Genomic DNA, 57,671 nt, shown 5'->3' on the forward strand with positions numbered 1-57,671 from the left:
CAGCTGCGAAGGTGACCGATGTCACCAAGCGCAAGAGTGCGACCGCCGCGACGGTGGGGGCTGCCAAGGCAGCCAGGCCGACGGTGAAGTCCGAGCCGCCCGCCAAGACCGCGAAGGCGGTCAAGGCGACCAAGCCGGCAACGGCCGCGAAGGCGACGGCAGGCGGGAAACCGCAGGCCCGACAACCCGCTGAAAAAAGCGCGAAGAGCGCAACTACCGCCAAGGCTTCGAGCCCGGCGGGCCGCAGTACACCTGCGACGAAAGCCCCACGCAAGACCGGGGCTTCCAGCAAACCGGAGGCAGTGGTGGAGGTTACGCCGGCAGCAGTCGAGCCGGTCGTCCCGACCAAAGCACGCGGCAGAGCCGCGAAGACCGCCGCCCCGGGGGAGCAGAACGTCGCAGCGAATACTAATGATCAACCCGTGAACGAAGATCAGACCAAAGTGGAAAAGCAGAAGGCGCGTGATCGCCGGGCAAAAGAGAAAGCACTGCTCAAGGACGCATTTTCCTCGCACCAGCCCGGTACGGCCGAGGAACTTGAGGAACGTCGTGGCAAGCTGCGGACACTGATCAAGCTGGGCAAGGAACGAGGCTTCCTGACCTTTGCAGAGATCAATGACCACCTCCCCGACGATGTGGTCGAAGGCGACGCGCTGGAAGGCGTGATCGCAACGTTTAACGACATGGGCGTGGCTGTCTATGAGCAGGCACCCGATGCCGAGACGCTACTGCTCAACGACAATGCCCCGAACGCTGCGACGGACGACGAAGTTGAGGAGCAAGCGGAAGCGGCCCTCTCGACGGTCGATTCGGAGTTCGGCCGCACGACCGACCCGGTGCGTATGTACATGCGCGAAATGGGTACGGTCGAGCTGCTGACGCGTGAAGGGGAAATCGAGATCGCCAAGCGCATCGAAGAAGGCCTGAAGCACATGGTGCAGGCCATCTCCGCATGCCCGACGACGATTGCCGAGATCCTGGCGATGGCCGAGAAGGTCGAGCGCGAAGAAATGCGTATCGACGAAGTGGTCGACGGCCTGATCGATCCGAATGCGGAAGCCAATGCGGCCGCCGCAGCCTCTGACGACGAAGACTTCGACGCTGATGCGGAAGAAGAAGAGGAAGAAGAGGAAGAGGAAGAAGGCGACGAGGAAGAGGATAGCAGCAACGGCGGCGCAGCTTCGGCAGCGCAGGTCGAGCAGCTCAAGCGTGACTCGCTCGCCAAGTTCGCCGTGATCGCCGACTGGTTCGGCAAAATGCGACGTGCGTTCGAGAAGGAAGGCTACCAGTCGAAGCCGTACGTGAAGGCTGGCGAGTCGATCCAGGCTGAACTGATGACGATCCGCTTCACGGCGCGTACGGTCGAGCGTCTGTGCGACACGCTGCGTTCGCAGGTGGACGAAGTGCGCAACATCGAGCGTGCGATCCTGAACATCGTGGTCGACAAGTGCGGCATGCCGCGTGCGGATTTCGTGTCGCGTTTCCCGGGCAACGAAACCAATCTCGACTGGATCTACACGGTCGTGGCCGACAACAAGGCGTACAGCTCGGTGGTTGAGCGTAACGTGCCGGCCGTTCAGGAATTGCAGCAGAAGCTGATCGACCTGCAAGCGCGCGTGGTGTTGCCGCTGACCGAGTTGAAGGACGTCAATCGCAAGATGTCGGAAGGCGAGCGCCGTGCCCGTAAGGCAAAGCGCGAGATGACCGAAGCGAACTTGCGTCTGGTGATTTCGATTGCGAAGAAGTACACGAACCGTGGTCTGCAGTTCCTGGATCTGATTCAGGAAGGCAACATCGGCCTGATGAAGGCGGTGGACAAGTTCGAATACCGTCGTGGTTACAAGTTCTCGACGTACGCGACGTGGTGGATCCGTCAGGCCATCACGCGTTCGATCGCGGACCAGGCACGTACCATCCGTATTCCGGTGCACATGATCGAAACGATCAACAAGATGAACCGGATTTCGCGTCAGATTCTGCAGGAAACCGGTGTCGAGCCGGATCCGGCGACGCTGGCCGAAAAGATGGAAATGCCGGAGGACAAGATCCGCAAAATCATGAAGATCGCGAAGGAACCGATCTCCATGGAAACGCCGATCGGTGACGACGACGATTCGCATTTGGGCGATTTCATTGAAGATACCGGCACGGTCGCACCTGCCGACGCCGCATTGCATGGTAGTATGCGCGACGTCGTGAAGGACGTGCTCGATTCGCTGACGCCGCGTGAAGCCAAGGTGCTGCGTATGCGATTCGGTATCGAGATGAGCACGGACCATACGCTCGAGGAAGTGGGCAAGCAGTTCGACGTGACGCGTGAGCGTATTCGTCAGATCGAAGCCAAGGCGCTGCGCAAGCTGCGTCACCCGAGCCGTTCCGACAAGCTCAAGTCGTTCCTCGAAGGCAATTGATTGCTGCTGAGCGAGCGCCGGTAGTTTAGGGCCGTTAGCTCAGCGGTTAGAGCAGGGGACTCATAATCCCTTGGTCGCTGGTTCGAACCCAGCACGGCCTACCAGGAATAGGGCCAGCAGATGAAAGTCTGCTGGCCCTTTTTTGTTGTCAGAACGATTGGTGTCCGAATAAATACGGCCTGACGCTCAAGCCGGTTGCTGTTGCGTCGTGCAGTGAATGCCGCCACCGCCACCGGCAATGCCATCGATATCGAGTTGCACGATCTCCCGTTTCGGGAAGAGATCGCGTAGCTTGTCCCGCGTGCTGTTGTCCGTCTGACGATCGCCGAACTGCGGGGCGATGACAGCGCCGTTGCACACGTAAAAGTTGACGTAACCGGCCGCAAATTCATCGGCCTCATAAGTGCCGCGAACGCTGTTCGGGCCGGGAAGCACAACCACTTGTAGTTTGCGCCCCGAGGCGTCCGTCGTCTGACGCAGAATATCGAGATGGCGCATCGTCACCGCGTGATCGTAAGACGACGTATCGTTATCCAGGTGCGCAATCACAACACCGGGCCGTGCGAAGCGCGCGTAGAAATCGGTGTGCCCGTCGGTAATGTCCTTGCCCGCGATCCCCGGCAACCAGACGATCCTGCGCAGCCCCAGAAGTCTCATCAGCTCAGCCTCGCACGCCGCCTTGCCGACCCCCGGATTGCGGTTCCGGTTGAGCACACAACTCTCCGTCATGATGGCCGTACCGTCGCCGTCGACCTCGATGCCACCGCCCTCCAGCACCAGACGTGTGGCGAGCACTCGCGCCCCCGTTTTTTCGGCGACGAAAGCGGCAACTTCTGCATCGTCGTCGCAAGACTGCTTGCCACCCCAGCCATTGAAGTTGAAGTCGACGGCCGCCTTTGCACCGCTGCGGGAACGGACGAAAACGGGGCCGGTATCACGCATCCACAGATCGTCGATGGGCTGCACGATCAGGTTCACCTTGCTGCCGCACATGCGCTCGGCCACGTCGTAATCTTCTCCGCGAACCAGCATATTGACGCGCTCGAAGCTCCCGATGGCCTGCGCAATGCGTGCAAGCCCCTCACGCGCTCCGCGTTGCAGACGACGACCCCAAACGTCCTCGCTTGGCCCGAACGCCATCCATGTGGCGGCGTGACGCTCACCCTCGTCCGGCATGACCCACTCGGCACCGCTGGCGGCACTCGCGTGGCGCATCAGACCGACGCCAAACGCCCCGGCCAGCATCGCGGCGCCGGACGTCAGTAATCCCTGCTTCATGAAACCTCGCCGTGTCGGCATTTCCCAATTCTCTTGATGATGATTCGCACGATTTCGCCATCGGGTGACCGCGGGTGCGTCGGCGTGTCAGGCAGTGCACGCAGTTTGAGGTGCATTACCGATAAAGAAAAACGAGATGTTTTGCTACTATTAATCAACTTTTCTCATATCTTGCGAGGATTCGATGAATCGCCAGCGAATTCCGTCACTCAAGTTGCTCATGGGTTTCGAGGCGGCGGCGCGTCACGGAAATTTCTCGCGTGCGGCAGACGAACTGCATGTCAGCCAGTCTGCGATCAGCCATCAGGTGCAGCAGTTGGAGGAGGAGGTGGGGCAGCCGCTGTTCCGGCGGGTCGGACGCGGCGTCGAATTGACCGTTGCTGGCGAGGTATTGCAGCGCACCGTGCAACGCTCGATCGACACGCTGCGCAGCGGATTGGGCCGCATCTCGACCTATCTCGATCCCGGGCTGGTCGTGATTGCCGCCCCGGCAGAAGTGCTGCACGGCTGGCTGAGCCCGCGCGTCGACGACCTGCTCGCGCAAGTTCCATCGTTATGCCCGATGTTGTCGACGGATGAATCCGCGCGTTTCATCGACGAGACCGACATCGATATCGTGATCGGTGACCGGCCGCTGCAGCAGGCGGGACTGCTGGAGATGCCGCTGTTGCGAGACGAGTGGGTGATTGTCGCCAGCGAGGCATTGGCAGAGCAGTTGTCCGGCAGCCCGCCTGAGAAGCACGCAGAGATGACATCGCTGATCTGTCTTGAGGAGAGCTTCACGCGCGACGCCACGGCTTCGCTGTTCCGCAATCAGCTGGCCGCCTTTCATAAGCACGCGATTTACGACGACGAGCGCCTGCTGCTCGACGCCGCACTGCGTGGTCGTGGCGTCGCCTGCGTATCGCGTCTGGTCGCGGACGAATGTCTGCGGCAGGGGCGCTTGCGCATACTTGCCGGTTATCCGAAGATCGCGGGGCATACGTGGTGGATTTCGCGTGTCGCCGGGGCGACGCGCTCGCCGGTCGTGACGCAAGTGTTCGACTGGCTTGTTGCGACGGCTGAACGGATGAGCAATATGAACGATGTGAACGACACGAGCGACGCGCACGGATCGCACTCGCCGTGAGACATTGTTGTCATCGAGGCAACACAATAGTCCCCGCCTGGGGGCTTCTGACGTTACTCGCATGGACCTACGATGGAGATGTTGTTCACGTATGCGTAAATCCCGTCAACGGATGACGGGGCGCGCCAACCCAATGAGGAAGTCACCATGAGCCAACGTCTGAACGCCTTTGCCCAATCCCCGGAACTCTTCAAGAAGTTCGTCGAATTCGGCATGCTGCTCAAGTCGAGCGCCATCGAGTCGTCGATCCTGAGCCTTGTTGAAATCCGTGCCTCGCAAATCAACGGGTGCGGCTTCTGCCTCGACATGCACGTCAAGGAAGCGAAGATCCGCGGCGAGGGCGAACTGCGTCTGCATCACGTCGCGATCTGGCGCGAATCGACCTTGTTCTCGGCACGCGAGCGTGCCTGTCTCGCCTGGACCGAAGCGCTCACCACGCTCGGCGCGCACGGTGTGTCCGACGAAATCTACGAACGAGTGCGCGGCGAACTGTCGGAGAAGGAAATCTCGGACCTCAGTTTCGCCATCATGGCCATCAACGGCTGGAATCGCCTCAACGTGGGCTTCCGCACCGTTCCCGGCTCGGCCGACAAGGCTTACGGGCTGGACAAGGCCAACTTCAGCTGAGCGGTCATTTGTGGTCGTCCCCCTCAAAGTCCAATGCACGAGAGGGGGCGGCCGTCGTGCGTACGCCCGTCGAATATCCGCACCTGCCTATGCGGCGTGCGCCTGATTCACCTGCAGGTCCTCGTGCAAGACATGCAGGTCCATCGCGCGGATCTGCTCCGTCATGTAGTCGATAAATACGCGAATGCGCGCTGGCAAATGTTGTCGGCTCAGAAAACACACGAAGTGACCCCGGTCCTCCGGCGCATATTGCGGCAAGCAGGCAACGAGACGGCCGTTGCGCAGGTGATCGCCCACCTGGTAGGCGGCCATTTGCGCGATGCCCTGAGCGTCGAGCACCGATTGCAGCACGAGGTCTTCGTCGTTGAAGGTCAGCATGGCATTCGGCAAAACCTTGCGCGACCGCCCGTCGACCCTGAACTCCCATTCCGACACCCGACCCGACGCCAGGCGGAAATTCACCCCCCGGTGATCGGCGATCTCGTCGACGTTCTGCGGAAGCCCGTGTTTCGCCGCATAGTCGGCAGACGCACACAGCACCATCTGCATCGGGATGACCTTCCTCGCGATGACCCGGCTGTCTTCCATCCGGCCGTTACGAAACGACACGTCGATACCATCGGTGGTGAAGTCGGTCGGGCTGTCATCGAGTACCAGTTCGATGGAGATGTTCGGATTGGCTTCGCGAAATCCGCCCAGCAGCGGCGCCAGAATCTTGCGTCCGAAGTCCACGGTCGAGCACACGCGCAGTTGTCCCGAAGGCGGACCTTCTCGCAACTCGCGCATGTCGTCCATCGCCTGCACGATCCGCTGTACACCCGGATGACACTGCTCGTAGAAGCGCTTGCCTTCGGCGCTGAGCGACGTGTTGCGCGTCGTGCGGACAAAGAGGCGCGTGCCGAGCTGGTCCTCGAGCTTCTGCACACTGCGACTGACCGCCGAGCGGCCGATGCCCAGCCGGTCGCCCGCCTTGGCAAAGTTGCCTTCGGCCACCACGGCGATGAACGCCACGACGCCCGCATAACTTGTCGCGAAACTGTCGGCCAGCGAGTCTGCCCGCTTGGGACTCTGGGAGATCGAGAGTGCTGATGAATGTGTCGACATGGTCACTGGGCCGCCGTTGGTTGTGCCTGCTGATAAGACGGCCCGGCGATACGTTCTGTGACATCGAATGCAAAAAAAGCTGACCTTCCAGGGGAAAGGCCAACTTTGAAGCGCACCGGGCAGGGCGCACGGTGAAGCGTGGGCGGTTTGGGCAGCGTGCCGCGGTTCAGCGCACCGGGGTCATTTGACCGGAATCAACGCCGGGGCGCCTTGTTGCTTGATGAGCGTGACCAGAAATCTGGCGGGTTTCGTCTTGCTGGCGTTGCGCCCGACCGTGTGAACGTCTTCGGGGCCTTCATAGAACGTCTGACCGGCCGTGAGCGTGACTTCCTTACCGCCTCTGACTTGCATGACGATACTGCCTTCGAGTACATACACGAAGCCATAGGCGTTGTGGCGATGCACCGGGTCCTGCGCACCGGGCGGGTAGTCGACGATCAGCATCAGCGCGTCTTTGCCGGGAATGTCCGGCAAGGCTTTTTCCATCAGTTCCGACACGACGGGCTGCGGCGGCGCTGCGTTCGCGACCGGTCCAAGGAAGGCACCGGTGACGGCAAGCGTTAAGGCGCTTGTCGCCAGTTGGGTGCGCGTGGCGCGTTTCGTGATCTTCAACATGGCTTGTCCTCGGCAAGGGGGAATCCTTATCGTATGAGGGCATGCCGTGCGCCGGTAGCACCGCGCAGGGGATCGCCATGTTGCCTGTTGCGCACCAAAGCCGGTGCGCTTGTTTCAGTGCATCAGTGCACTACCGCTTCCCGATGGCGGCGGCGATGCGTTCGAGCTTGTCGGGATTGCGTTGCACCAAGATGCGCGTGAGACGTTCACCGTCGGTCTCAAACGACTGCGCGGACTCCAGCTCGCCGTCGATGAAGCGTAGCAGCGCCCATTGCCCGTTGATCTGGACCACGTCGGTACGCATCGAGTCACGAAACCGGAGCGTGCCCGCGTAGAAAAGTTGCGCCAGACGTTTGCCACCGACCAGACTGCGAAAGGCGTTGACCTTGCCGCCGCCGTCGCCCACGAGCTCGGCATCGTCGCTGAGCAGCGCGTGCAAGCCGTGGAAGTCGCTGCGTTGCATGGCGTCGGAAAATGCGAGCAGCAGACGGTGCAGGGTGGCGCGTGGCACTGCCTCGCGGGGCGTGCCGTCGCGCAGTTGCTGCCTTGCACGACGCACGAGTTGACGCACTGCCGCCGGTGTCTTGCCGAGTGTCTGCGCGATGTCCTCATAGTCGGCGTCGAACACGTCACGCATCAGGAAGGCTGCGCGGGCATCGGGCGAGAGGCGTTCGAGCATGTACAGGAAAGCCACCGAGACATCGTCGGCCAACTCGTGTGCTTGCTCAGGCGTCGCCGGGGCGGACATCAGCATCGGCTCTGGCAGCCAGACGCCGGTGTAATGCTCACGCTCCGCCTTCGCGGCGCGTAGGCGGTCAATCGACAGACGCGTCGTGATGGTCACGAGCCACGCTTCCGGCGTCTCGATGGTCGCGCGCTCGGTGCCGTTCCAGCGTAGCCATGCTTCCTGCACCACGTCTTCGGCCTCGGCTACAGCGCCCAGCATGCGGTAGGCGATCGCGTACAGGCGGGGGCGATGGTGTTCGAAAACCAACAGCGGGTTGTGGTCGGAGCCAGCGTCGGAAGCAAGGGCGGTCATGAGGGAGAGGGAAAGTGCCAGTGGCAAGGCTTCGGGCGGTTCATTTTGCCCCACCGCATGTCCCTCGACAAGGACGCACGGTGTTGCCTGCGCGGCAACAATTCGGCTCGCGTCGGGAGCGACGTCGACATCTGCGCCGTGCCGTGTATCGCGTGTGCATTGGTGCATGAAGCACAACAACGCGCTTCCTCCCGGCTATCTACCGCCATCGTGGGACGGCACCTACGATGCAGTCGCTTCACGGCATTTCATCCCCGCACATACCCCCCAGAATCCGGCCGACAACCGGCCGCGCTTGAGGAGATTCACGATGACCGCGACAGACAACACTTTGTTCGCCAGCGAAGACAGACCCGTCGACCTGGTGCCCTCCCGTTACGCGCTGCGCATCGGCGACATCGAAGCGATGGTGATCAGCGACGGCGTGCTGCCGTTGCCGACTGCGACGATGGCCACCAACGTTGCGCCGTCCGATCTGGCTGCGTGGCTCGACGACATGTGCATGCCGCCGGACGCCTTCGACTGGCCGCTCAATGTGATGGCGGTTCGTAGTGGCAGCCAGACCATTCTCATCGACGCCGGGTTGGGTGGTCAGTTTCCAGGCTTCCCGCGTGCAGGCCTGTTCCCGCAGCGACTCCAGGCCGCTGGCATCTCGCTGGAATCGATCACGGACATTATCGTGACCCACATGCACATGGATCACGTGGGCGGCCTGCTGGTCCCCGAGGTCAGGTCGCGTCTGCGTCCGGACGTTCGTATCCACGTGTCGGAGACGGAAGTCGCTTTCTGGACGTCGCCCGATTTCTCGCACACCGTCATGCCTGCGCCGGTCCCGCCCGTACTCCGTACGACGGCGACCGCTTTCTACAACGCGTATCGCGAGCAGTTGCAGACGTTCGAGCATTCGCGCGAGGTCGCGCCGGGTGTGACCGTTCGCATCACGGGCGGCCATACGCCGGGGCACAGCGTGGTCGATCTCGTCTCGGGGATGAGCGGCTGACGTTCGCAGGGGACGCCATGTTCCCGGTCGGCTTCGATCATCCCGAGTGGCAAAACGGCTTCGAACACGATCCCGAAGAGTCCACGCGTGTTCGCATTGGCCTCTTCGAAGAACTCGCGCAGAACCGTGGCCTGCTGGTGGCGGCCCACCTGCCGTTCCCTTCGCTCGGCCGCATTGCGCGCAATGGGGATGCCTACCGTTGGGTGCCTGTGATCTGGGATTTTTGAGCGCCTGAATCTGGGGGGAGGGCGCCATTCATTGCCCGCCGCCCTCCCCGGACAGGTGGCTTCCTCGATGTCGATTCGTATCCCTGACGTTTCGCTATCCGTAACGATTGGCGAATCAGGAACCAGATATTCGGGTAAATACCTAAAGTTTTCGCTGTGACTGCCGTAATTTCCGAGGTGGAACCTCCCACCTCGTGGAGCCGGTAGCCTGGGTGCCGGTCTCTTGTCTTTCGACCCCCCCTAGCCGCAGGCCTGCCTCGACAGCATGACAGTATCTTCCCTTAGAACACGCATCATTCTGATCGCGTGTGCCACCGTCATTGGTGCACTGATCCTTTCCGGCATTACCACTTACATCATCGTGCGCGACAGCATGATGTCCACCATCTCCAACACGCTCGACGCGGTCGCACGGGGCAACACGCTCGCGGTGGAACGCTGGGCGGCCGCCAAGGGCCAGTCGGTCGTTGGCACCGCCGCGGCCGTCGAAAAGGGCGAGCAGGGCGTGGCGCTCACAAAGCTGCTCGGCGCGACCAATGGTTTCCCGATTTCCAGCATCGGCTGGAGCGACAAGTCGTACTTCTCCAGCGGCCCCACGCCGCCCGACTACGATCCGACCGCACGCCCCTGGTACAAGGGCGCGACTGCGGCGGGCAAGCTGACCGTCGTCAAGCCGTATGCCGACATCGCCTCGGGCAAGCTGTATGTGTCGTTCGCCGCCCCGATTCTGCGGGACGGACAGACGCTCGGTGCCGTGAGCGGGGCCGTGCCGCTTGACGCCGTGCAGGACGTCGTCAAAGCCGTGCATCCCACGCCGTCGAGCCTGGCGTTCGTGGTCTCGCGTGACGGTCTTGTCATCGCACACCCCGATGAGAAGTTCATGCTCAAGCAGTCGAGCGAGCTCGCCTCGGCGCTCACGCCCGACGCGCTCGTCAAGATGGAGCACGGCACCGAGCCGACGGAAGTCGAACTCGGCGGTGCACCGAAGCTCGTCAAGACGCAACCGGTGCCGGGCACCGACTGGCTCTTCGTCGTAGCGCTCGACAAGGCGGAGGCCACCGCCGGTCTTTCGCGCGTGTTGAGCGGCACAGTCATCTCGCTGATCGTGCTGACGTTGTGCGCCATCGGTATCGCGAGCTTCTTCACGTCGCAAGCGTTCCGTCGTCTGTCGCAGGTGCGTGACGCCATGGATACCATCGGCTCCGGCGGCGGCGATCTGACGCGTCGTCTGGATGTCGTCGGTCACGACGAAGTCGCGCAGATCTCGACCTCGTTCAACGCGTTCGTCGACAAGATCAGCACCGTGATGCTCGATGTGCGCTCCGGCGTTCACGGCATGACCTCGGCCACCAGCGAAATCGAAATGGGCAACCGTGATCTGTCACAACGTACGGAGTCTTCCGCCGGTACGTTGCAGGAGACGTCGGCGGCGCTCACCGAGCTGACGGCCAGCGTCAGGCAGACGGCCGAGGCCGCCGAACACGCCACGCGTCTGGCAGGCGACGCCAGCGATGCAGCCGCGCGCGGCGGTGAAGTCGTGACCGGTGCTGTCACCACGATGAGCGAAATCGCCAAGTCGTCGGAGCGCATTACCGAGATCATCGGTGTGATCGACGGCATTGCCTTCCAGACCAACATCCTGGCGCTCAACGCTGCGGTGGAAGCGGCGCGTGCGGGGGAGCAGGGACGTGGCTTCGCGGTCGTGGCCGGTGAAGTGCGCACACTGGCGCAACGCAGCGCCGCTGCCGCGCAGGAAATCAAGACGCTTATCGAAGCCTCGGTGCAGAACGTCAAGAGCGGCACGCAACGCGTGCAGGCGGCGGGCGACACGATGGGCGAGATCGTCGACGGTATTGCCCGCGTGCGCCGCCTGATCGGCGAGATTCACTCGGCGGTGACGGAGCAGAGCACCGGGATCAGCCAGATCGACCGTAGCGTGGCCGAAATGGATCAGTCGACGCAACAGAACGCGGCGCTGGTGGAAGAGTCGGCTGCGGCGTCCGCAATGCTCAGCGAGCAGGCGCGCAACCTCGCCGAGACCGTGGCGCTGTTCCAGCTTCGCGAGCACAGCCGTCACGGTGTCACCGTGATGCACACGCCCCAAGGCGGACGCGGTTCGCGTGACGAACCGGCACTCGCGGCGTAAATGTATCAGTGAGCGCATCAGCGAGCGCTTCGGCGCGTTCGCTGACGCCGCTCCACCGCGTCACCTTTGGCACGCCGGCGCACCGCCGCCGGACGCTGCCCGCCCGCTGGAATTTGTCGCACAATGGGGCGCATTCCGGCGGGCACTTCCCGAAGTTCCTCCCATCCAGAATCGCCGCCGGTAGCGTTTCCCTTAACTCGAAGGAGACACGTCATGGCGAATCAGCAATACTCAGGCGGCTGTCATTGCGGCGATCTTCGCTTTGCCGCGAATATTGATTTGTCCAAAACAATTACGTGCAATTGTTCTATCTGCAAAAAGCGCGGGTTGATTCTTGCTTTCACCCCGATTGCAGAGTTCTCACAAACGGCTGGCGAAGGAAAGGCGCGGGAATATCTTTTCAATAAGCACGTCATTCGTCACCAGTTCTGTCCGAATTGCGGCGTCGAAGCTTTCGCGTTTGGTCAAATGCCGGATGGGGCCAAAATGGCCGCAGTAAATGTGCGCTGCATCGACGACATCGATCTCGATGCCGTCAACCCAACACCCTTCGATGGTGCCAGTCGATGATTCGATAGATCATTAAATATATGACGTTGCGTATTTAATGATATTTTCCCGATCGTTGGTTTAATCATCAAAGCCGGTGAAATAAAACTCTGAAAAAACGTTTCGGTTTCAGGTATTCGGAATATTTCGAAAACCATTGCGTGAGAATCAGGGGTTTATTGGCTCAAGTTTTCTGAATGGTCACCCGTTATCGCATGCGATTGTTATCGTTTTTTCGCATATGGAGTGGGCATGAAGTTCTTGGGTAGTCTCAAAATCGGCACACGGCTGACCGTCGGGTTCGCCATCACGCTGATTCTCTTGTGTATCGTGGGCGGCATGGCTGTCTATCAGGCGTCGCGCATTTACGGGGGAACACGCGATCTGGCCGACAACTGGCTGCCCAGCGTGCAGACGCTCGGTACCGCGCAAGTGGCCGCCAACGCGGCGCGGCGCGCAACGCTCGCCACGCTGCTGACGACCGTCGAAAGCACGCGCAAGGACGAAGAGGCCAAACGTCTGGCGTCTATCGACCTGATGAACAAGACGCTCGACAGCTACAGCAGCATGGTGGCATCGAGCGAAGATCGTCGAGCCTACGACGCAGTGAAGGCGGCCTGGGCCGACTATCTGGCCCTCGACAATCGTGTCGCCGCGCTGGAGCAGGGCGACGACGAGGCAAAGACGCAAGCCCGCACTATCGTCATGACGGAGGCCGTCAAGCGCTTCGCGATGCTCAGCGACCGGCTGGCCGAGCACGTTGCCGTGAACCGCGCGGGTGCCGTCGGCGCGACGGACGCCGCGGCAGCCAACTATCACGCCGCTTTCATCGCCACCGTTGTGTTGATTCTTCTTGCGCTGGCCGTGGCGACATTCACGGCATGGCTGATCACGCGCTCCATCACGGGGCCGATCGGCCGTTGTGTGGAGATCGCTCAGACGGTCGCGCGCGGGGATCTCAGTTCGCGTATCGACGTGCAAGGCCAGGACGAACTGGCGCTGCTGCTCGGTTCGCTCAAGGATATGAATACCAAGCTCGCGCAGGTCGTGGGTCAGGTGCGCAACACGAGTGAGAGCATTGCCACCGGCTCGGCGCAGATTGCCGCTGGCAACACCGACCTGTCCTCACGTACGGAGCAGCAAGCGGCGTCGCTGGAGGAAACGGCGGCGAGCATGGAAGAGCTCACGACGACCGTCAAGCAGAACGCCGACAACGCGGAGCAAGGCAATGTGCTGGCGTCGAACGCTTCGCACATTGCACAACGCGGCGGAGAAGTCGTGCGTCAGGTCGTCGAGACGATGCGCGAAATTTCGGACGGTTCGGCACGCGTGGCGGACATCACGAGCGTGATAGAGGGGATCGCGTTCCAGACCAACATCCTCGCGCTCAACGCGGCCGTCGAAGCGGCACGTGCGGGTGAACAGGGACGTGGATTCGCGGTGGTTGCAGGCGAAGTGCGTACGTTGGCACAGCGCAGTGCGAACGCTGCGAAGGAAATCAAGGAGCTGATCGATGCGTCGACGCGTCAGGTGAGCGACGGTGCGAAGCTCGTCGCCGAAGCGGGCAACACGATGGACGAAGTGGTGCATGCCGTTAAACGAGTGACCGATCTGATGGCGGAAATCGCCGCCGCGTCGACCGAGCAACGCACGGGCATCGAGCAGGTCAATCAGGCCGTCATGCAGATGGATACCGTCACGCAGCAGAACGCGGCGCTGGTGGAAGAAGCCTCGGCGGCCGCCCAGTCGATGGCGGCACAGTCGAGCGGCCTGCGCGAACTGGTGTCGATCTTCCGGATCGACGGCGCGGCCAATCAGGGACAGGCGGTCCAGCGGATTTCCGCCTGAGCCTCGTTTAGCTGTGTCCGGCTGTGTCCCGGTGCGTCTCAGTGCAGACGCACCCCTCACCTTGTAAAAAACGGCTCGCCCGCGCACGCCGGCGAGCCGTGAATGCCGGAACGCTCTCACCAGCGTCCGGCCCATGAGACCGCATGCGTCTCACGTTCTTCTCGGCACCGACACTTAGGGTCGATGCCGGCCAATCGGCGTCCGTTCGCCCGCCCCCAGGCGATGGCGTCCGGCACCGATGTCCAATGACGTTATTTCCCCGCCAGCATCGAGCCGCGCTCGCGCAAGTTGACGTGCAGATCGAACGCTCGCTCAAGTGCGTGCGGCGTCTGCCCGCCAAAGCGTTGGGCGTCGCGATAGTAGTCGCGCAGCACTTCGCGGTAGCTCGGGTGCGCGCAGTTGTCGATGACGAGATTCACGCGCTCGCGCGGGGCGAGGGTGCGCAGATCGGCTAGTCCCTGCTCCGTCACGATGATGTCGACATCGTGTTCGTTGTGATCGACGTGTGGCACCATCGGGACGATGCTCGAAATCTTGCCGTCCTTGGCAATCGACTTCGTCGCGAAGATGGCCATGCGCGCGTTGCGGGCAAAATCGCCTGAGCCGCCGATGCCGTTCATCATGTGCGTGCCGCCGACGTGCGTCGAATTGACGTTGCCGTAGATGTCCACTTCCAGCGCAGTATTGAGCGCGATCAGTCCGAGTCGACGAATCACTTCCGGATGGTTGCTGACCTCTTGCGGACGCAGCACCAGCTTGTCGCGATAACGCGCCAGCTGCTTGAATACGCGGTCCTGCACCGCCTGCGAGACCGTGATCGATGAGCCTGAAGCGAACACCATCTTGCCCGCGTCCATCAGATCGAACGTGGAGTCCTGAAGCACTTCCGAGTACATCGTCAGGTCTTCGAACGGCGATTCGATGAAGCCGCTAAGCACGGCGTTCGCAATGGTGCCGATGCCCGACTGAATCGCGGGCAGGGTGTGCGGCAGGCGTCCGCGCGAGACTTCGTGCTGGAAGAATTCGATGAGATGCCCGGCGATACGTTGCGTGTCGGCGTCCGGCGGCAGCGCGTTCGAGGCGCTGTCGGGCGTGTCGGTAATGACGATGGCCGCGATCTTCTCCGGCGCGATCCTGACGACGTTCGTCCCCACGCGGTCGCGCACATCGACGATCGGCAGCGGCGCGCGATGCGGACGCTGGCCGGGAATCCAGATGTCGTGCATGCCTTCGAAAGCGAGCGGCTGCGCGAGGTTAATCTCCACGATGACCTTTTCCGCGAGGATCGCGAAGCTCGCCGAATTGCCGACCGACGAACTCGGCACGAGGCCGCCGTCTTCGGTGATCGCGACCGCTTCGATCACCGCGACGTCCAGCTTGCCGAACTGACCGGTGCGCAGGAATTCGACTGTCTCGGAGAGGTGCTGGTCGACGAACATCACTTCGCCGCGATTGATCGCGCTGCGCAACGTCGTGTCGACCTGAAACGGCAGCCGCTTGGCGAGCACGCCAGCTTCCGTGAGCGTCTTGTCGGAGTCATGCCCCAGCGACGCCCCGGTAATCAGCGTGATCTTCATCGGGTGGGCTTTGGCCCGACGGGCCAGCGCAATCGGCATGTCCTTGGCGTCGCCGGCGCGGGTGAATCCGCTCATACCGACCACCATGCCGTCGCCGACGAGCCTGGCGGCATCGTCGGCACTCATCACCCGGTCGCGCAGCGACGCCAGGCGAATGCGGTCTTCAAACATCGTGAGGCTCCTCGTCTCTTCTCGTCTCTTATTCGAATCTCTTGGATTCTTGGCGCGCCCGCGATGGATATGCCGGTCTGCGCTTGACTCGAAGTGTATTGACCCATCGGTCACATTTCCAATATATTGAACATTAAGTTTCCATACTTTTAATGTATTGGCGATGCAGAACCCTATGGCATCGGGCTGACGGAGGAGCGGTCATGGAATTGCGGCATCTGCAATATTTCATTGCGGTCGCGCAGGAGCGTCATTTCACGCGTGCGGCGGCGCGGGTGGGCATTCAGCAACCGCCGCTGAGCTTGCAGATAAAGCAGCTGGAAGCAGAGTTGGGCGGGCCGTTGTTCGTGCGCCTGCCGCGCGATGTGGTGCTCACGGAGTTGGGCGAGGCGTTCTTGCCAGAGGCGCGGCAGATTCTCGAGCGCGTGGAGCGCGCCCGGCGGCGCATGCAGCAGATCTCACGGGGCGAAGCCGGGCACATTCGCATCGGTTTTGCCGGTGCGACGTATTTCGAGCCACGGATTCCGGCGTGGATTCGCGACTTCCGCGCGCGCTATCCCGACGTGCAGTTACATCCCCAGCAGAGCAATACGGCCAGCTTGCTCACGGCGCTGGTGGACGATGCGGTCGACGTGGCGTTCGTGCGCACGCCGTTCGACGTGCCGCCCGGCATCGTCAGCGTGCCGGTCGTGGACGAGCCGATGGTGCTGGTGCTGCCGCTGGGGCATCCGATGTGCGCGCGGGAGCGCGTACCGCTCGCAGCGCTCGCGCAGGACGAATTCATCCTGCTGCCTCGCGACATCAGCCCGGCGCTCTACGACCGCACGGTGGCCGCATGCGAGGCGGCAGGATTCCGGCCGAAGCTGGGACAGGAGGCGCCGCAGATCACGTCCATCGTGCCGATGGTCGCGGCGGGCTTCGGGGTGTCGCTCGTACCGGCGTCGGTGAGTCAGATTCGTACGCCGGGCATGGGCTTCTGGCCCATCGATGCCGCAGGCGGCAACGTGCCGCTAGCGCCGATCAGTCTCGCCTATCGAGAAGACCATGGCTCGGCGGCGCTGGATCGCTTCATTGCGATGATGCCGGCAGCGGACGCCGCCGAATGACTCAGTGATAGCCGCGTTGCCCGGGGCTCGGCAAGGCGTCGTCGTCGGTGGATTCCCAGCCGTTCGCACGCAGTCTGTTGGTGAGCAGCGGATGAATCATCACGGCGTAAAGCAGGCAGGTCGCGGGCAGCGAAATCGCCAGGAGCGATTCATTCCAGAGCAGAGCGGGGCCGATGGCGAGCACCGTCCAGAGGAGTGCGTGCCACGTGAAGCCGTACGCCAGCAGGTAGAGCGGGCCGAGAAAGAAGGCCGCGATGCAGGACAGATACGAAATCTCGATGACGTCGCCGTTCGCGGGATGGCGAAATTTGAGTGTCATGGCGAGTTCGCTGTCGATGAGAAGAAGTCGCCACGTTACCCCGGCGTCGACCCAAAATCGTCCCACTCATGCGCGGAGCTACGAGCCAGCGGCCAGGCCCGTCGCGGCCGCGTTCAGCGGGGCATTGTGTGGCAATCCGATGCATCCGACCGGCGGTAGGCTACACTGCTTGCACGCCCCGCAACGGGGCACCCCCGTGGACGCCTCTCCATGCAAATGCTCAGAAGGTTGACCCGCTGGTTGCCGGTACTCGTCGGCGCATTGGCGGGCATGCTGGTCATGCTGCTGATTGGACAGATCGCGCAGACGCGTATCGACGATTTTCGCCTGCGCGCTTATGTGCAGGACATCATGGGCTTCATGAGCGATGCGTCGGTGTCGAGCCGCAACGCGTTGCACGACGCGATGTACAGCGGCGCGGTGCCTTGTAACGACGCGGACATCCTGGCGCTGCGTCGCGTCGCCATGCGCAGTCCCTATTTCCACGACATCGCCCGGGTCCACGATTCGCAACTGCTGTGCTCCGCTGTTTCGGGGCGCTTCGATCCCCCACCGGTACTGCCGCCCGCCGACCATGAAACGCGCAACGGTGTGAAGCTCTGGCATACGCTCACGGGCATCGTCACGCCGGGGGTCCAGGTCAATGCGATGGGCATGGGCGACGTGGTCGTCTTTAGCCCGCCGGTGTTGCCTGAGCGGCTGGCGACGCCGGAGCCGGGCTTCGCGTCGGTGGCGTCGACGAGCGATATGCGCTTCGTCTTCTGGCGCGCGGGACTCGCCGAGGACCAGCAACGCATTACGCTGGGCGAGGCGTCGCGCTGGCTCGACATCGGACCGGTGCGCCAGTTCTCGCTGTGTTCGAACAGCGTGGATGTGTGCGCGTCGGCGGTTTATACGTCGTCGCGGATCGTGACCAACCTGTGGGGATTGCTGCTGACGCTTGCCATTGGCGCGGTGGCCGGCGGCGCGCTGGGGCAGTCGTGGCGTCTGCGCCAGCGTTATCGCACGTCGATCGACTGGGTGACGCAGCAGGCCGCCGAGTCGGGCGGCATTCACCTCGTCTATCAGCCGCTGGTCAGGCTGCGCGACGGGAAGACGGTTGGCGTAGAAGCGCTCGCACGCCTGAACGACAGCGCGGGCAACCCGATTTCGCCGGACATGTTCATTCCTATTGCGGAACGACGCGGCGTGATCGGTCTGATCACGCGTCAGGTCGCGCGTCAGGCACTGATCGACATGCACGGACGGGCACTGGCCGACCCCGAATTCCACATCAGCATCAATCTCGCGGCCGTGGACGTTGTCGATCGCACCTTCCACACGTTTCTGAACCATTTGGCCGCATCGCTGCGAGTGCCGCGCGCACAGATTGCGCTGGAGGTGACCGAACGCTCCACCGACAACATGACGCGTCTTCGCGAAGCGCTCGATCGGCTACGCGTGGACGGCTATCAGATTCACATCGACGACTTCGGCACCGGGTTTTCGAATCTCGCGTACTTGTCGACGCTCAATGTCGATGCGCTGAAGATCGATCGCATGTTCACGCAGGCCATCGGGACGGATACGGTGGGCAGCGCAATCGTCGACCAGATCTGCAAGATGGCGGCGCTGCTGAACGTCGAGATCATCGTGGAGGGATTGGAAAGGCAAGCGCAGGCGGACTACATGCTGGCGATTTGCCCCGATGCGATCGGGCAGGGATGGTTGTTCGGCAAGGCGGTGCCTGCGGACGAACTTGAGGATTCCGGTCGGCGTATCAGGCAAATTACCGAGAATAACGACAACGATTCGGGACTACAGTGAAATCACCGTGGTCCTGATGTGCCCCCGACCTCCACGGACTGTCCGGCTCGCCGCCCTGGCGAGCCGCTTTTTTTTTCGAACGTCGGTCGGAATTGATGAACATGTTACGATTCCTCAAAAAACAGCATCGGCTGGCAGGCCGGCAGACCTTTAGCTGTCGCTTGAGAGAGGGGACTTATGACAGATTCGTTCAAATTCCAGTGGCACTACGTTAGCAATACGGCGCCAGGACGTCCGTTCGAACTGATGGGTGCGATCACACCGCGTGCCGACAAGCGCTTTGACGGCGCAGTCGACGCGTATTGCGAAGGCGATTACATCGGCCGTTGCGAGTTCTCGAGCATCGACGCGGTTTGCGCGTCCGATGCGGCCGCACAGATTCGAAAACGTATCGAATGCCGCATCGAGGATCGCGTCGCAAGAGAGAACGAGACGGCTCGCAACACGACGCAAAGCACGACGCATTAAGCGCAACGTCCTGCACGACGACACGCAAGCCGATCGGCTTGCTTCACTCATACATCACTCGCAAATGACGCGCAGCCCCTGCGCGCATCGAACGCTCGCGTTGCCCGAGCGGCCCTCGGCCGCTCAGCGCCAGCGATGACAGCAACGGCCACCCCAGCCGCCCCAGCCACGTCCCCATGAGAACGAAAGCGACACATTGCTGAGCCACGGCGATGGGGCGTATGCCGGGTAGACCGGCGCATACGCAGGGTAGGCCGCATAGGCCGGATAGGCCGGATAGGCCGGATAGGCGGCGTACGGCACGAAGCCCGGGTCGGGCGAATACGACGAGTAGGCGGAATACGTCGAGTAAGCGGCGTTACCCTGCGGCGGCACGTAGTCGGGCGGCACCGGCGAACCGTTCGGGTAGGTCGGGTAGGCTGGGATTGTGCCAGGACGTGCTGTTTGTCCCGAGGGTGCGGGTGGCCGATAGTCCGGCGGGACGGGCGAGTTGTTGCCGGGCTGGAAGTCGCGCGGCACAGGCGAGCCGTTTGGATATACGGGCGCAGGTGTGGGCGCGGGGCGTACCGGTGTCGACGCAACGGTCGGTGTCGGCACGGGCGCCGTCGCGACGTCGCCATTCAGAACGGTGCCCGGCGCAGCGCGCAAGGCTTGCGGCGCCGTGGGGGTCGGGGAGAGCGTCAGTGCGCCGCCCGGGTACTGCACGACGTAACAGCCGGCAAGCGAGCCGACCAGCGGCACAACACAAAGCAGGGTGGTGAGTGGTGCGAGTTTCATGGCGTCGAGTGTAGCGCAGGAAGATGCGTCGGCTACGTCGCTGCCCGCCCGCATGCATTACGTTCCGTTAGCGCCCCTGCGCTCCAAAGCGATGCGCCGAAGACGTTACGAATGCGACAGGCAAAAAAAACGGCCAGCGCGTTGCTGGCCGTGAAATCCACCAGGAGGAGGTGGAGGAGACAGGTGCAACTATATCAGGGAAATCCCTAGACGGGTAAACCTTTGTTAAAAAAATCTGTAGAAAAACCACATCTGCGACAATTCGTCGCTTTTTTGCCCGCGAATCGCCTAATTCCCCGTCCCGTATAGCCATTTGGTGCATCACCGAGGCGTTCTCCCATCATTCAGATGGAGAAAAACCACAAAGATAGCGACCGTTTGCCAGGGCGACGGATATTTCTCATGCGCCCGACCGCAATCCGATGCGCGTCCGACAATGATCGCAACCCCCGGAAATCTAAGTGTTTACACCAAGCATTGATTTACGTTCGGCGATATAAACTTCCGCAAAGCGTAATTTCCCCGGCGGCTCGACCGGGACGCAAAACCGCGAAGTTGCGAGAACGTTTGGAGACAGGATGAAAGCAGCAGAAGTGAATGTGGGTGCTCTGATCGACGAGAGTCGACTGGGCGGTTATCAGTGGTGGGTGATCGCGCTGTGCGCGATGTGTCTGGTCGTGGATGGTTTTGACGTTCAGGCCATGGGTTATGTGGCGCCGGTGGTCATTCGCGAGTGGGGCATTGCCAAGGAAACGCTCTCGCCGGTCTTCGGCGCGGGGTTGTTCGGCATGCTCGTCGGCTCGCTGACGTTCTCGGCGCTGGCCGACAAGTTGGGCCGCCGTCCGGTGCTGATCGGCGCGACGCTGTTTTTCTCCGTGTGCATGATCGTCACCGGCTTCGCCAATTCGATCACCGAGCTGATTGTGTGGCGCTTCGCTGCCGGGCTGGGGTTGGGTTGCATCATGCCGAACGCGATGGCGCTGGCAGGCGAGTACAGCCCGCGTCGCATCCGCGTTTCGCTGATGATGATCGTGTCGTGCGGCTTTACGCTGGGCGGTGTGGTCGGCGGGTTGATTACTGCCGCCATCATTCCCGATCTGGGCTGGCGCGCCGTGTTCTACATCGGTGGGGCCATCCCGCTGGTGCTGGGCCTGCTGATGTGGGCCTCGCTGCCGGAATCGATCCAGTTCCTGATGTTCAAGAAGGGCCCGAAGCCTGGCGATAACGCGCGTATTCGCAAGCAGTTGTTGCGTGTCGCGCCGGGCGCGAACGTACCGGCGGACGCCCGTTTCATCCTCGACGAGCAAAAGGCGAAGGGTGTGCCGTTCATCGAGCTGTTCAAGGACGGCCGCGCACGCGTGACGATGCTGCTGTGGGTCATCAACTTCGCCAACCTGCTCGACATGTACTTCCTGTCGAACTGGCTGCCGACGGTGATCCGCGACGCAGGCTATTCGACGCAAGTCGCCGTGATGGCGGGCACCGCCCTGTGGGCGGGCGGCGTGATTGGTACGCTGCTGCTCGGACGTGTGATCGACCGCGTGGGTTTCACCAGCGTGCTGGCCGTGACGTTCCTGATTGCGATTGCGGCCACGGCGGCCATCGGCAATCCGGTGGTGATGGTGTCGATGGTGGCGGTGTTCGTGGCGATCTTCTTCGCAGGCTTCTCGATCATCGGTGGCCAGCCGGCGCTTAACGCACTGGCCGCGACTTACTATCCGACGTCGCTGCGCTCCACCGGCATCGGCTGGAGCCTGGGCATCGGCCGTATCGGTTCGGTGCTGGGGCCGGTGCTGGGCGGCGCGTTGATGCATCTGCAATGGTCGTCGTCGTCGCTGTTCCTTGCTGCGGCGGTACCGGCATGCGTATCCCTGATCGGCGTGCTGGCGATTGCCCGCACCCAGCGCGGCGACGGTGGCAATCTGCGCACCGCCACGGCAAGCTGATTGGCCTGGTGCAATGCGCAAAAACGGACACATGCATGCGACAGCGACATAAGCAGCGGTTAAGTGTCCGATAACCATCGAGTATGAAAGTGCGACGCCCGCCAGCGTTATCATGGCGGGCGTCGTCGTTTTTGCGACGTCTCCTGCGATGCGTCAGGCGTCGCACAGCATAATCAAAACGATAAATGACCTCGACGTCCGAACTCTCTCCTGCCTTGCCATCCGAGCGCGTGCTGTTGGGCATTCTCGGCCTGTTCATGATGATCGCGCCTGCGTCGACGGATATGTATCTGCCGGGGCTGCCGACGATGCGTCACGAACTCGGCGCGAGCGCTGCGGCCACCCAACTGACGCTCTCGTATTTCTTCCTCGGCTTCGCTTTCGGACAGTTGGTCTGGGGGCCGCTCGCGGATCGCTTCGGGCGTCGCAAGCCAATGGCGGCGGGGATCGTGTTGTACGTCTTCGGCAGCATCGGCTGCGCGTTTGCCGACAGCATCGACCACATGATGATGTGGCGCTTCGTGCAGGCGCTTGGCGGTTGTGCCATGCCGGTGATTGCGCAGGCCATCGTGCGCGACGTATACGGCCCGCGTAACAGCGCGCGCGCCTTCTCGATCATGTTGCTGGTGATGAGCGTAGCGCCCATTGTTGCGCCGCTGGTGGGCGGACAGATGCTGCGCTTCACGACGTGGCGCGTGATTTTCGGCATTCTCGCGGTGTTCGGCGTGGGGGCATTGATGGCGTTGTGGCGTCTGCCGGAGACGGGCAACGTGAACGGCCGTCAGACGGGCGGGCCGCGCGCCATCGCCATGTCGTACTGGCATTTGCTGCGCGACGTGCATTTTGTTGGCTACATGGTGGCGGGGGGCGCCGTCTTCGGGGCGTCGTTCACTTACATCACCGGCACGCCGCTCGTATACATGGAGTACTTCCATGTCTCGCCGCAGTTCTTCGGTGTGTTGTTTGGCATCAATATCGTCGGCATGGCTGCGATGACGATGTTCAATTCGCGACGCGTGGGACAGATAGGTTCGTACCGGCTGATGCGCATTGGCATCATCGGGTGTGCGATCGTGACGTCGGTACTATGCGCTGCGGTGTGGATGGGCGTCGTACTGCTGCCGCTGATGGTGGCGATGCTGTTCCTGTTCATGTCGCTGCGCGGCATCATCACGGCGAATTCGGTGGCGGGCGCGCTCGCGAATCACCCGACGCGCGCCGGGGCTGCGGCAGCGCTCGTCGGCAGCGTGCAGTACGGCTTCGGTTTTGCGGCAGGTGGCTTGCTCGGCTTGCTAGGAGACGGTTCGCCTCGGCCGCTCGTGACGGTGATGTGCGGCTTCGCCATTCTGGCGCTCGTGTCGCTAATGACGATGTTGCGCAAGCCGCAGAGCTTGTCGCACTAAGTCGGACCAAGTCCGACTATGTCCGTAGCGCGGCGGGTCAGGACGACCGGCCCGTTGAAGCGGGCGCCGCCTATCGCAGCGCCCCTTCGCTTGTTTCTCAGCCTTCGTGTTGTCTTACAGCGCCAGCACCAGCTTCTTGCCGCAGGCGCGTGAGCAGCAGGACATCATCTTCGTGTTGGCGTCGCGCTCCGTGCGGGTGAGCACCACGTCGCGGTGATCCACGTCGCCCTCCAGCACCTGCACTTCGCATGAGCCGCACAAGCCTTCCTCGCAGTCGCTCTGCACGTCGATATTCGCCGCACGCAATGCGGTGAGCAGGGTCTGATCGGCGGGCACCATCACCGTGATGCCCGAATCCTTCAGCGTGACCTCGAAGGCATGTTCCTTCTCGGGGTCTAGCGTGCCCAGTTGCGACTGGAAGTGTTCGACGCGCAATGTGTCGTCCGGCCAGTGCGCGCAGCATTGCGCCAGACCATCGAGCATGCGCACCGGACCGCAGGCGTATACCTGCGTGCCGTCCTGCGGCGTCGCCAGCAGCGCCGCGTAGTCCGCGCGTTGCCCTTCGTCCTTCACCCACAGATGCAGGCGGTCGCCATGCAGCGTTTGCAACTCGTCGACGAGGGCCATCGTGCGACGGCTGCGGCCACTGTAGTGAATCTCGTAGTCGATGCCCAGCACCTTGGCGCGACGAGCCATCGCGGCAATCGGGGTGACGCCGATGCCACCTGCAACGAAGATGGCGCGCGGCGTCGTTTCGTCCAGACGGAAGTGATTGCGCGGACCGCGAATGCGCAGACGATCGCCGACCGAGACCTGCGTGTGAACCCAGTTCGAACCGCCACGGCCTTCCGGCTCGTGCAGCACCGCGATTTCCAGTGCGGCGGCGTCCATCGGGTCGCCGCACAACGAATACTGACGCGACAGCCCCGTCTCGCCGCATTCGATGTCGATGTGCGAGCCCGGTGCCCAGCGCGGCAGGGTGCGGCCGTCCGGCGCGACCAGGCGCAGCTTGACGATGCCCTCGGCAACCGGCGTGACCGACTCGACCACGACAGGACGCGTGACACTATGGCCCGACGGCTCACCGATACGCACCGGCGCATGACGCTCCAGCACGGACGGATCGCGAAGCTCCGGATTCTGCGCCGGATCCCATTCCACGAAGACATGCTCCGGACCGCGGAACGACGTGTTCGGCACGTACGTGAACTTCTGCTCGGCCAGCGTCATGTGCGGCAGGCGGCGCGTGAACTCTTCCAGGAAGATCTGCATCTCCATGCGGGCGAGGTTCTTGCCCATGCACTGATGCGAGCCGTAGCCAAACGTCAACTGATCGCTGGCGTTTTCACGACGGATGTCGAACAGGTCTGCGTCGGCGAAATGCGCTTCGTCGTGGTTGGCGGACGACGTCACGATCAGGAGCTTCGACCCGGCAGCAATCTCGATGCCGCCGATGTTGACGTCCTTCGTCGCGAGACGACGCCATGCCGCCACCGAACCGTTGTGACGCAGACACTCTTCCACCGCGTTCGGAATCAGCGACGGATCTTCGCAGATCTCGCGCCAGACGTCCGGGTGCGAGAGCAGCAGCTTCATCGCGTTGGCCGTGGCGTTGGCCGTCGTTTCGTGCGCGGCCACAATGCCCGCCATCATCATCGAATGCAGATAGGAGTCGGTCACGACTTCCGGGTGATCCTTCTGCTTGCGAATGCCGTATTGCATCCAGCCCGGACCGTCCGGATTCTGACGCATCTTGTCGAGAATCTTGCCCGCGAGTTGCCAGAAATTGCCGACGGCATGCGCCACGGCGACTTGCTCTTCGGGCTTCGGCCGTCCCCAGGTGTTGACCGTGTGCGCAATCGAGTACTCGCGCAACTTGTCCATGTCTTCTTCGGGCACGCCGAGGAAGTGCAGCGCCACCGTCAGCGGCACTTCCCACAACATCTGATCGACGAGGTCGGCACGGCCGTCGTTCACGAAGCGGTCGACGTATTCGCGCGCGAGCTGACGCACCAGCGGCTCGTGATGCTTCAGATGCTCAGGCGTGAACGGCTCCATCAGCACGCGACGGCGCGGCATGTGCGCGGGCTCGTCTTCGTTCACCAGCGTGCGGTTCAGCGCGAAGCCGTAGGAGGCGAGCACTTCGTTGGCTTCCGGGCCGGTCGGCGTGATCTTTTCCAGCGCAATCGACGGGCTGAACGTGATGTTGTCACGGAAGATCGCCTTGATGTCGTCGTAACGCGTTACAACCCAGTAGCCGAGCTTCGGGCTGTAGAACACCGGTTCCTGCTCGCGCGCCCAGCGCACATATTCGGGCGGGTCTTGCTGATAGCCGTCTTCGAACGGATCGAAGTCGGCCGCGCGGGCGCTGACCGGGCAGCCGTTCGGTGCCTGAGTCGTCGACGGGGCCGACGGTTGATGAAACGGGCAGCCGCCGGCGCTGGCGGCCGTGGCGCTGGAAGTGGGGGAAAGTGTCTGGCTCATCCGCTCGCTCTCTGAGGCGTTTAGTCCGGTGCGAGAATACGGCAGCGACCCCGCAAGGGTCGCGCGGCGACGCACACAATGAATCAAGTGTAGAGGAGCGTTGCCTGTCACATTCTCTGAATCTGTTAAGCGTAAATATAATACGCATAGCGTAAATTCGTAGACTGGGGTTAACCTCTAGACTTGTCGACATCGAGCAACATTGGTTTGCATCTTAAAATCTCGCCGATGACGACAAGCAAACGACCCACAGCAGGCCGCCCGCGAAGTGCGGCTACGCTTTCCCGCGAGGCAGCCGCCGACGCTGCCACCGTCTCGACCAGCGACGCCCTGGATGCGCCCCGCGAGCGCGGCCGCCGCCAGCGCGTGCAGTCGGCCGAGACCGGCATGGTCGTGCTCAAGGGGCTGGCCCGACTGGGCGGCCGGGCGAGCCTGACGGCACTGGCCCTGCACGTGCAGCAAAGTCCCGCCAAAGTTCACCGCTATCTGATGAGCCTCGTGGAAGAAGGGCTCGTCGCGCAGGACGCCGACTCGCAACACTATTACCTCGGCCTCGAAGCGATGCTGCTCGGCGTTGCCGCCATGCGTCAGGCCGACCCGGTGCGGGCCGCCGAACCGGCACTGGTGCGTCTGCGCGAAGCCTTCGATGTGACCTGCTTCATTGCCGTGATGGGCAACAAGGGACCGACCATCGTGCGCTTCGAGGAGCCGGGCCTGCCGGTGACGATCAACGTGCGGATCGGCTCGGTCATGTCGGTCCTGTGGTCGGCCGCCGGTCGCGTCTTCCTCGGTCTGCTCGACGACCCGCAGGTGCTGGCCATGGCCGAGAGCGAACTGGCGCACGCCACGCCGGAACACCGCACGCAACTCGACGCCTCTGATCCTATTGGGGCGTTGCGAGCCTCGGTGCGTGCGGCGCAAGGCGCCAGCGTGCGCGACACGAACCTGACCGGCATTAGCGCAATCGCCGCCCCCGTCTTCAATTACGACGGCCGCCTCGTCGGCGTCATTACCGCACTCGGGGCAACGGGCGGGTTCGATGCCCGCATGGACAGCCCCATCGGCGAAGCGGTACGGCGTGAGGCGCTGGCGGCAAGCCATGCGCTGGGCTACCGGCCGCCGCTGCCTGCCGGGGCCTGAAGCGACCGGGGGGCCGGTCAGCCTCCGATATTTCCCAATCTGATGCGCTCATGCGGTCGCCGCCTTCGCGGCTGGCCGCGTCTGGGCGTTCTCCCGTTTAAACAAGCGAATTCCCACGCCTTTGTCACTCCATTTGCGTACACCTTTGTGCTACTATTTGATAATGATTCTCATTAACAAATAAGCGATTGCCGATGACGCAGCCTCAAGCGGTGCAAGTCGTCGGCGGTCACGTCTGTGGAGGTCGTCATTGTTGATGTTGAAACGAACGGTCGATCTGACGCCGCGCGTAGCATCGATTCCAACACCTTCCATGACTTACGTGCCGCTCGGGCAGTTCGGCCAGGGCGACCGCAAGCTCACGGGTGGCGCGCAGAATCGCGCGCTGGCGAGTAGCGACATCGAGGCGGCAAAGCAGGGCGACGGTGGGCAGCGCACCGCCGTTTCGCCTTCCCCCCAATGCAATAGCGACGAGCTTTGGCTGTGGCGCTTTCTGCTCGCCGGTCGTCCCTTTGGGGCGACCGGCGCGGCGGCCGGTGGCCCGGACGATGGAGCCACCTGGCTCTCGGCCGCCGAGCATTCGCTCGCGCGCCGGTTGCCGCGCACGCAAATGCGTCATCGGTTCCTGTCGGAGCGCATTGCGTTGCGCTGGATCTTCGGCCGCTGGTTCCGATGCACGCCTGCGCAGGCACCGGTGCCGACGGCAACGCCGGGCGTCTCGTCTCTGGAGTGTGACGGTCCGCACGGCAAGGTGTGGATCGATATGGCGCATGCGGGGCTGTGGCTCTTCGTCGCGATGGGGCAGGGCCCGATTGCACTGGCCGCTCACGCGCCGACGCCGGTCGGCACCGACGACAATGCGCCGCTGATCGCCCCCGCGAGCCAGTCGCCGAGCGCGCTCGATCCGATTGCCGTGGCGCGCGACACTGCGCATCGCTTGTGTCTGGCAAGACTGGCGGGCGAGGGAGAGTCGCTGACGGCCGGGGCCGATGTGCCGCTGCTCGCGCACCCCTATGTCAGCGTTCCGTATGCCGGGCAAACGCGCTACCTCTACGACATGTCCGTCAGTTCGCGACTGACGGTGGTGGCAGCGCGCGACAGCATCGTGCATCGGATGCGCGCTTTCGGTTGGCAGAACTGACTTTCCCTTTTTGCGTTCCCGTTTGGTATTTGCGCGTGCGCATCTATGCATATGCTGCGATGCAAAGGCAGGGGTCCTGAATTTGCGCTATTCTGGCCCGTTGTTTTGCCATCCGTTCTGCCCGTCATCGACTTCCTGGAGAAGAAGCTCATGCGTCGTCGCTCGCTTGCATCCCGCCATACCCTCGCCGTACTCACCGCGCTCGCTTTGCCGCTGATTCCGCTGGCAGCGAACGCCAAGCCGCTCACCGTCTGCACGGAAGCCAGCCCGGAAGGGTTTGATGTCGTGCGTTACAACTCGCTCACCACGACCAACGCATCGGCCGATCCGGTGTTCAATCGTCTGGTCGAGTTCGATGCCGCGCAAGCCAAGGTCGTGCCGAGTCTGGCGACGAAATGGGAAGTGACGCCGGATGGCCTCACGTACACGTTCACGCTGCGCCCGAACGTCAGCTTCCACAGTAACGATCTCTTCAAGCCGACGCGCGCATTCAATGCCGACGACGTCGTCTTCACGTTCGATCGCATGCTCAACGACAACGCGCCGTGGCACAAGCTCACGCCGTCGGGCTTCCCGCATGCGCAGTCGCTGTCGCTTGGCAAGCTGATCAAGTCGGTCCAGAAGGTCGACGACAACACGGTGCGCTTCACGCTCTCCGAGCCGGACGCCGTGTTCCTCTCGATGCTGTCGATGGGCTTCGCGTCGATCTATTCGGCCGAGTACGCCGACAAGCTTCTCGCGGCGAACAAGACCGATGAACTCAACGCGCGTCCGATCGGCACCGGCCCGTTCGTCTTGCGCAGCTATCAGAAAGACAGTGTGGTGCGGTACGACGCCAACAAGTCGTACTTCGGCGGCGCGCCGGCGTCCGAGCGTCTGATCTACACGATCGTGCCGGACCCTGCTGTGCGTGCGCAGAAGGTCAAGGTCGGCGAGTGCCAGATCGCGCTGTCGCCCAAGCCGCTCGACGTGCAGGCCGCGCGTGGCGACAAGGCGCTCAAGGTCGTAGAGACACCGGCCTTCATGACGGCCTTCGTCGCCATCAACACGCAGCACAAGCCGTTGAACGACGTGCGGGTGCGTCAGGCGCTGAACCTCGCGTTCGACAAGCCGAGCTACGTGAAGCAAGTGTTCGAAGGCACGGCCACACCGGCAGTGAACGTGTATCCGCCGAACACGTGGAGCTATGCGAAGAACGTGGCGGACTATCCGCACAACATCGATCGCGCGAAGAAGCTGCTGGCGGACGCCGGTTTCCCGCAAGGTTTCGAGACGACGATCTGGACGCGTCCGGCAGGCAGCCTGCTCAATCCGAACCCGCGCGTGGGGGCCGAGATGCTGCAAAGCGATCTGGCGAAGATCGGTGTGAAGGCGCAGATCAAGACGGTGGAGTGGGGCGAGCTGATTCGCCGCGGCAAGGCGGGCGAGCACGACCTCCTGTTCATGGGCTGGTCGGGTGATAACGGCGATCCGGACAACTTCCTCACGCCGCAGTTCAGCTGCGCGGCCGTCACCTCGGGCACGAACTTCGCCCGCTTCTGCGACGCCAATCTCGACAAGCTGATCAGCGACGGCAAGCGCACGCATGACATCGCGGCGCGCACCGCCAAGTATCAGGCGGCGCAGAAGACGATCAAGGACGACGCGCTGTGGATTCCGCTGGCGCATCCGGTCGCAGCCGTGATCACGCGCACCGACGTGTCGGGCTATCAGGTCAGCCCGTTCGGCCGTCAGGACTTCTCGGCGGTGAAGGTCAAGTAAGCTCGTCACTCGCCGCAGACGTCCCGGAAAGACAAAAAGCCATGCCCCTCAACGGGCATGGCTTTTTTCATGGCGCGGCGAGACTGACGTCAGGCGTCGGGCGCGCTCTCCGCTTCGCCGATGCGGAACACCTGCGACAGGTCCCAGTCCGCCATGCCGCGCTCTGCGGCGTCCTTCAGCAAACGACGCACTTCCGGCAGCACGCGCTGTACGGTCGCGCTCGCGTGCGCCAGTTCGGCAATCGCGTCGAGGTCCTTCAGAATCACGCGCACCGTGCCGGTGGCGAAATCGGGTGGCGTCACCATGCGCGGCCAGAGGGTCTGCATGAGAACGGAATCGGCCCAGCCGCCTTGCAACGCCGACGGTACTGCCGCCGTGTCGATGCCACTGCGCTTGGCCAGCACGAAGGCTTCGGCCAGACCTGCGAGGGTCGTGGCGACAATGGCCTGATTGGCGAGCTTGGTCGTCTGGCCCGCGCCGATGTCGCCCATGCGGGTGACGCGCGACGAGAAAGCACGCAGCACCGGCGTCACGGCTTCGATAGCCTCGGCGGGACCGCCCGCCATGATGGCCAGCGTGCCTGCCTGCGCACCGCCCGTGCCGCCGGACACCGGGGCATCGATCCAGACACTGCCGGTGGCCTCAGTCCAGCGCTTCGCGAGATTGCGGGTGAGTGCGGGCGAGAGCGTCGAGTGATCGACGAGATAGCGCGGGGGCGTTGCGGCGTGCACGAGCCCGTGCTCACCGAATACCACCTCCTCTACAGCCTTTCCATCACCGAGACAGAGCAGGGCGATGTCGACGCATTCGCCGAGCGCCTGCGGCGTCACACAGGCCATCGCACCGGCATCGGTCAGTGCGCCGAGCTTGGCGGCAGAACGGTTCCAGACGGCGACGTCGTGGCCAGCGGCGATCAGCCGCTGCGTCATGGGTTCGCCCATGCGGCCGATGCCGCAAAAGCCTACGCGTGGGGTAGTCATCAATTCGGGTCCTCGTGGGTTGGCGTCTCCCCGATAGACGCTTCGTAGGGCCATTCCACAGCCCCCGAATGGGTTACCGCGCCCAGCTTGGCCGGCCGCACGAGCGCTTCGTACTTTTCCAGTACGCCGCCCAGACGGCCGCGCACGAACGGTTTGGCCTCGGCGGCCCGCGCGGCGAGTGCTTCGTCGGAGAGTTCGACGTCGAGCTTACCCTTGATTGCGTCGATGTGGATGGTATCGCCGTCCCGAAGTAGGCGAATCGGTCCGCCCGCCGCCGCTTCGGGGCCGACGTAACCGATGCACATGCCGCGCGTTGCGCCCGAGAAGCGGCCGTCCGTGAGCAGCGCGACCTTCTCGCCCATCCCTTGCCCGTAGATCGCTGCCGTCACGCTCAGCATCTCGCGCATGCCCGGCCCGCCCTTGGGGCCTTCGTTGCGAATCACGAGCACATCGCCCTCGCGGTACGTCTGCGCAGACACCACGGCCATGCAGTCCTCCTCCGTCTCGAACACGCGTGCGGTGCCGGTGAAGGTGAGGTGCTTGAGGCCTGCGGTCTTGAGCGCCGCACCGTCGGGCGCGAGGTTGCCGCGCAGCACGACCAGTCCCGCGTTGGGCGAGAGCGGTTCGGTGTGCGGCTTGACCACGCGTCCGTCGGGGCCGGGGAAGGCACGCAACGCTTCGGCGAGCGTCTCGCCGGTCTGCGTGAGCGTGTCGCCGTGGATGTGACCGCCTGCGAGCAGCGCGTTGAGCACCGCAGGCACGCCGCCGACATGATGCAGATCGACGGCCAGGTAGCGTCCGCCGGGTTGCATGTCGCCGATGAGCGGCGTGCGGGCGAGGACTTCGGAGACGTCGTCGAGCGTGAACTCGATGCCCGCTTCGTGGGCGATGGCAGGGATGTGCAGCATGGCGTTGGTCGAGCCACCGGTAGCCGCCACGGCGGCGCAGGCGTTCTCCAGACTCTTGCGCGTGACGAGGTCGCGCGGCAGCGGTCCGCCGTTGCGCAGCGCCCGCATCACGTTCTCGCCCGCGCGACGCGCGATCGCGATCCGTTCGCTGTAGACGGCTGGCACCATCGCGGAGCCGAGCGGTGCAAGGCCGAGCACTTCCGCGACCATCGCCATCGTGTTGGCGGTGAACTGACCGGGGCAAGAGCCCGCCGTCGGCGTGCAGCGCTTTTCGATGCCGCGCAGCGTCTCGGCGGACATGTCGCCACGTTGGGCCGTGCCGACCGCTTCGATGGCGGTAAGGATGGTGGCCTGCGAGCCGTCGGGGGCGACGCCCGGCAGCATCGCGCCACCGAAGAGGAACACGCCGGGCACGTTCACGCGCACCATGCCCATCAGAATGCCGGGCAGCGTCTTGTCGCACCCCGCCACGCCAACGAGCGCGTCGTAGCAATGCGCGCGCACGAACAGCTCCACGCTGTCGGCAATCGTTTCGCGTGAGACCAGCGAGAAGCGCATGCCCGAGTGGTTCATCGACGTGCCGTCGGATACCGAGATGGCCGAGCCGCGAATCGGTACGCCGCCGCCGGCGGCCACGCCCAGACGCACGTTGTCCGAAATCTGATTCAGCGACATGGAGCAGGGCGTGTTCTCGCCGAAAGTGTCGACGATGGCCACGAACGGTTTGTCGATGGCGGCGTCGTCGAGGCCGGTTGCACGCAGGAACGCGCGATGCGGGGTGCGTGTGACGCCTTCGGTGACCGTGCGGGAGCGGTGTTTGTGCAGATCTGTCATGGGGACTTCCTTATGCTTTTGTGGCGGGGGCGCAAGTGTCGACCCAGCGTCGACCCCGCATCGACCCCGCATCGATTACGTATTGAGCAACAACCCGTTTTCGATGGCGAGCACCTGACCGGTCATCGCCGGTGCGCGGGCAGCGAGGAACCACGCCAGCTCGGCAATTTCGCAGGGTTGCGAAACGCGCTTGAGCGGCGAGTTCTCGCGCATGCCTTCGACGACGCGGCCGTACGCCTCGTCGCCGAGCACGCGGCGCAGCAGGCCGTCGTCGACCATGCCCGGTGCGATGGCGTTCACGCGCACGTGCGGCGCCAGGTTGCGGGCGAGCGAGAGCGTGAGCGCGTTGACCGCGCCCTTCGAGGCCGCGTAAGCAATCGACGACCCCGTGCCGTTGAGCGATGCCAGCGACGAGATGTTGACGACCGATGCAGCCGATGCAGCAGACACCGGACGCTCCCGCAGCAACGGCGCAGCAGCACGCGTCATCTGGAACATGCCGATGAGGTTCACGCGATAGATGCGCTCGAACTCCACGGCGTCGATGGCTTCGAGATCGCCATGCGGGATTACGCGCGTGGTCCCGGCGCTGTTGACGAGGGCGTCGAGCCGTCCCCATTTCGCGCCAACGGCGTCCGCCATGCGGCGGCAGGCAGCGTCGTCACCGACGTCGGCATCGACGACGAGCGTTTGCACACCGGCGTCGCGGCATTGCGCCGCGACCGCTTCGGCGGCCGCACGCGTGCTGTCGTCGAAATTGTTGATGGCCACGGCCCAGCCGTCCTGCGCAAAACGCAGGGCGGTGGCCGCACCGATGCCCGTGGCGGCACCGGTCACGAGACAGACGGGAAAACTCATGCACGGCTCCGTTGGGGCTTGAGCGACAACACGATGCATGCTCCGCCGACCAGCGCACACGCCAGCACGATCATGCCCGGCAGCAACTGCCCGGTGCTGTCTTTGAGAAAGCCGATGACGTACGGGCTGACGAAGCCCGCGAGGTTGCCGGTCGAATTGATCAGCGCGATGGCGGCGGCCGCGCCTGCACCGCCCATCATCGCCGTGGGAATGCCCCAGAACACCGGTGCAATCGAGTTGATGCCGATCGCCGCAACGATCAGTGCCGCCATCGACCACCAGAGATGCTGCGCCAGCAGCACCGACGCGACCATACCGGCTGCGCCGAGCAAGCAGCACACGGCCACATGCATGCGACGCTCGTTGTGCCGGTCGGCATGACGTGCGACGAGAATCATCGCGACGGCGCTCACCAGCGACGGCAGGGCCGAGAGCAGACCGATGTTGCCCAGGTTGGCGACGCCGGCAGCGCGAATCATCGTTGGCAGCCAGAACACGAGGCCGTAATTGCCCATGGCGATGCAGAAGTACAACAGGCCGAGCAGCCACACGCGGCCGCTACCGAACACCTGACGCACGCTGTGATGCGCGCGGGTGCTGTCGTCGGCGGCGAGGTCTTGTGCCAGCAGACGCTTTTCGTCGGCGTTCAGCCACTTCACCGTTTCGATCCGGTCCTGGAGCACGAAGAACGCCGCGATGCCGACGAGCAGCGACGCAATGCCTTCGATCAGAAACAGCCATTGCCAGCCTGCGTAACCGTGCATGCCGCCGAAGTGCTGCATGATCCAGCCGGAGAGCGGACCGCCGATGGCGCCCGAGACGGGAATGGCGACCATGAACAGCGCAATGATCTGCGAGCGCTTGTTCGACGGGAACCACGTGGCCAGATAGAGCACGATGCCGGGGAAGAAGCCCGCTTCGGCTACGCCGAGCAGGAAGCGCAGTGCGTAGAAGGACATCGGTCCCTGCGTGAACATCGTCAGGCAGGAAATGATCGACCACGTCACCATGATGCGCGCGATCCACATGCGTGCGCCCACGCGATGCAGGATCAGGTTGCTCGGCACCTCGAAGAGGAAATAGCCGAGGAAGAACACGCCCGCACCTGCGCCATACACGGTCTCGGACAGCGACAGGTCGGAGAGCATCTCCAGCTTGGCGAAGCTCACGTTCACACGGTCGATGTACGCGACGATGAACGCGAGAAAGAGGAACGGGATGATGTGCCAGGTCAGCTTGCGGTACAGCGCGTCGCGCTGCGCCGAACTTGCCGCCACAGGGGGAGCATTGTTGCCGGGATGCGGCTGTGCACCGCCCGGGTAGGACGAGGGGGACGAGCTCATGGGTGTTGTCTCCGTGGTGCGTGCCGTGTGGCACGTCGAGTTATTGGGCAGCCTGACGTGCATTCCGAAGATATTCGGTTATGCGAAGGAGATTGCCGATGCGCAATGGATCGTCGCTCCGGCGCATCGAATAACCCTGTGCGGCCATGCTGCTCGTACGAAGGGTAAGGGGTGGTTCGCCGTGACGGCAAATCACACTTTGCGCACGGGGCATTACCGTTTGGTTATGATCTCGGTTTGGCGTGTTCCAACAGAAGTTTTCCGCATCCGTCATGACAACGACCGATAACTCGATTGAGCGCTTTTTCCGCAGTGGCCTGAAGCTAGGCCATCTGCGCATGCTGGTGACGCTGGGCGAACTGCGTCAGGTCACGCGCGTGGCGGCGGCATTTCACGTCACGCAGCCCGCCATTTCCAAGCAGATCGGGGAGATCGAAGAGGCGCTCGGCGCGCCGGTGGTGCGGCGGGTGGGCAATGCGGTGGAGCTGACCGGCATCGGACGCGTGCTCGTGGAGCGTGGACGTGAAATCCTGCGGCAGATCGAACTGGCGCGCCGCGACGTGAGCGCGTTGACCACGGGGACTGCCGGGCATGTGCGCTTCGGTGCAGTGGTGACGATTCCCCAGCCGCTGATCGCGCATGCGGTCGAGCTGTTCACGCGGCGTGCGCCGAATGCGTCGTTCTCGTTCGTGGAGGCCACGCTGGACCGTTTGCTCAAGATGATGGACGAGGGCAATCTCGATCTGGCGCTCGGGCGCAATCGCGTGACCGGCCACCTGGCGGTGATGCGTAACGAGTCGCTGCATCACGAGCCGTTCGTGTTCGTCGTCGGCACGCAGCATCCACTGGGAGCGGCAGAGGCTGCCGTCTCATGGCGGGATTTGCAGGACGTGCGATGGATCACGCCGATGCGTGGCTCGCCCGCCTTCACCACGATGGCGGAGATTCTGGCTGAGCACGGGGTGACGTTGCAGCGTCCCGCCATCGAGTCGAGTTCGCTTGCGCTGAATCTGTCGCTGCTGCGCGGCGGCGGGTTCGTCTCGATCCTGCCGCTCTCGCTTGCGCGACGCTACGCCCAGCGCGGGACCATGCGCGTGCTGCCGCTGCCGCCGTTAGGGCCGCTGGGCGACGCGATTCTGTATTGGCGCGAAGACACGACAACGCCCGCGTCGCAACTGTTTGCGGCGTGCCTGCGCGAATCGTCGGCGGAGTTGATCGACGCGAACTGACGGACTGCGTCGGTGCATGCGTTCCCTGGGTTGGCAGGGGACGCATGCACTGCCTCAACGCCCTTAATACCCTTAGTTCCCTTGGTGCCCGTTCACGTCAGGCCGCGTTGGCGACCGCCTTCAATCCGTAACGCTTGCCCGGCGAGGCGTTGCTCAGTCCTTGCGACATCTTGCGACGCAGGGTGTCGTACGCGCTCCATTCGTCGCCATCCTGCAACGGCGGGATGGTGATGGTTTCGCCCTGATCGAGTCCGGCCAGCGCCGCGTCCACGAGATCGTCGGACGTCATCAGCCATTCTTGCGGCAATTCCTGATGCGACTTGCCTGCGACATCCCAGAACTCCGTGATCGTGGCACCCGGCAATACGGCTTGCACACGCACGCCCGTATCGGCGAGCTGATGCTGGAGTGATTGCGAGAACGCAAGCACGAACGCCTTCGAGCCGCCGTACACGTCGTTGAGCAATTCCGGTGCGATCGCGACGATGGATGCGATGTTGATGACGGTGCCGCGCCCGCGTGCCACGAATCCCGGCACCGCCGCGTACGTCAGGCGGGTAAGCGCGGTCACGTTGACTTCGATCATGTCGGTCAGGTGATCGACGTCCGCTTGCAGCAGCGGTGCGACCGCGCCGAAGCCTGCGTTGTTCACGAGGGTGTCGATGCGAGTGTCTTCACGCAGACGCGCTTCGACGAGCGCCTGGCCTTCACGCGTGGAGAGATCCGCGCTCAGGATATCGACCCGACGGCCGGTCTCGACGTGAAGACGCTGGGCTGCTTCGAGCAGGCGTGTCGTATTGCGGGCGACAAGAATGAGGTCGTGGCCGCGACGGGCGAGGCGGTCGGCGTAAATCGCGCCGATGCCCGAGGAGGCACCCGTAATCAATGCGGTGCCCGGCTGATGGATTTGAGTGAATGCGTTCATGGTCGTTACGGTTGTTCCGGTTGTTGGGTCCATGACGTCCAGTGTGGTCGCTCATTGCGGTGTCTCAAATGACAGGAAAACCACTTTTTAGGACAAACGTGTCCGACGCCCGTCTAACGCGCCAACTACAATCGACGCATTGGTCCTGCGGTGGCTGTCGATGCCGCCGTTTGTCTACCCATTCCGTCGTTTTGAAACCTTCCGTCCGTGGCCTTAGTGGCCCTTCGCGTCATGACGAAACGAATTGCGTTGGTGGTCTATCCCGGCTTTCAGATGATGTCGCTGGCCTCGATGTCAGTGTTCGAGATCGCGAACTTCGGGCGCGACGCACCGCTGTACGAAGTGCAGACTCTCTCGGTCGAAGGCGGGCTGGTGCGAGACTCTGCCGGGATTGCGGTGGCAACGGAGCCTATGGAGAGGCATCGTTACGACACGGTGCTGGTGGCGGGCGCGACGTACGTGGTGCCGACCGAGCCGGATCTCGTCGAGGCTTTACGGCGGCTCGCGCCGAAGGTGCGACGCATCGGGAGCATCTGCTCGGGGGCGTTCGTGCTGGCCGATGCCGGGCTGCTGAACGGAAGGCGCGCCACGACACATTGGGGGCAGGCGACGGCGTTACAGCAGCAACACCCGGATGTGATCGTCGAAGACGACAGGATCTACGTCAACGATGGGTCGATTTGGACATCGGCAGGCATGACGGCCGGTATCGATCTGGCACTGGCGCTGGTCGAAGCCGATTACGGCAGCGATGTCGCTCGCGATACGTCTCGCTTGCTGGTCGTGCACTATCGGCGCACCGGTGGCCAGTCGCAGTTCTCCACGCTGTCTACGCTCGAACCCAGCTCCGACCGGGTGCGCGCAGCGCTCGCCTACGCGCGCGAGCATTTGCGAGAACCGCTATCGGTGGAGCAACTCGCGGCACAGGTGCATTGGAGTGCTCGCCATTTCAGTCGTGAATTCACGTTGCAGACCGGGCTGACGCCCGCGAAGGCCATTGAGAAGTTGCGTCTTGAAGCGGCGCAGGCGTTGCTCGAAGCGGGCGAGGCGTCGATTGCGCGGGTTGCGATCGTGACCGGTTTCGGCGATGAGGAGCGTATGCGCCGTGCGTTCGTCCGTACGCTCGGCAAGCCGCCGCAGGCTCTGTTGCGCGAGGCGCGCGAACGCATGCGCGCATAGACGTTCCCGTGTGTTTCACGCGCCTCATGTGCCGCTCATCCGTCTTTCAACCGGGCTTCATGAGGGCATCGTCCGTCAAGTTGAGCATCGAATGCCGTCGCATTACGTTGTAAGCGTTTCACGAACGATACGTTTTCGACAGGGGACGTATCGATGTCTCGTAAATTGAGCTATTAATTTCTTTTAAATCAACGGGTTGAGTCCGCTGGCACGGAATTCGCGTATGTGAATCGTGTATGGCGAAGCGCCAACCCGGATTCTCCGCAGGCTGTTGGCAAGGGGTTCCTGTGCTGCTAAGCACGGGCGGGCCCGCTATTGCCCGCGATTTCTGCTGACGCGCTCTCGTCGTAACGTTGGACCTTATGGCGGGGTCCGGCGTGTTCCGAAGTGAGTGTGTGCGCGTGCGCGGGGAGGGGACCATGAACAGGTTCAAGGCGACTCTGGTAGGGGCGGCAGCAGCAGCGATGCTCTGCGGCATTTCGATCAACGCGTCATATGCCGCCGGTGGCGGTGGCGGTGGGCGTGGCGGAGGCGGCGGCATCGGCTTCGGCGGTGCGGGCGGCCTCGGTGGGTTGGGCGCATTCGGCGGCCCCGGCGGTACCGGGACCGGCGTCGGCGTGGGCGTTGGTATCGGCGGCGCTGGCGGTTGCGGCTGCGGTGGCCACAGTGGCGGTGGTGGTGACGGCGGTGGCGGCGGCGGCGGTGGCGGCGGTGGCGGTGGCGGTGGCGGCGGCGGCGGCGGTGGCGGCGGCGGCGGTGGCGGTGGCGGTGGCGGCGGCGGCGGTGGTGGCGGTGGTGGCGGCGGCGGTGGCGGCGGTGGCGGCGGTGGCGGCGGCGGTGGCGGTGGCGGCGGCACTGGCGGTGGCGGCGGTGTTGGCGCAAGCAGCGGCGGCGGCGGTGGCGCCAGTGGTCCAGGCGGCCGTGGCATCGGTGGCGCTGCAGGCGGAGGCGGATTGGCAGCATTCGGTGGCCCTAGCGGTTTCGGCGGTGGCGGCGGATGCGCGATGAACGGCCAGGCTGGCGAGGAGCCGTGTCCCTGAGCCAGTGGTGGGTGTGGGGCCTGCATGCGTTCGGCACAGCGCATGCAGGCACTGGCCCTCATATCGGTTGGTCTTGATGGTGTAGCGAGTCTCGCAGGTTGTTCGTCGGTTCCTGACGCGACCGGCTGACGGCATTGCCGCCAGCCGTGCCACCCCCCCGGCCCGTGATCAGGCTGTTCTCCCGGCGAAGCGCCCCTTCGGTGATCCGAGGGGGCGTTTTTTTTTGATGAACGCCGCCTATCGATGTGCTCGGGGGATATCGAAATACCAATTATGTATTTCGTGTAAACCCGCGGTTGTGGCAGCATCCGGGGTCTGGATCGCCCGACATGGCCATGCAGCTTTACCGTCGGCATGTCTACGTCGCGCGTGACCGTTGCGGACTCAACAGGCCCGCTTCCCCTCGCACAGACGCCCAACAGGCGTCGGACCACATAAGCAAAAGGAGAATTCGCACATGCTGTCCCGTCAACTGATCAACGCGTTCCTCGGCGCAACGTTTGCACTGGCCTCTCTCGGCGCCTCGGCCCAGACGGCCGACAAGCCCCTCAAGGTCGGCACGATGGCCGGCTCGGACGCGCAGATCTTCGAAGTGGTGAAAAAGGTGGCCGAAAAGCGTGGCCTGTTCATCAAGATCGTCGAATTCAGTGACTATGCACAGCCGAACGCCGCGCTCGACGCTGGCGACCTGGACGCCAACGGCTTCCAGCACAAGCCGTTCCTCGATAGCCAGGTCAAGGATCGTGGCTACAAGATATCGACGGCTGGCCTCACCTACGTTTCGCCGCTGGGCTTCTATTCGAAGAAGTACAAGTCGCTCAAGGATCTGCCGAACGGCGCGCAAATCGGTATCCAGAACGATCCGTCGAACGGTAGCCGTGCGCTGCGTCTGCTCGCGAAGGAAGGTCTGATCAAGGTGAAGCCGGGTCTGGATGGCAAGAACATCACGCCGCTCGATATCGAGAACCCGAAGAAGTTCAAGATCCGCGAACTGGAAGCCGCACAACTGCCGCGCGCGTTGCCGGATCTGGATGCTGCGTCGATCAACACGAACTTCGCTGCACAGGCCGGTCTGGTGCCCAAGCGTGACGCCATCGCCATCGAAGACCTGAAAGGCCCGTACGCCAATCTGATCGCCGTGCGCACGCAAGACCTGAACAAGCCGTGGGTCAAGCAACTGGTCGATGCCTACCATTCGGACGAAGTGAAGCAGTTCATCGACACGCAATTCAAGGGCGCACTGATTGCGACGTGGTAAGCATTGAAACGCCGCGGGATGCGCGTCGCGCGCATTGGTGGCGCATTGATGACGCATTAGCGGCGCATTGATGCGACATGGCTCGCGTCAAATGAAAAACCGGGGTTTCGACCCCGGTTTTTTTACGTCCCCAAGCCGAGATTTTGGGCCGCTGGCGCTGCGGCGTTTGACTAGAATGAAAGCGTGATTCCTTTCGACGGGAGGCCGCCATGTCCATGATCAATTTCTCGATGATGCTGGTAGCGCTGCTCGTCGGCTTCGCCATCGGCATGCTCGTCGACCACTTCTGGGTCACGCATCACGATGAGCCTGCCGCGCACAAGCGTCTGGACTGGCACGAGATGTGGGACCGTATTCGTCATCAACATTGAGGTATTCGCGCCGGGTGCATCGCCGATGCACATTACCCGGCGCGAAGTTTGCGCCAGAGCGTCGAGCGGCTGATGCCGAGTGCTTCGCACGCGGCATTGCGGTCGCCGCCGCAGGCGGCCAGCGTCGAGTGAATGCGTGCCAGCTCCTCGGCGGCACGCCGCTCGCGTCCGGTCATCGGGGCGTCGGGCGCGTCGACGGTTGCAACGCCCGTCGCACCCTTTATGCCTTTTATCCGGCCACCGTTCGTTTTTGAAACGTCGAACGCGGGCGGTGGCGGCGTCGTGCCAAGTTCCGGGGCAATCTCGATCAATCGTGCACGGCTGATTTCGCGGGCATCGACCACATCGGCGCAGACGACCGCGATGCGCTCCAGCAAGTTCTCCAGCTCCCGAACGTTCCCCGGCCAGCGATAGCTCGCAAGCAGCGGCAATAGAGACGCTTGCAACGCATCGACGCTCATGCGCGCACCCGCCCGGGCCAATGCGCGCTCCAGGAACAGCGGCGTGAGGCGTGGCAGGTCGTCCATGCGTTCGCGCAACGCGGGCAGCACCATGCGCAGGATGTTCAGACGGTAGTAAAGATCTTCGCGAAACAGCCCGGCCGCGACTTGCTGGCGCAGGTCGCGGTGCGTGGCGGCGACCACGCGCACGTCGCACGGCACCGGTTCATTTGCGCCAAGACGCAGGACTTCGCGCTCCTGCAACACGCGCAGCAGCCGGGTTTGCAGCGGCATTGGCATCTCGCCGATTTCATCGAGAAAGATGGTGCCGTTGTGTGCCGTCTCGAACAGACCGGCTTTGCCACCGCGTCGGGCGCCGGAGAACGCGCCATCTTCATACCCGAACAACTCGCTCTCGAGCAGCGTCTCCGGAAACGCGGCGCAATTGATGGCGACGAACGGATAGTCGCGGCGGCGGCTCGCGTTGTGGATCCCCTGTGCAAGCAATTCCTTGCCCGTGCCGCTCTCGCCGTGCACGAGTACCGTCGAATCGGTCTGCGCATAGCGGCGTGCAAGCGCGCGGACTTGTGTCATCGCCGCCGAGTCGCCGATCAGATCGTCGAGTCGGTAGCGCGCGACGAGATGCCGCGGACGATGGCGGGAACGCAGCGAACGATCCACACGGGCGAACGACTGCGAGTCCTGACACGTGACGAGCGCGCCCGTGAGCGTGCCCTGATCCAGCAGGGGAATGCGGTTGATGACCCACGTCTTGCCCGCCATCGAGACGATCGCTTCGAGCTCGGCGCTCGCGCTCTCCAGCGTGCGGGCGATGTCGAGTGCTGGCGCAATGGCGTCGAGCGTTCGGCCAACGGCGTCCGCTGCCGTGACGCCGAGAATCCCGGCCATCGACGCGTTGATCGCCTCGATGCGTCCGTTCAGATCGACGGCGGCCACGCCTTCGTGCAGATGCCGCAACACCGTGTCGAGACGCTCGCGCCGTTGCGCTTCGATGCGCCCGAGACGCGCGACTTCCAGCGCCGTGTCGAACGCTGCTCGCACCGAATCCTGCGAGTAGAGAAAGATGCCCGTGAGGCCGGCGCGCTCGGTCAGTTGCGTGACGAGACCCGGCCCGACAATGACCTCCATGCCGTCGTCGCGCAACCGGTGCACGAGGTCCTCGGCGTTTTGCGCATCGACATAGGTGTGCTGCGCGATGTCGAGATGAAAGGCGCTCTTGAAGCGCTCGAATTCTGCCGCAGGGCGTGCGTAGGACACGAGCGCGATGCGTGAGTCGGGGGACGATGCGGGCAGGGCGCGTCGCGCCCGAGCCAGCGCGTGCATGACATCGGAGCCGGTGACTTTGACCAGCACCACAGGCAACGCAAGCCGTTCGCGCAGAAAGTCGCCGTTCGATCCGGCTGCGACGATGCCGTCGACGCTCCCGGCGGGCAAGCGCTCCAGCGCTTCGATCACGGCTTCGTATCCCTTGTCGACGATGTGGACGTCGGCCTGCGCAGCGTAGTCCGGCACGATATCGCGATACAGCTCGCCGAGCTTGCTGATGCCGACGGCCCAGATCACCGGCTTTCGCATCGCGGGCACCGTGGGCGCTCGCGCCACGCCTGCGACGGTCGCGGGCAGGCGGGATGGCATCTCGGTGGGTATCGAATTCGGCATGGCGCTTAGCAGCAGGGGGATTTGAGTCGAATCGTAGCATGTTGCGACGATTTGTTTCATTTTGCGTTTCAAATTGAAACGTTTTGCGACCGCCGCAACCGCCCCCATCTGACATTTACCTTGACGTAAACGTCACGCAAGCGAAGAATTTCCGTCGATAAATGAATGCGTTAGCGCGGCGAAGGGATTCGCGATGCGCGAGCGCACGACCTGCTGGCACGGCCATTGCTATCCAGAAGCCTGCTACTCAACCCATGCGATCCGGTGGCATTCCGTTCATCCGGCGCGCAAGACACGACCGAGGGATTCAAGTGACGCAAACCATTCGTTCGGCCGGCGCCGCCTTTCGCGAGGCCGTCAAGACCGAGCAACCGTTGCAGGTTGTCGGTGCCATCAATGCCAACCACGCCTTGCTTGCCAAGGCGGCCGGGTTCAAGGCGATCTATCTTTCAGGCGGCGGTGTCGCTGCCGGTTCGCTCGGGTTGCCCGATCTGGGCATCTCGACGCTCGACGACGTGCTCACCGACGTGCGCCGTATCACCGACGTGTGCGACCTGCCGCTGCTGGTGGACGTCGACACGGGCTTCGGTCCGTCGGCCTTCAACATCGCGCGCACCGTGCAGTCGCTGATCAAATTCGGCGCGGGTGCGATGCATATCGAAGATCAGGTGGGTGCGAAGCGCTGTGGTCATCGTCCCGGCAAGGCCATCGTGACGCAGCAGGAGATGGTCGACCGCATCAAGGCGGCCGTCGACGCGCGCACCGACGAGAATTTCGTCATCATGGCGCGCACCGATGCGCTGGCCGTCGAAGGCCTCCAGGCGGCCATCGACCGCGCGTGCGCGTGCGTTGAAGCGGGTGCCGACATGATCTTCCCCGAAGCGATGACGGAACTGCCGATGTACCGCCAGTTCTCGGACGCCGTGAAGGTGCCCGTGCTCGCGAACATCACCGAGTTCGGCTCGACGCCGCTGTTCACCGTGGAAGAACTCAAGAGCGCGCAGGTCGGCCTGGTGCTGTATCCGCTCTCGGCGTTCCGCGCGATGAACAAGGCGGCGGAAAACGTCTATCACACGATTCGTCGCGACGGCACGCAAAAGGCCGTGCTCGACACGATGCAAACGCGTGCCGAGCTCTATGAGAGCATCGGCTACCACGCATACGAACAGAAGCTCGACGCCCTGTTCGCCCAACAGAAATAACGAACCCCTGATCCTGGAGGAAAGAGCATGAGCGAGACGACTGCCACTGGCTTCAAGCCGAAGAAATCCGTCGCCCTGTCGGGTGTGACCGCAGGCAACACGGCACTGTGTACCGTGGGGCGTTCGGGCAACGATCTGCACTATCGCGGCTACGACATTCTGGATCTGGCCCAGACCTCGGAATTCGAAGAAATTGCGTATCTGCTGGTCTACGGCAAGCTGCCGAACGTGGCAGAGCTGCGCGGCTACAAGGCCAAGCTCAAGGCGCTGCGCGGCCTGCCCGCCGCCGTGAAGGACGCTCTCGAAGCCGTGCCCGCCGCGGCTCACCCGATGGACGTGATGCGCACCGGCGTGTCGGTGCTCGGTACCGTGCTGCCGGAGAAGGACGATCACAACATTCCGGGCGCACGCGACATCGCCGACCGTCTCATGGCCAGCCTCGGCTCGATGCTGCTGTACTGGTATCACTACAGCCAGAATGGCGTGCGTATCGACGTGGAAACGGACGACGACAGCATCGGCGGTCACTTCCTGCATCTGCTGCACGGCGAGAAGCCGTCGGACCAGTGGGTGCGCGCGATGCATACGTCGCTGATCCTGTACGCGGAGCACGAGTTCAACGCCTCGACGTTCACCGCGCGCGTGATTGCGGGCACGGGATCGGACATGCACTCGGCGATTACCGGCGCAATCGGTGCGCTGCGTGGTCCGAAGCACGGTGGCGCGAACGAAGTCGCGTTCGAGGTGCAGAAGCGCTACAACTCGCCGGACGAAGCTGAAGCCGACATCCGTCAGCGTGTCGAGAACAAGGAAGTGATCATCGGCTTCGGCCACCCGGTCTACACCGTGAGCGATCCGCGCAACAAGGTCATCAAGGAAGTCGCGCACGAGTTGTCGAAAGAACAGCAAAACACGGCGATGTACGACATCGCCGAGCGTCTGGAATCGGTGATGTGGGACGTCAAGAAGATGTTCCCGAACCTCGACTGGTTCAGCGCCGTGAGCTATCACATGATGGGTGTGCCGACCGCGATGTTCACGCCGTTGTTCGTGATCGCACGTACGTCGGGCTGGAGTGCGCACATCATCGAGCAGCGCATCGACAACAAGATCATTCGCCCGAGCGCTAATTACACCGGTCCGGAAGATCAGCAGTTCGTGCCGATCGACAAGCGTTAAGTCTGTCTAACGCCTCGGCGACGGCGGGGGGCGGCAGCGGCGGGATTCCTGCTGCCGTGCCGTGTCCATGCCGGGGCGTCGTTGTTCCGTCATTCGCATCGCGCATCGCACACACCGTGCGCTAACTAGTCACCGGCCGGGCCGACACCTTCCTCACATGATGAACACCGAATACCGTAAATCCCTGCCCGGGACGTCGCTCGATTACTTCGACGCCCGTGCTGCCGTCGAGGCCATTGCCCCGGGCGCGTACGACACGCTGCCGTACACCTCGCGCGTGCTGGCCGAGAACCTCGTGCGCCGCTGCGATCCGGGCGCGCTGACCGACTCGCTCAAGCAACTGATCGAGCGACGCCGCGACCTCGATTTCCCGTGGTTCCCCGCACGCGTGGTGTGCCACGACATCCTCGGTCAGACGGCGCTCGTCGACCTCGCCGGTCTGCGCGATGCAATTGCGGCGCAAGGCGGCGACCCGGCGCTGGTCAACCCGGTAGTGCCGACCCAACTAGTGGTCGATCACTCGCTGGCCGTCGAATGCGGCGGCTTCGATCCCGATGCGTTCGCGAAGAACCGCGCGATCGAAGATCGTCGTAACGAAGACCGCTTCGACTTCATCAACTGGACGAAGAAGGCGTTTCGCAACGTCGACGTGATTCCGCCGGGCAACGGCATCCTTCACCAGATCAATCTGGAACGCATGAGCCCGGTGATTCAGGTGGCGGACGGTGTGGCCTATCCCGATACGCTCGTGGGGACCGATTCGCATACGCCGATGGTCGATGCGCTGGGCGTGATCGCCATTGGCGTGGGCGGGCTGGAAGCGGAAAGCGTGATGCTCGGGCGCGCGTCGTGGATGCGGTTGCCGGACATCGTCGGTGTGGAACTGACGGGCAAGCCGCAACCGGGCATTACCGCGACCGACATCGTGCTCGCGCTGACCGAATTCCTGCGTAAGGAAAAGGTGGTGTCCGCTTATCTGGAGTTTTACGGAGAAGGTGCGGCGAACCTTACGCTGGGCGACCGCGCGACCATCTCGAACATGGCACCGGAGTTCGGTGCAACGGCGGCGATGTTCTACATCGACGCGCAAACCATCAAGTACCTGAAGCTCACCGGCCGCGACGACGCGCTCGTCGCGCTGGTCGAGACCTATGCAAAGCACACCGGTCTGTGGGCCGACACGTTGACCGGGGCGGAGTACGAGCGCGTGCTGACGTTCGATCTGTCGAGCGTGGTGCGCAACATCGCCGGTCCGTCCAACCCGCACAAGCGTGTGCCGACGAGCGAGCTGGCCGCACGCGGGATCAGCGGCACGGTGGAGAACGCGCCGGGGCTGATGCCCGACGGCGCGGTCATCATCGCGGCCATCACGAGTTGCACGAACACCAACAACCCGCGCAACATGATCGCGGCGGGTCTGTTCGCGCGAAACGCCAACCGTGCGGGTCTCGTGCGCAAACCGTGGGTCAAGAGTTCGCTTGCGCCTGGCTCGAAGGCCGTCACGCTGTATCTGGAGGCGGCCGGTCTGCTGCCGGAATTGGAGGCGCTCGGCTTCGGTGTGGTCGCTTACGCGTGCACCTCGTGCAACGGCATGTCGGGTGCGCTCGATCCGGTGATCCAGAAGGAAGTCGTCGAGCGTGACCTGTACGCGACGGCTGTTCTCTCGGGCAACCGCAACTTCGATGGCCGCATCCACCCGTATGCGAAGCAGGCGTTTCTCGCCTCGCCTCCGTTGGTGGTGGCATATGCCATTGCGGGGACCATCCGCTTCGATATCGAGAAGGATGTGCTCGGTGTCGACGCCGATGGCAAGCCCATCAGACTCGCCGACCTGTGGCCGAGCGACGAAGAGATCGACGCTATCATCGCGAGCAGCGTCAAGCCGGAACAGTTCCGTCGTGTGTACGAGCCGATGTTTGCCGCTTCGGTGGACCACGGCGAGCGGGCCGAGCCGCTGTATGACTGGCGCGAGATGAGCACGTACATCCGACGTCCTCCTTACTGGGAGGGCGCGCTCGCCGGTGAGCGTACGCTGCGCGGCATGCGTGCGCTGGCCGTGCTGGGCGACAACATCACGACGGATCACCTCTCGCCGTCGAACGCCATCATGGCCGACAGCGCAGCGGGTGAATACCTCGCGAAGATGGGCCTGCCGGAAGAGGACTTCAACTCCTACGCCACGCACCGCGGCGATCACCTCACGGCGCAGCGTGCCACGTTCGCCAACCCGACGCTCAAGAACGAGATGGTCGTGGTCGACGGACAGGTCAAGGCGGGCTCGCTCGCGCGCATCGAGCCGGAAGGCAAGGTCACGCGCATGTGGGAGGCCATCGAGACGTACATGGCGCGCAAGCAGCCGCTCATCGTGATCGCCGGGGCCGACTACGGTCAGGGGTCGTCGCGCGACTGGGCGGCGAAGGGCGTGCGTCTGGCGGGCACCGAAGCCATCGTCGCCGAGGGCTTCGAGCGCATTCACCGCACCAATCTCGTCGGTATGGGCGTGTTGCCGCTGGAGTTCAAGCCGGGCACGAACCGCAAGACGCTGGGCATTGACGGCAGCGAGACGTTTGACGTGATCGGCGAGCGCACGCCGCGCGCCGACCTGACGCTGGTCATCCACCGCAAGAACGGTGAGCGCATCGACGTGCCGGTGACGTGCCGTCTCGACACCGCCGAAGAAGTCTCGATCTACGAGGCGGGCGGGGTGCTCCAGCGCTTCGCACAGGACTTTCTGGAATCGTCGCAGGCAGCCGCCTGAGGAGAGATGTGATGGCGCATCAGCCACAAATTCGCATTCCGGCCACGTACATGCGTGGCGGCACGAGCAAGGGCGTGTTCTTCCGCTTGCAGGACCTGCCTGGCGCCGCGCAGACACCCGGTGCGGCCCGCGACGCGTTGCTCATGCGCGTGATCGGCAGCCCGGACCCGTACGGCAAGCAGATCGACGGCATGGGCGGCGCGACGTCGAGCACCAGCAAGACGGTCATCATCGCAAAGAGCGAGCGGCCGGGGCACGATGTGGATTACCTGTTCGGGCAAGTCTCCATCGACCAGAAGTTCGTCGACTGGAGCGGCAACTGCGGCAATCTGTCGGCGGCCGTCGGCCCGTTCGCGATCAGCGGCGGACTGGTGGACCCGGCGCGCGTGCCGCGCGATGGCGTGGCCATCGTTCGCATCTGGCAGGCCAACATCGGCAAGACAATCGTCGCCCATGTGCCGATGACGGACGGTGCGGTGCAGGAGACGGGCGACTTCGAACTCGACGGCGTGACCTTCCCGGCCGCCGAAGTGCAGCTCGAATTTCTCGATCCGGCCGCCGAAGAAGAGGGTGATGGGGGCGGCGGCGCCATGTTCCCGACCGGCAATCTCGTCGACGATCTCGAAGTGCCCGGCGTGGGCACGTTCAAGGCGACGATGATCAATGCGGGCATCCCGACCATCTTCCTCAACGCCGAGGAGATCGGTTACAAGGGCACCGAGTTGCAGGACGCCATCAACAGCGATCCGAAGGCGCTCGCCATGTTCGAGACGATTCGCGCACACGGCGCGATTCGCATGGGACTGATCAAGGACGTGTCGGAAGCGGCGACGCGTCAGCACACACCGAAGGTCGCGTTCGTGGCGAAACCGGCGGGCTACACGGCGTCGAGCGGCAAGGCCGTGAATGCCGGAGATGTCGATCTGCTCGTGCGCGCGATGTCGATGGGCAAGCTGCATCACGCGATGATGGGTACGGCGGCCGTGTGTATCGGTGCGGCGGCCTCGATTCCGGGCACGCTCGTGAATCTGGCGGCGGGCGGTGGAGAACGCAATGCGGTACGCTTCGGTCATCCGTCCGGCACATTGCGCGTCGGAGCAGAAGCCAATCAGGAAGGCGGCGAATGGACGGTCACGAAGGCCATCATGAGCCGCAGCGCGCGCGTGCTGATGGAAGGCTGGGTGCGCATTCCGGGAGATGCCTTCTGACCGGACGCGGGTCCGGTACCGAATCGTCTCACCTCACAGGAGGTCGTCAATGTCCGCAAGTGCTTCGAACGCTGCGAATGTGCGTCCCTCGCCCGACAAAGTCCTGACGGACATTGCCGACTACGTCCTGACCTACGAGATCCGCAGCGATCTCGCCTTCGACACCGCACGCAACTGTCTGCTCGACACGCTTGGGTGCGGGCTCGAAGCGCTCTCCTATCCCGCGTGCACCAAACTGCTCGGTCCCATCGTGCCGGGCACGGTCGTGCCCAACGGCGCGAAGGTGCCCGGCACGCCATATCAACTCGATCCGGTACAGGCCGCCTTCAGTTTGGGGGCCATGATTCGCTGGCTCGACTTCAATGACACGTGGCTGGCGGCCGAGTGGGGACATCCGTCGGATAACCTCGGCGGCATTCTGATGACGGCCGACTGGCTCTCGCGCACGGCGCTCGCGCAGGGGCAGCCGCCGCTGACGATGCGTCACGTGCTCGCGGCGATGATCAAGGCGCACGAAATTCAGGGATGTCTCGCGCTGGAGAATTCGTTCAATCAGGTCGGGCTCGATCACGTGGTGCTGGTCAAGGTGGCGTCGACGGCAGTCGTCGGCGAAATGCTGGGCCTGTCGCGCGACGAGCTGATCGATGCGCTCTCGCTGGCGTTCGTCGACGGGCAGAGCCTGCGCACGTATCGTCATGCGCCGAACACCGGCAGCCGCAAGTCGTGGGCGGCCGGCGATGCGACGAGCCGTGCGGTGCGCCTCGCGCTCATGGCGCGCACCGGCGAGATGGGCTATCCGTCGGTGCTCACGGCAAAGACGTGGGGCTTTTACGATGTGCTGTTCAGGGGCAAGCCGTTCGCGTTCCAGCGGCCTTACGGGTCGTATGTGATGGAGAACGTACTGTTCAAGATTTCGTTTCCGGCCGAGTTTCACGCGCAGACGGCTGCCGAGGCGGCGATGACGTTGCATCGACAGTTGCTGGCGATGGGACGTAGCGCGCAGGACATCAGGTCGGTGAAGATTCGCACGCACGCGGCAGCGATTCGCATCATCGACAAGCAGGGGCCGCTCGCCAATCCGGCGGACCGCGATCACTGCATCCAGTACATGGTGGCCGTGCCGTTGCTGTTTGGACGGCTGACGGCGGCCGACTACGAAGACGATGTGGCGGCCGACCCGCACATCGATGCATTGCGCGCGACCATCGTGTGCGAGGAAGATCCGCAATTCACGCACGACTATCACGATCCCGACAAGCGCTCGATTGCCAACGGCCTCACGGTCACTCTGAACGACGGCACGGTGCTCGACGAAGTGCTTGTGGAGTACCCGATCGGGCATCGACGACGCCGTGACGAAGGCATCCCGTTGCTGGTGGAGAAGTTCAAAACGAATCTGGCGCGTCGCTTCGCCGCACGGTCGCAGGCGCGTATTCTCGACGTGGCGCTGGATCAGCAACGGCTCGAAACCATGCCCGTCCATCAGTTTGTTGATTTGATGGTGTGAAGGGAGCGGGGCAAGGGCATGACGTACGTCCACACAATAGGAACGGCGCTGGTCGTCGGGGCGACGGGCGCGACGGGCCGACTTCTGGTACAGCAGTTGCTGGCGCGTGGCTGGCATGTGCGGGCGATTGTGCGCTCTGGCAAGCCACTTGAAGGGTTAGCCGCTCACGCTCAACTGTCGCTCGTGCAGGCCAGTGTGCTCGATTTGAGCGACGACGCGTTGGCCGACCATGTCGCCGGTTGCGACGCGGTGGCGTCCTGTCTCGGGCACAACCTCACACTCAGGGGTATCTACGGCGAACCGCGTCGACTCGTCACCGAAGCGACGCGTCGTTTGTGCCGTGCCATCAAGGTCAGCGGGCGGGCATCCGCGGTTCGCTTCGTGTTGATGAACACCTCCGGCAATCGCAATCGCGATCTGTTCGAACCGGTATCGTTCGCGCAGCGGTGCGTCATCGGCGCGGTTCGCCTGCTGCTGCCGCCACACGCCGACAACGAAGCGGCGTCGGACGTGCTGCGCGTCGAAGTCGGTCGCGACGATCCTGCCATTGAATGGGCGGTGGTGCGTCCGGACAGTCTTGTCGATCATGTCGACGTCACGGGATACGAAGCACACCCGTCACCCATCCGAAGCGCGCTGTTCGACGCAGGCAAGACGAGTCGCGTGAACGTCGCCCACTTCATGGCTGACCTGATGACGCAAGACGATGTCTGGTGCCGATGGCGACACCAGATGCCGGTGCTCTACAACGTCGACACCCCTTCGTCTGAGGCGCGTGACTTACCGCGCAGTCCACCCACCCAGTGAAGCGCGAGGGCCAGCACGCCGAGCGCAACACCCAGACTCACGACGCCCGTCCATCCGAAGCGTGCCATCAGCCATCCGCTCACCGTCGCGCCCACCGCGCCGCCAAAGAACGTCGCCGTCATATAGAGGCTATTGATTCGCCCCTGCGCTTTCGGGTCGACGGCGAAAGCGCGCGTCTGGTTGGACACGAGACCCGCCTGCACGCCGATGTCGAGCACGATCACCCCGATCACGAGCCACGCGAGCGAGAGGTTTGCCCCGCCGAGCAGCGCGTAACTGAGCGTGACGATGCCGATGCTCACGCCGACCACGCCGCGCGGTCCCAGCTTGTCGGTGGCGCGTCCGCCGAACGACGCGGCGAACGCACCGGCCGCGCCGATGATGCCGAATGCGCCCGCCCACGCACTGCCGAGATGCCACGGGCCGTCGGCGAGTAGTGCCGCCAGATTGACCCAGAACGCGTTGAAGCAGGCCCACAGCAGCGCCTGAATCGTCATCGACTCGCGCAGGGGACGATGGTCCCGAGCCAACGGCCACAACGATGCCAACAGACGACCATACGAAAGATCGGTGCTGGGACGCCCCTTTGGCAACAACATTGCGGCGGCGATCCACACCGGGATCATGAAGGCCGCTTCCACCCCGTAGACGGCGCGCCATCCGAACCCGTCACCGACGATGCCCGCAATCGTTCGCCCGAGCAGGATCCCGATCATGATGCCGCTCACGACGGTGCCCACCGCCCGGCCGCGCTGACTCGGCGCCGACATCACGGCGGCGAACGGCACTAGTTGCTGCGGCACGCAGCACACGATCCCCAGTCCGAACGATGCGCCGATCAACGCCCAGATGCCCGGTGCAAATGTCGCGGCGAGTGCGAAGCAGAAGGCCAGCGCAATTTGGACGAGCACGAGTTTGCGGCGGTCGTACCGGTCGCCCAGCGGCAGCAACAACGCGAGTCCGGCTGCGAAGCCAAGCAACGCGGCGGCCGCGACGAGATCCACCGTCCCGAGATCGACGCGCATGTCCGCAGCGATCAACGGCAGGATCGGCTGCGTGCAGTAAATATTGGTGACGACCGCACCGGCAATCGCGCCCATCATGACGATCTTGCTGCGCGAGGCGATCTCCTGTGCAGGTTGATGCGGGACGGTAGTGGCGGAAGGGACGGCGGGGGAGGCGGGGGAGGCGGGAGAGGCGGGAGAATTGGGGGAATTGGGCGGACGCACGATGCTCTCCTGATATGACGATCACGGGGACGGGAAGGGGCGGTGTCTCGCGACGACCGTGACCCACCCCGCTCAGGTCTCGACATTACGTGGTTGCATCCAGGTAGAGAATCCATCAAGATCGGGAATCATCTTTCCAAAATTTGGTAGGGTCCATGAATCGGCTCGAATCCATGTCGATCCTGATCGCGGTGGTCGATGCGGGCAGTTTGTCGGCCGCAGCCCGCGGGCTCGGCATGCCGCTGGCGACCGTCAGCCGCAAAGTCGGGGAACTGGAGGCGCATCTGAAAACGCGGCTGCTGCATCGCACGACGCGTCAGTTGTCGCTCACGGAAGCAGGCAGTGCGTATGTGGCCGCGTGTCGCAGAATTCTCGAAGAGATCGGCGAAGCGGAGCGCACGGCGACGGGCGAATATGCCACGCCGAAAGGCGAACTGGTGCTGACTGCGCCCGTCGTCTTCGGCCGTCTGCACGTGCTGCCGGTCGTGGCGGAATTTCTCGCGCAGTACCCGGAGATCGACGTCAGTCTCCTGCTGACCGACCGCGTCGTGCATCTGATGGACGAGCAGGCGGATGTGGCACTGCGCATCGGTCACTTGCCGGATAGCTCGATGGTGGCGTCGCGCATCGGCACTGTGCGACGCGTTGTCTGCGCCAGTCCGAACTTTCTGGCGACGCATGGTGAGCCGAAGAAGCCGCAAGACCTCGCCGGTCAGGCGTGTATTACGTTCGAGGTGCTGGCGTCGCGCCGTGCGTGGGAATTTGGCGAGGGGCGAACCGGGCAGTCGGTGCCGATTCACTCTCGACTCGCGGTGAATACCGCCGAAGCGGCGATCTCGGCCGCGGTGCTCGGTGTGGGTTTCGTGCGGGTGTTGTCGTATCAGGTGGCGCAAGCCGTGCGTGACGATGCGCTGCGCGTGGTGCTGGACGACTATGAGGCCGCCCCGCTCCCCGTCAATCTGGTGCACAAAGGGCAAACGCCGTTGCCCCTGAAGCTGCGCGCATTTCTCGACTTTGCCGCGCCACGTCTACGGGCGCGGATTGCCTGATTCTTGCGCTCAGCCCTTGTGCGTATAACGCAGCCGCGCCATCTGTTCGGCGCTATCGGTCAGCAGACCGGCGGCGTCGGCAATGGCTTTCTCCAGCGTGGTCGGACCAAACGTCAGCGAGAAGCAGCCCGAAAAGACGCGCGACAAACTCTCCAGTGCCGTGCGGTCGATAGCCCCTGAGAGGAGCGACGCCGTCGCGCCTGCCTTGATGGCGACCTGTGCGGCGATCATCGGCGTCTTGCCCGAGAGCGTCTGACCGTCGCTGCGACCTTCGCCGGTGATCAGCCAGTCGGCGCCTTGCACCGCTTGCGGCAGCCCCACGCGCTCGGCCACCACTTCGGCACCCGAGCGGAACTGCGCGCCCAGCAGATGCAGTGCGAAGCCAAGACCGCCCGCCGCCCCGGCGCCCGCACGGCTGGCGGCTTCGCTGGCGTTGAACGCGCGGTGTGCGTGCCCCGCAAAGTGGCCGATGGCACGATCGAGCGGTTCGACCTGCGCTTCGCTCACGCCTTTCTGCGGGCCGAAAATGGCCGTCGCACCTTGCTGGCCGTTCAGCGGATTGTTGACGTCCGACATGGCCACCAGTTCGCAATCCTTCAGACGTGCATCGAGCCCGTTCAGGTCGATCGACGCCACGCGATGCAGCGCTGCCGGGACCGGTTGCACTTCTTCACCGGCTTCGTCGAGCAAACGCGCGCCGAGGCCGACGAGCAGACCCGCGCCGCCATCGTTCGTACTGCTGCCGCCCAGACCGATCAGGACGCGGCGCGCGCCGGTGTCGAGCAGGGCACGCAGCAGTTCCCCCAATCCGACCGTCGAGCGCTCGGCCACCGGCGTTTGCATGCCGACCGGGTCGGTAATGCTGACGACGTTAGCGCTTTCGAGCACGCCCGTCCCGTCGGGCATGACGCCGTACTCGGCCGTCACCGACGCCTTGCCCGCGCCACGCACGGACAGCGGCACGCGTCGCCCGCCCGCCGAGAGCAGGGCGTCGAGCGTACCCTCGCCACCGTCGGCCATCGGGCGCAAGCGTAGATCGGCCTGCGGCAACACGCGGGCGATGCCTGCGGCGATGGCTTGCGCCACTTCAGGCGCGCTCAGCGAACCTTTGAAAGAATCGGGGGCGATGACGATGATCGGGGCTTGCGCATTGCTGGACATGGAAATCGGGACAGTCGCAAAAAGTGAAACGGGTTGGCTGGCGTCACGCGTGCTCGCTGTCCGCTTGTTGTTATCGCTTATGGCGTTCCGGCGAGGCGGTGAGATATCCGCAGACCGGTGGCAGAGCACACGCTGTCTCGCTGCCGGATGGGGCGCGAGGCGGTGCGGCGAGTGTGACAGAAACCAGCAATATACGCGATTCGGGCCTGCGCGCATTGCGCGAATTGCCATGCTATGAATAACGCGAGTAAGATGAGCGCCAACCAGCGGTACGTCGCCCGATAGGCTACAAGGCCCGTGCAATCGATGTGCGGGACGTGTGCGGGTGGGTGCCGGCCTGTCGTCTTGCAGATCGCGATTTGGCGGTAATCGGGACGACGTGGCGACCAACAAGACCAAGACGGCGCGCGCGAGGGCTTCGCACGGATGCATCAAGACATCCTCTGGCCACCGCACCATCGCGCGCCGGGATCAGATACCAGCATGTGTGGAGCGGGGCAATGGACCGGGGCATCAACACGAATTCCGACACGGCGCGCGGGGCTAAGCGTTGTGTGGCAAGCGCGCTCGCCGCGGCGAGCCTGACGTTCGCGGGGCTGCTCGCCGGGTGCGCGCAGACTGCTCCCGTCGCCGCGCATGACGATCCGCCTGTGGGCAGCGTTGCCGATGTGGCCCCGGAGAATGTCAAAGTCGAGACCTTGCCCGCGTACCGCGACACCATCGACGACGCGCGGGGTAACGGCGCCGTCTGGCAGGGATCGTCCAAGAAGGCTTTCGCGCGCGTGAGCGCCTGCACCGCCCGACTGTGGAAGAAGCAACTGCCTTACGCGCGACTGCAACGCGTGAAGGCGGGCACGGGCCAGACCCTCGAACTTTCCTCGAACGACGACGGCATTCTCGCCATCCTCGACCTCGCGCCGCGCAAGCCGGGCAGCGAAGGCTCGCTTTATCTCGGCTCGACCGGCCCGCAATCGCTCGCCGACGCCGTACGCCAGTGCCTTTGAGCGCATGACCGGACACACGCCGGTCACGGTGATGTCATACAACGACGGGGTATCATGACGGCGAATGCGCAGCCAGCCGGGCTGTGCGATGCTTTTTCTCTGCGTGTGTGCCGATGTCTCATACCGAATCCGCCGAATCCGTCGACGTCTCCGAAGGTCCGATCGCGGCTGGCGATGCTGGCCAGGCGTCGCTGAACCCGCGTCAGCAGGCGCTTTTCGACGCGGTGCGCCGCGACGGCTTTCTCACGGTCGACGAACTCGCTGCCCGCTTCGACGTCACCCCGCAAACCATCCGGCGCGACATCAACTTCCTCGCCGAGCGCAAATGGGTGCGCCGCTATCACGGGGGTGTCGGCTTGCCCGGCGGTGCCGAGAATGACGCTTACGACGCCCGCCAGACGCAACTGGCCGACGAAAAGCGCCGCATCGCGGTGCGCCTCGCCGAGCAAATCCCCGATCACGCCTCCCTCTTCATCAATCTGGGCACCACAACGGAAGCCGTGGCGCGGGCGTTGTCGCGTCACCGCGGGTTGCGCGTCATTACGAACAACCTGCACGTAGCCGCCATGATGAGCGGCTATGCCGACGCAGAAGTCATCGTCACAGGCGGCGTGGTGCGCGCCCGGGATCAGGGGGTGACGGGCGAGGCCACGCTCGATTTCATCCGTCAGTTCAAGGTCGACTTCGGCATCGTCGGTATCTCGGCCATCGATGCCGACGGAACGCTGCGCGACTTCGATTACCGCGAAGTGCGTGTGGCCGAGGCCATCATCGCGCAGTCGCGCACCGTGTTTCTTGCGGCCGATCACAGCAAGTTCGGACGCCCGGCGCTGGTGCGGCTGGGGCATCTCTCTCAGGTCGACGCGCTGTTCACCGATCGCCCGGTGCCCGCGAACATGAACGCCGTGATTGCCGAGGCCGGCACGCTGGTTCACGTCGCGGATTGATCGCCGACGCGAATTCGCACATCGATCTAATGAAATGTGCGAATTCGAAACTCATGGCGCGTGATCTGTTAGAATTCGAGTGCAGATGTTCGTAAACGAACATTGCGACGCATCAAAGCGAACATTTTCGAACTTTCCCTGATTTGACCCCCATCGCTGGGAGTGAAGACGTGCAGACACCCGCTCAAACGCCATTGGACAATGGCCCGGCCCCTTTTGCGTCGGCCCCAACTTCCGCCCCTTACGATTTGCTGGTCGTGGGCGGCGGCATCAACGGCACCGGTATCGCGCGTGATGCCGCCGGTCGCGGTCTGCGCGTATTGCTTGTCGAGCAGGACGATCTGGCGTCGCACACGTCGTCGGCCAGTACCAAGCTGATCCACGGCGGTCTGCGCTATCTCGAGTACTACGAATTCGGACTGGTGCGCAAAGCGCTGCAGGAGCGCGAAGTGTTGCTGCGTGCGGCCCCTCACATCATGTGGCCGCTGCGCTTTGTCATGCCG

Annotated in this window: 47 protein-coding genes, 1 tRNA gene and 1 pseudogene (2 of these 49 only partly in view); 32 read left to right on the forward strand and 17 right to left on the reverse strand. The window is 63.6% G+C overall.

Features of this window, described 5'->3' with window-relative positions; all coding sequences use genetic code 11:
• Positions 1-292, reverse strand: the 5' portion of a protein-coding gene (locus NA29_RS26630; protein WP_039397357.1) for a hypothetical protein. Its footprint begins 287 nt before the window's first position; 292 of the gene's 579 nt are visible here — the first part of the coding sequence; the start codon lies at positions 290-292; its stop codon lies off the left edge, out of view.
• A gap of 13 nt (positions 293-305) precedes the next feature.
• Between NA29_RS26630 and rpoD the strand changes: the two genes are divergently transcribed.
• Both rpoD and NA29_RS07995 read left to right on the forward strand, forming a co-directional pair.
• Positions 306-2,411 carry an RNA polymerase sigma factor RpoD gene (rpoD, locus tag NA29_RS07990; RefSeq protein WP_039402733.1) on the forward strand — a complete coding sequence of 702 codons (2,106 nt, stop codon included), beginning with the start codon at positions 306-308 and terminating at the stop codon, positions 2,409-2,411.
• Positions 2,412-2,439: 28 nt separating this feature from the next.
• A tRNA-Ile gene (locus tag NA29_RS07995) sits at positions 2,440-2,515 on the forward strand.
• A gap of 82 nt (positions 2,516-2,597) precedes the next feature.
• On the opposite strand, the gene NA29_RS08000 is transcribed toward NA29_RS07995, so the two are convergent.
• Positions 2,598-3,710, reverse strand: coding sequence for an agmatine deiminase family protein (locus tag NA29_RS08000; RefSeq protein WP_039397359.1), 1,113 nt, complete (start codon positions 3,708-3,710; stop codon positions 2,598-2,600).
• Positions 3,711-3,873: 163 nt separating this feature from the next.
• On the opposite strand from NA29_RS08000, the gene NA29_RS08005 reads away from it, so the two are divergent.
• On the forward strand, positions 3,874-4,818 hold the full coding sequence (locus NA29_RS08005; RefSeq protein ID WP_052252619.1) for a LysR family transcriptional regulator: 945 nt from the start codon (positions 3,874-3,876) through the stop codon (positions 4,816-4,818).
• Between the two features lie 147 nt (positions 4,819-4,965).
• Positions 4,966-5,445: a carboxymuconolactone decarboxylase family protein gene (locus tag NA29_RS08010; RefSeq protein ID WP_039397361.1), complete on the forward strand. Its 480-nt coding sequence runs from the start codon at positions 4,966-4,968 to the stop codon at positions 5,443-5,445.
• Positions 5,446-5,532: 87 nt separating this feature from the next.
• Here the strand turns inward: NA29_RS08010 and NA29_RS08015 are convergent, their stop codons facing one another.
• The 3 genes from NA29_RS08015 to NA29_RS08025 all read right to left on the reverse strand — a co-directional run bounded on the left by NA29_RS08015 (position 5,533) and on the right by NA29_RS08025 (position 8,203).
• Complete coding sequence (locus tag NA29_RS08015) at positions 5,533-6,549, reverse strand: LysR family transcriptional regulator (protein WP_039397363.1); 1,017 nt, start codon at positions 6,547-6,549, stop codon at positions 5,533-5,535.
• A gap of 180 nt (positions 6,550-6,729) precedes the next feature.
• The gene (locus NA29_RS08020; protein ID WP_039397365.1) at positions 6,730-7,164 is read right to left on the reverse strand and encodes a cupin domain-containing protein; all 435 of its coding nucleotides are present in this window, start codon (positions 7,162-7,164) and stop codon (positions 6,730-6,732) included.
• A gap of 130 nt (positions 7,165-7,294) precedes the next feature.
• Entirely contained in the window at positions 7,295-8,203 is a 909-nt protein-coding gene (locus tag NA29_RS08025; RefSeq protein WP_052252620.1) for an RNA polymerase sigma-70 factor, read from the reverse strand.
• Between the two features lie 310 nt (positions 8,204-8,513).
• On the opposite strand from NA29_RS08025, the pseudogene NA29_RS08030 reads away from it, so the two are divergent.
• The 4 genes and pseudogenes from NA29_RS08030 to NA29_RS08045 all read left to right on the forward strand — a co-directional run bounded on the left by NA29_RS08030 (position 8,514) and on the right by NA29_RS08045 (position 13,973).
• Positions 8,514-9,430: pseudogene (locus NA29_RS08030) on the forward strand (MBL fold metallo-hydrolase).
• Positions 9,431-9,695: 265 nt separating this feature from the next.
• Positions 9,696-11,576, forward strand: a complete 1,881-nt coding sequence (locus NA29_RS08035; RefSeq protein ID WP_052252621.1) for a methyl-accepting chemotaxis protein — start codon at positions 9,696-9,698, stop codon at positions 11,574-11,576.
• A 213-nt stretch (positions 11,577-11,789) separates the two neighbouring features.
• Entirely contained in the window at positions 11,790-12,146 is a 357-nt protein-coding gene (locus NA29_RS08040) for a GFA family protein (protein WP_039397369.1), read from the forward strand.
• A gap of 231 nt (positions 12,147-12,377) precedes the next feature.
• Complete coding sequence (locus tag NA29_RS08045; RefSeq protein ID WP_052252622.1) at positions 12,378-13,973, forward strand: methyl-accepting chemotaxis protein; 1,596 nt, start codon at positions 12,378-12,380, stop codon at positions 13,971-13,973.
• 251 nt (positions 13,974-14,224) lie between these two features.
• Here the strand turns inward: NA29_RS08045 and scpC are convergent, their stop codons facing one another.
• Positions 14,225-15,721 carry a succinyl-CoA:acetate CoA-transferase ScpC gene (gene scpC / locus NA29_RS08050; protein WP_039397371.1) on the reverse strand — a complete coding sequence of 499 codons (1,497 nt, stop codon included), beginning with the start codon at positions 15,719-15,721 and terminating at the stop codon, positions 14,225-14,227.
• 203 nt (positions 15,722-15,924) lie between these two features.
• Between scpC and NA29_RS08055 the strand changes: the two genes are divergently transcribed.
• Positions 15,925-16,827 (forward strand): LysR family transcriptional regulator, encoded by a 903-nt coding sequence (locus NA29_RS08055; RefSeq protein WP_039397373.1) that lies wholly within the window; start codon positions 15,925-15,927, stop codon positions 16,825-16,827.
• Position 16,828: 1 nt separating this feature from the next.
• On the opposite strand, the gene NA29_RS08060 is transcribed toward NA29_RS08055, so the two are convergent.
• Entirely contained in the window at positions 16,829-17,146 is a 318-nt protein-coding gene (locus tag NA29_RS08060) for a hypothetical protein (RefSeq protein WP_150659816.1), read from the reverse strand.
• Between the two features lie 210 nt (positions 17,147-17,356).
• Between NA29_RS08060 and NA29_RS08065 the strand changes: the two genes are divergently transcribed.
• The gene (locus NA29_RS08065; RefSeq protein WP_084103549.1) at positions 17,357-18,952 is read left to right on the forward strand and encodes an EAL domain-containing protein; all 1,596 of its coding nucleotides are present in this window, start codon (positions 17,357-17,359) and stop codon (positions 18,950-18,952) included.
• Between the two features lie 177 nt (positions 18,953-19,129).
• Positions 19,130-19,420 carry a hypothetical protein gene (locus NA29_RS08070; RefSeq protein WP_039397379.1) on the forward strand — a complete coding sequence of 97 codons (291 nt, stop codon included), beginning with the start codon at positions 19,130-19,132 and terminating at the stop codon, positions 19,418-19,420.
• A gap of 123 nt (positions 19,421-19,543) precedes the next feature.
• Here NA29_RS08070 and NA29_RS08075 read toward each other — a convergent pair whose 3' ends face one another.
• Positions 19,544-20,197, reverse strand: coding sequence for a hypothetical protein (locus NA29_RS08075; RefSeq protein WP_039397381.1), 654 nt, complete (start codon positions 20,195-20,197; stop codon positions 19,544-19,546).
• Positions 20,198-20,775: 578 nt separating this feature from the next.
• Here NA29_RS08075 and NA29_RS08080 point away from each other — a divergent pair.
• Positions 20,776-22,143, forward strand: a complete 1,368-nt coding sequence (locus NA29_RS08080; protein WP_039397382.1) for an MFS transporter — start codon at positions 20,776-20,778, stop codon at positions 22,141-22,143.
• Between the two features lie 185 nt (positions 22,144-22,328).
• Positions 22,329-23,546, forward strand: coding sequence for a multidrug effflux MFS transporter (locus NA29_RS08085; RefSeq protein ID WP_039397384.1), 1,218 nt, complete (start codon positions 22,329-22,331; stop codon positions 23,544-23,546).
• A 114-nt stretch (positions 23,547-23,660) separates the two neighbouring features.
• Here the strand turns inward: NA29_RS08085 and NA29_RS08090 are convergent, their stop codons facing one another.
• The gene (locus NA29_RS08090; RefSeq protein WP_039397387.1) at positions 23,661-26,030 is read right to left on the reverse strand and encodes a cytochrome P450/oxidoreductase; all 2,370 of its coding nucleotides are present in this window, start codon (positions 26,028-26,030) and stop codon (positions 23,661-23,663) included.
• A 228-nt stretch (positions 26,031-26,258) separates the two neighbouring features.
• Here NA29_RS08090 and NA29_RS08095 point away from each other — a divergent pair, with 228 nt between their 5' ends.
• From NA29_RS08095 to NA29_RS08105, 3 genes are all read left to right on the forward strand, one after another.
• Positions 26,259-27,170, forward strand: a complete 912-nt coding sequence (locus NA29_RS08095) for an IclR family transcriptional regulator (protein WP_084103551.1) — start codon at positions 26,259-26,261, stop codon at positions 27,168-27,170.
• A gap of 256 nt (positions 27,171-27,426) precedes the next feature.
• Positions 27,427-28,311 (forward strand): 4'-phosphopantetheinyl transferase family protein, encoded by an 885-nt coding sequence (locus tag NA29_RS08100; RefSeq protein ID WP_150777342.1) that lies wholly within the window; start codon positions 27,427-27,429, stop codon positions 28,309-28,311.
• A gap of 150 nt (positions 28,312-28,461) precedes the next feature.
• On the forward strand, positions 28,462-30,072 hold the full coding sequence (locus NA29_RS08105) for an ABC transporter substrate-binding protein (RefSeq protein ID WP_039402744.1): 1,611 nt from the start codon (positions 28,462-28,464) through the stop codon (positions 30,070-30,072).
• An 89-nt stretch (positions 30,073-30,161) separates the two neighbouring features.
• Here NA29_RS08105 and NA29_RS08110 read toward each other — a convergent pair whose 3' ends face one another.
• The 4 genes from NA29_RS08110 to NA29_RS08125 all read right to left on the reverse strand — a co-directional run bounded on the left by NA29_RS08110 (position 30,162) and on the right by NA29_RS08125 (position 34,995).
• Positions 30,162-31,052 carry an NAD(P)-dependent oxidoreductase gene (locus NA29_RS08110; RefSeq protein ID WP_039397390.1) on the reverse strand — a complete coding sequence of 297 codons (891 nt, stop codon included), beginning with the start codon at positions 31,050-31,052 and terminating at the stop codon, positions 30,162-30,164.
• Positions 31,052-32,794 (reverse strand): dihydroxy-acid dehydratase, encoded by a 1,743-nt coding sequence (gene ilvD / locus NA29_RS08115; RefSeq protein WP_039397392.1) that lies wholly within the window; start codon positions 32,792-32,794, stop codon positions 31,052-31,054. Before ilvD ends, NA29_RS08110 begins: the two co-directional genes overlap by 1 nt.
• 75 nt (positions 32,795-32,869) lie before the next feature.
• The gene (locus tag NA29_RS08120; protein WP_039397394.1) at positions 32,870-33,652 is read right to left on the reverse strand and encodes an SDR family NAD(P)-dependent oxidoreductase; all 783 of its coding nucleotides are present in this window, start codon (positions 33,650-33,652) and stop codon (positions 32,870-32,872) included.
• Positions 33,649-34,995 (reverse strand): MFS transporter, encoded by a 1,347-nt coding sequence (locus tag NA29_RS08125; protein ID WP_052252623.1) that lies wholly within the window; start codon positions 34,993-34,995, stop codon positions 33,649-33,651. Before NA29_RS08125 ends, NA29_RS08120 begins: the two co-directional genes overlap by 4 nt.
• Here NA29_RS08125 and NA29_RS25705 point away from each other — a divergent pair.
• On the forward strand, positions 34,994-35,284 hold the full coding sequence (locus NA29_RS25705; protein ID WP_157127357.1) for a hypothetical protein: 291 nt from the start codon (positions 34,994-34,996) through the stop codon (positions 35,282-35,284). The two genes, NA29_RS08125 and NA29_RS25705, sit on opposite strands and share 2 nt — an antisense overlap.
• Positions 35,268-36,224 carry a LysR family transcriptional regulator gene (locus NA29_RS08130; protein WP_039397396.1) on the forward strand — a complete coding sequence of 319 codons (957 nt, stop codon included), beginning with the start codon at positions 35,268-35,270 and terminating at the stop codon, positions 36,222-36,224. The genes NA29_RS25705 and NA29_RS08130 overlap by 17 nt, the downstream gene beginning before the upstream one ends.
• Positions 36,225-36,321: 97 nt before the next feature.
• Here NA29_RS08130 and NA29_RS08135 read toward each other — a convergent pair whose 3' ends face one another.
• Positions 36,322-37,149: an SDR family NAD(P)-dependent oxidoreductase gene (locus NA29_RS08135; protein WP_039397398.1), complete on the reverse strand. Its 828-nt coding sequence runs from the start codon at positions 37,147-37,149 to the stop codon at positions 36,322-36,324.
• A 231-nt stretch (positions 37,150-37,380) separates the two neighbouring features.
• Between NA29_RS08135 and NA29_RS08140 the strand changes: the two genes are divergently transcribed.
• From NA29_RS08140 to NA29_RS25710, 4 genes are all read left to right on the forward strand, one after another.
• Positions 37,381-38,328, forward strand: a complete 948-nt coding sequence (locus NA29_RS08140; RefSeq protein ID WP_039397400.1) for a GlxA family transcriptional regulator — start codon at positions 37,381-37,383, stop codon at positions 38,326-38,328.
• A gap of 419 nt (positions 38,329-38,747) precedes the next feature.
• Positions 38,748-39,368, forward strand: coding sequence for a hypothetical protein (locus NA29_RS26120; protein WP_157127359.1), 621 nt, complete (start codon positions 38,748-38,750; stop codon positions 39,366-39,368).
• Between the two features lie 457 nt (positions 39,369-39,825).
• Positions 39,826-40,626 carry a MetQ/NlpA family ABC transporter substrate-binding protein gene (locus NA29_RS08150; protein ID WP_039397402.1) on the forward strand — a complete coding sequence of 267 codons (801 nt, stop codon included), beginning with the start codon at positions 39,826-39,828 and terminating at the stop codon, positions 40,624-40,626.
• 209 nt (positions 40,627-40,835) lie between these two features.
• Positions 40,836-40,997, forward strand: a complete 162-nt coding sequence (locus NA29_RS25710) for a hypothetical protein (RefSeq protein ID WP_157127362.1) — start codon at positions 40,836-40,838, stop codon at positions 40,995-40,997.
• Between the two features lie 32 nt (positions 40,998-41,029).
• Here the strand turns inward: NA29_RS25710 and prpR are convergent, their stop codons facing one another.
• Positions 41,030-43,093 carry a propionate catabolism operon regulatory protein PrpR gene (gene prpR, locus NA29_RS08155; RefSeq protein ID WP_306592195.1) on the reverse strand — a complete coding sequence of 688 codons (2,064 nt, stop codon included), beginning with the start codon at positions 43,091-43,093 and terminating at the stop codon, positions 41,030-41,032.
• 335 nt (positions 43,094-43,428) lie between these two features.
• On the opposite strand from prpR, the gene prpB reads away from it, so the two are divergent.
• The 6 genes from prpB to NA29_RS08185 all read left to right on the forward strand — a co-directional run bounded on the left by prpB (position 43,429) and on the right by NA29_RS08185 (position 51,778).
• Entirely contained in the window at positions 43,429-44,319 is an 891-nt protein-coding gene (prpB, locus tag NA29_RS08160) for a methylisocitrate lyase (RefSeq protein WP_039397405.1), read from the forward strand.
• 27 nt (positions 44,320-44,346) lie between these two features.
• Positions 44,347-45,498, forward strand: coding sequence for a bifunctional 2-methylcitrate synthase/citrate synthase (gene prpC, locus NA29_RS08165; RefSeq protein ID WP_039397407.1), 1,152 nt, complete (start codon positions 44,347-44,349; stop codon positions 45,496-45,498).
• Between the two features lie 157 nt (positions 45,499-45,655).
• Positions 45,656-48,256: a Fe/S-dependent 2-methylisocitrate dehydratase AcnD gene (gene acnD / locus NA29_RS08170; RefSeq protein WP_039397409.1), complete on the forward strand. Its 2,601-nt coding sequence runs from the start codon at positions 45,656-45,658 to the stop codon at positions 48,254-48,256.
• A gap of 11 nt (positions 48,257-48,267) precedes the next feature.
• Positions 48,268-49,464 carry a 2-methylaconitate cis-trans isomerase PrpF gene (gene prpF, locus NA29_RS08175; protein WP_039397411.1) on the forward strand — a complete coding sequence of 399 codons (1,197 nt, stop codon included), beginning with the start codon at positions 48,268-48,270 and terminating at the stop codon, positions 49,462-49,464.
• Between the two features lie 49 nt (positions 49,465-49,513).
• On the forward strand, positions 49,514-50,971 hold the full coding sequence (locus NA29_RS08180) for a bifunctional 2-methylcitrate dehydratase/aconitate hydratase (RefSeq protein ID WP_039397413.1): 1,458 nt from the start codon (positions 49,514-49,516) through the stop codon (positions 50,969-50,971).
• A gap of 18 nt (positions 50,972-50,989) precedes the next feature.
• Positions 50,990-51,778, forward strand: a complete 789-nt coding sequence (locus NA29_RS08185) for an NAD(P)-dependent oxidoreductase (protein WP_052252625.1) — start codon at positions 50,990-50,992, stop codon at positions 51,776-51,778.
• Here NA29_RS08185 and NA29_RS08190 read toward each other — a convergent pair.
• The gene (locus NA29_RS08190) at positions 51,715-52,905 is read right to left on the reverse strand and encodes an MFS transporter (RefSeq protein WP_039402756.1); all 1,191 of its coding nucleotides are present in this window, start codon (positions 52,903-52,905) and stop codon (positions 51,715-51,717) included. The two genes, NA29_RS08185 and NA29_RS08190, sit on opposite strands and share 64 nt — an antisense overlap.
• A 257-nt stretch (positions 52,906-53,162) precedes the next feature.
• On the opposite strand from NA29_RS08190, the gene NA29_RS08195 reads away from it, so the two are divergent.
• Complete coding sequence (locus NA29_RS08195) at positions 53,163-54,056, forward strand: LysR family transcriptional regulator (protein WP_039397415.1); 894 nt, start codon at positions 53,163-53,165, stop codon at positions 54,054-54,056.
• Positions 54,057-54,065: 9 nt separating this feature from the next.
• Here NA29_RS08195 and NA29_RS08200 read toward each other — a convergent pair whose 3' ends face one another.
• Positions 54,066-55,217 (reverse strand): glycerate kinase, encoded by a 1,152-nt coding sequence (locus NA29_RS08200; RefSeq protein ID WP_039397417.1) that lies wholly within the window; start codon positions 55,215-55,217, stop codon positions 54,066-54,068.
• A 500-nt stretch (positions 55,218-55,717) separates the two neighbouring features.
• Between NA29_RS08200 and NA29_RS08205 the strand changes: the two genes are divergently transcribed.
• The 3 genes from NA29_RS08205 to glpD all read left to right on the forward strand — a co-directional run.
• Entirely contained in the window at positions 55,718-56,221 is a 504-nt protein-coding gene (locus NA29_RS08205; protein ID WP_039397419.1) for a hypothetical protein, read from the forward strand.
• 113 nt (positions 56,222-56,334) lie between these two features.
• Positions 56,335-57,168: a DeoR/GlpR family DNA-binding transcription regulator gene (locus NA29_RS08210; RefSeq protein ID WP_224786820.1), complete on the forward strand. Its 834-nt coding sequence runs from the start codon at positions 56,335-56,337 to the stop codon at positions 57,166-57,168.
• A 194-nt stretch (positions 57,169-57,362) separates the two neighbouring features.
• Positions 57,363-57,671: the 5' portion of a glycerol-3-phosphate dehydrogenase gene (gene glpD, locus NA29_RS08215; protein ID WP_052252628.1), read on the forward strand. The gene runs 1,233 nt beyond the window's last position; the window shows 309 of its 1,542 coding nt (coding positions 1-309); the start codon lies at positions 57,363-57,365; its stop codon lies beyond the right edge, outside the window.

The organism is Pandoraea sputorum, from assembly GCF_000814845.2.
In the GTDB taxonomy this organism is placed as follows: domain Bacteria; phylum Pseudomonadota; class Gammaproteobacteria; order Burkholderiales; family Burkholderiaceae; genus Pandoraea; species Pandoraea sputorum.

Excerpts from the sequence above, each read along its gene's own strand:
- NA29_RS08090 (WP_039397387.1), bottom strand. The coding sequence starts at position 26,030 with ATGAGCCAGACACTTTCCCCCACTTCCAGCGCCACGGCCGCCAGCGCC.
- NA29_RS08185 (WP_052252625.1), top strand. The coding sequence starts at position 50,990 with ATGACGTACGTCCACACAATAGGAACGGCGCTGGTCGTCGGGGCGACG.
- NA29_RS08180 (WP_039397413.1), top strand. The coding sequence starts at position 49,514 with ATGTCCGCAAGTGCTTCGAACGCTGCGAATGTGCGTCCCTCGCCCGAC.
- NA29_RS08040 (WP_039397369.1), top strand. The coding sequence starts at position 11,790 with ATGGCGAATCAGCAATACTCAGGCGGCTGTCATTGCGGCGATCTTCGC.
- NA29_RS08065 (WP_084103549.1), top strand. The coding sequence starts at position 17,357 with ATGCAAATGCTCAGAAGGTTGACCCGCTGGTTGCCGGTACTCGTCGGC.
- NA29_RS08205 (WP_039397419.1), top strand. The coding sequence starts at position 55,718 with ATGGACCGGGGCATCAACACGAATTCCGACACGGCGCGCGGGGCTAAG.
- NA29_RS08120 (WP_039397394.1), bottom strand. The coding sequence starts at position 33,652 with ATGAGTTTTCCCGTCTGTCTCGTGACCGGTGCCGCCACGGGCATCGGT.
- NA29_RS08070 (WP_039397379.1), top strand. The coding sequence starts at position 19,130 with ATGACAGATTCGTTCAAATTCCAGTGGCACTACGTTAGCAATACGGCG.
- prpC (WP_039397407.1), top strand. The coding sequence starts at position 44,347 with ATGAGCGAGACGACTGCCACTGGCTTCAAGCCGAAGAAATCCGTCGCC.
- NA29_RS08135 (WP_039397398.1), bottom strand. The coding sequence starts at position 37,149 with ATGAACGCATTCACTCAAATCCATCAGCCGGGCACCGCATTGATTACG.
- NA29_RS08020 (WP_039397365.1), bottom strand. The coding sequence starts at position 7,164 with ATGTTGAAGATCACGAAACGCGCCACGCGCACCCAACTGGCGACAAGC.
- NA29_RS08140 (WP_039397400.1), top strand. The coding sequence starts at position 37,381 with ATGACGAAACGAATTGCGTTGGTGGTCTATCCCGGCTTTCAGATGATG.
- NA29_RS08110 (WP_039397390.1), bottom strand. The coding sequence starts at position 31,052 with ATGACTACCCCACGCGTAGGCTTTTGCGGCATCGGCCGCATGGGCGAA.
- NA29_RS08005 (WP_052252619.1), top strand. The coding sequence starts at position 3,874 with ATGAATCGCCAGCGAATTCCGTCACTCAAGTTGCTCATGGGTTTCGAG.
- NA29_RS08095 (WP_084103551.1), top strand. The coding sequence starts at position 26,259 with ATGACGACAAGCAAACGACCCACAGCAGGCCGCCCGCGAAGTGCGGCT.
- scpC (WP_039397371.1), bottom strand. The coding sequence starts at position 15,721 with ATGTTTGAAGACCGCATTCGCCTGGCGTCGCTGCGCGACCGGGTGATG.
- NA29_RS08200 (WP_039397417.1), bottom strand. The coding sequence starts at position 55,217 with ATGTCCAGCAATGCGCAAGCCCCGATCATCGTCATCGCCCCCGATTCT.
- NA29_RS08010 (WP_039397361.1), top strand. The coding sequence starts at position 4,966 with ATGAGCCAACGTCTGAACGCCTTTGCCCAATCCCCGGAACTCTTCAAG.
- NA29_RS08150 (WP_039397402.1), top strand. The coding sequence starts at position 39,826 with ATGCTGTCCCGTCAACTGATCAACGCGTTCCTCGGCGCAACGTTTGCA.
- NA29_RS08075 (WP_039397381.1), bottom strand. The coding sequence starts at position 20,197 with ATGAAACTCGCACCACTCACCACCCTGCTTTGTGTTGTGCCGCTGGTC.
- prpR (WP_306592195.1), bottom strand. The coding sequence starts at position 43,093 with ATGCCATCCCGCCTGCCCGCGACCGTCGCAGGCGTGGCGCGAGCGCCC.
- NA29_RS08060 (WP_150659816.1), bottom strand. The coding sequence starts at position 17,146 with ATGACACTCAAATTTCGCCATCCCGCGAACGGCGACGTCATCGAGATT.
- NA29_RS08000 (WP_039397359.1), bottom strand. The coding sequence starts at position 3,710 with ATGCCGACACGGCGAGGTTTCATGAAGCAGGGATTACTGACGTCCGGC.
- NA29_RS08015 (WP_039397363.1), bottom strand. The coding sequence starts at position 6,549 with ATGTCGACACATTCATCAGCACTCTCGATCTCCCAGAGTCCCAAGCGG.
- NA29_RS08210 (WP_224786820.1), top strand. The coding sequence starts at position 56,335 with ATGTCTCATACCGAATCCGCCGAATCCGTCGACGTCTCCGAAGGTCCG.
- NA29_RS08035 (WP_052252621.1), top strand. The coding sequence starts at position 9,696 with ATGACAGTATCTTCCCTTAGAACACGCATCATTCTGATCGCGTGTGCC.
- NA29_RS08085 (WP_039397384.1), top strand. The coding sequence starts at position 22,329 with ATGACCTCGACGTCCGAACTCTCTCCTGCCTTGCCATCCGAGCGCGTG.
- prpF (WP_039397411.1), top strand. The coding sequence starts at position 48,268 with ATGGCGCATCAGCCACAAATTCGCATTCCGGCCACGTACATGCGTGGC.
- NA29_RS08105 (WP_039402744.1), top strand. The coding sequence starts at position 28,462 with ATGCGTCGTCGCTCGCTTGCATCCCGCCATACCCTCGCCGTACTCACC.
- NA29_RS25710 (WP_157127362.1), top strand. The coding sequence starts at position 40,836 with ATGTCCATGATCAATTTCTCGATGATGCTGGTAGCGCTGCTCGTCGGC.
- NA29_RS08045 (WP_052252622.1), top strand. The coding sequence starts at position 12,378 with ATGAAGTTCTTGGGTAGTCTCAAAATCGGCACACGGCTGACCGTCGGG.
- NA29_RS08100 (WP_150777342.1), top strand. The coding sequence starts at position 27,427 with ATGTTGAAACGAACGGTCGATCTGACGCCGCGCGTAGCATCGATTCCA.
- NA29_RS08130 (WP_039397396.1), top strand. The coding sequence starts at position 35,268 with ATGACAACGACCGATAACTCGATTGAGCGCTTTTTCCGCAGTGGCCTG.
- ilvD (WP_039397392.1), bottom strand. The coding sequence starts at position 32,794 with ATGACAGATCTGCACAAACACCGCTCCCGCACGGTCACCGAAGGCGTC.
- acnD (WP_039397409.1), top strand. The coding sequence starts at position 45,656 with ATGATGAACACCGAATACCGTAAATCCCTGCCCGGGACGTCGCTCGAT.
- NA29_RS08025 (WP_052252620.1), bottom strand. The coding sequence starts at position 8,203 with ATGACCGCCCTTGCTTCCGACGCTGGCTCCGACCACAACCCGCTGTTG.
- NA29_RS08055 (WP_039397373.1), top strand. The coding sequence starts at position 15,925 with ATGGAATTGCGGCATCTGCAATATTTCATTGCGGTCGCGCAGGAGCGT.
- NA29_RS08195 (WP_039397415.1), top strand. The coding sequence starts at position 53,163 with ATGAATCGGCTCGAATCCATGTCGATCCTGATCGCGGTGGTCGATGCG.
- NA29_RS26120 (WP_157127359.1), top strand. The coding sequence starts at position 38,748 with ATGAACAGGTTCAAGGCGACTCTGGTAGGGGCGGCAGCAGCAGCGATG.
- NA29_RS08125 (WP_052252623.1), bottom strand. The coding sequence starts at position 34,995 with ATGAGCTCGTCCCCCTCGTCCTACCCGGGCGGTGCACAGCCGCATCCC.
- NA29_RS08080 (WP_039397382.1), top strand. The coding sequence starts at position 20,776 with ATGAAAGCAGCAGAAGTGAATGTGGGTGCTCTGATCGACGAGAGTCGA.
- NA29_RS25705 (WP_157127357.1), top strand. The coding sequence starts at position 34,994 with ATGGGTGTTGTCTCCGTGGTGCGTGCCGTGTGGCACGTCGAGTTATTG.